General features: G+C 52.9%; 48 protein-coding genes and 1 rRNA gene (1 of these 49 running past the window's edge). 27 read left to right on the forward strand and 22 right to left on the reverse strand.

Annotation, left to right across the window (positions count from 1 at the left end; translation table 11 throughout):
- The first annotated feature begins 5 nt into the window (after positions 1 to 5).
- Positions 6 to 117, forward strand: a 5S ribosomal RNA gene (rrf, locus tag D3A97_RS10810).
- A 156-nt stretch (positions 118 to 273) separates the two neighbouring features.
- Positions 274 to 1,230: an SDR family oxidoreductase gene (locus D3A97_RS10815; protein WP_119078531.1), complete on the forward strand. Its 957-nt coding sequence runs from the start codon at positions 274 to 276 to the stop codon at positions 1,228 to 1,230.
- An 87-nt stretch (positions 1,231 to 1,317) separates the two neighbouring features.
- Here D3A97_RS10815 and hisS read toward each other — a convergent pair whose 3' ends face one another.
- Positions 1,318 to 2,670, reverse strand: a complete 1,353-nt coding sequence (gene hisS / locus D3A97_RS10820) for a histidine--tRNA ligase (RefSeq protein ID WP_198673955.1) — start codon at positions 2,668 to 2,670, stop codon at positions 1,318 to 1,320.
- A gap of 29 nt (positions 2,671 to 2,699) precedes the next feature.
- Positions 2,700 to 3,131 carry a low molecular weight protein-tyrosine-phosphatase gene (locus tag D3A97_RS10825; RefSeq protein WP_119078533.1) on the reverse strand — a complete coding sequence of 144 codons (432 nt, stop codon included), beginning with the start codon at positions 3,129 to 3,131 and terminating at the stop codon, positions 2,700 to 2,702.
- 345 nt (positions 3,132 to 3,476) lie between these two features.
- Here D3A97_RS10825 and D3A97_RS10830 point away from each other — a divergent pair, with 345 nt between their 5' ends.
- The 19 genes from D3A97_RS10830 (at position 3,477) to D3A97_RS10920 (ending at position 23,344) form a co-directional block, all read left to right on the forward strand.
- Positions 3,477 to 3,656, forward strand: a complete 180-nt coding sequence (locus D3A97_RS10830; protein WP_157986475.1) for a hypothetical protein — start codon at positions 3,477 to 3,479, stop codon at positions 3,654 to 3,656.
- A gap of 35 nt (positions 3,657 to 3,691) precedes the next feature.
- Positions 3,692 to 4,612 (forward strand): PstS family phosphate ABC transporter substrate-binding protein, encoded by a 921-nt coding sequence (locus D3A97_RS10835; protein ID WP_119078535.1) that lies wholly within the window; start codon positions 3,692 to 3,694, stop codon positions 4,610 to 4,612.
- Positions 4,613 to 4,677: 65 nt separating this feature from the next.
- The gene (locus D3A97_RS10840) at positions 4,678 to 6,396 is read left to right on the forward strand and encodes a tetratricopeptide repeat protein (protein WP_157986476.1); all 1,719 of its coding nucleotides are present in this window, start codon (positions 4,678 to 4,680) and stop codon (positions 6,394 to 6,396) included.
- Between the two features lie 255 nt (positions 6,397 to 6,651).
- Positions 6,652 to 8,373: a tetratricopeptide repeat protein gene (locus tag D3A97_RS10845; protein WP_157986477.1), complete on the forward strand. Its 1,722-nt coding sequence runs from the start codon at positions 6,652 to 6,654 to the stop codon at positions 8,371 to 8,373.
- A gap of 211 nt (positions 8,374 to 8,584) precedes the next feature.
- Positions 8,585 to 8,980 carry an NADH-quinone oxidoreductase subunit A gene (locus D3A97_RS10850; RefSeq protein ID WP_119078538.1) on the forward strand — a complete coding sequence of 132 codons (396 nt, stop codon included), beginning with the start codon at positions 8,585 to 8,587 and terminating at the stop codon, positions 8,978 to 8,980.
- 39 nt (positions 8,981 to 9,019) lie between these two features.
- Positions 9,020 to 9,583, forward strand: coding sequence for an NADH-quinone oxidoreductase subunit B (locus tag D3A97_RS10855; RefSeq protein ID WP_119078539.1), 564 nt, complete (start codon positions 9,020 to 9,022; stop codon positions 9,581 to 9,583).
- 16 nt (positions 9,584 to 9,599) lie between these two features.
- A complete protein-coding gene (locus D3A97_RS10860) occupies positions 9,600 to 10,121 on the forward strand; it encodes an NADH-quinone oxidoreductase subunit C (protein ID WP_119078540.1) in 522 nt (173 codons plus the stop codon).
- 27 nt (positions 10,122 to 10,148) lie between these two features.
- On the forward strand, positions 10,149 to 11,366 hold the full coding sequence (locus tag D3A97_RS10865) for an NADH-quinone oxidoreductase subunit D (protein ID WP_119078541.1): 1,218 nt from the start codon (positions 10,149 to 10,151) through the stop codon (positions 11,364 to 11,366).
- Positions 11,367 to 11,474: 108 nt separating this feature from the next.
- Complete coding sequence (locus D3A97_RS10870; RefSeq protein WP_119078542.1) at positions 11,475 to 11,972, forward strand: NADH-quinone oxidoreductase subunit NuoE family protein; 498 nt, start codon at positions 11,475 to 11,477, stop codon at positions 11,970 to 11,972.
- Positions 11,973 to 12,129: 157 nt separating this feature from the next.
- Entirely contained in the window at positions 12,130 to 13,497 is a 1,368-nt protein-coding gene (gene nuoF / locus D3A97_RS10875; protein WP_119078543.1) for an NADH-quinone oxidoreductase subunit NuoF, read from the forward strand.
- Positions 13,498 to 13,552: 55 nt separating this feature from the next.
- A complete protein-coding gene (locus D3A97_RS10880; protein WP_119078544.1) occupies positions 13,553 to 14,650 on the forward strand; it encodes an NADH-quinone oxidoreductase subunit G in 1,098 nt (365 codons plus the stop codon).
- Positions 14,651 to 14,658: 8 nt separating this feature from the next.
- Entirely contained in the window at positions 14,659 to 15,708 is a 1,050-nt protein-coding gene (nuoH, locus tag D3A97_RS10885) for an NADH-quinone oxidoreductase subunit NuoH (RefSeq protein WP_198673956.1), read from the forward strand.
- A gap of 93 nt (positions 15,709 to 15,801) precedes the next feature.
- Positions 15,802 to 16,317, forward strand: coding sequence for an NADH-quinone oxidoreductase subunit NuoI (nuoI, locus tag D3A97_RS10890; protein WP_119078545.1), 516 nt, complete (start codon positions 15,802 to 15,804; stop codon positions 16,315 to 16,317).
- Positions 16,318 to 16,324: 7 nt separating this feature from the next.
- Positions 16,325 to 16,816, forward strand: coding sequence for an NADH-quinone oxidoreductase subunit J family protein (locus D3A97_RS10895; protein ID WP_119078546.1), 492 nt, complete (start codon positions 16,325 to 16,327; stop codon positions 16,814 to 16,816).
- 12 nt (positions 16,817 to 16,828) lie between these two features.
- Positions 16,829 to 17,146 carry an NADH-quinone oxidoreductase subunit NuoK gene (nuoK, locus tag D3A97_RS10900; protein ID WP_119078547.1) on the forward strand — a complete coding sequence of 106 codons (318 nt, stop codon included), beginning with the start codon at positions 16,829 to 16,831 and terminating at the stop codon, positions 17,144 to 17,146.
- Positions 17,147 to 17,170: 24 nt separating this feature from the next.
- On the forward strand, positions 17,171 to 19,069 hold the full coding sequence (gene nuoL, locus D3A97_RS10905) for an NADH-quinone oxidoreductase subunit L (RefSeq protein ID WP_119078548.1): 1,899 nt from the start codon (positions 17,171 to 17,173) through the stop codon (positions 19,067 to 19,069).
- A 24-nt stretch (positions 19,070 to 19,093) separates the two neighbouring features.
- Positions 19,094 to 20,539: a complex I subunit 4 family protein gene (locus D3A97_RS10910; RefSeq protein WP_119078549.1), complete on the forward strand. Its 1,446-nt coding sequence runs from the start codon at positions 19,094 to 19,096 to the stop codon at positions 20,537 to 20,539.
- A 30-nt stretch (positions 20,540 to 20,569) separates the two neighbouring features.
- Positions 20,570 to 21,946: an NADH-quinone oxidoreductase subunit N gene (locus D3A97_RS10915; protein WP_119078550.1), complete on the forward strand. Its 1,377-nt coding sequence runs from the start codon at positions 20,570 to 20,572 to the stop codon at positions 21,944 to 21,946.
- A gap of 123 nt (positions 21,947 to 22,069) precedes the next feature.
- On the forward strand, positions 22,070 to 23,344 hold the full coding sequence (locus D3A97_RS10920) for an ABC transporter permease (protein WP_119078551.1): 1,275 nt from the start codon (positions 22,070 to 22,072) through the stop codon (positions 23,342 to 23,344).
- Positions 23,345 to 23,392: 48 nt separating this feature from the next.
- Here D3A97_RS10920 and D3A97_RS10925 read toward each other — a convergent pair whose 3' ends face one another.
- The 5 genes from D3A97_RS10925 to D3A97_RS10945 all read right to left on the reverse strand — a co-directional run bounded on the left by D3A97_RS10925 (position 23,393) and on the right by D3A97_RS10945 (position 28,587).
- Positions 23,393 to 23,848, reverse strand: coding sequence for a hypothetical protein (locus tag D3A97_RS10925; RefSeq protein WP_119078552.1), 456 nt, complete (start codon positions 23,846 to 23,848; stop codon positions 23,393 to 23,395).
- Positions 23,849 to 24,097: 249 nt separating this feature from the next.
- A complete protein-coding gene (rplI, locus tag D3A97_RS10930) occupies positions 24,098 to 24,544 on the reverse strand; it encodes a 50S ribosomal protein L9 (protein ID WP_119078553.1) in 447 nt (148 codons plus the stop codon).
- 6 nt (positions 24,545 to 24,550) lie between these two features.
- Positions 24,551 to 24,817: a 30S ribosomal protein S18 gene (gene rpsR / locus D3A97_RS10935; RefSeq protein WP_119078554.1), complete on the reverse strand. Its 267-nt coding sequence runs from the start codon at positions 24,815 to 24,817 to the stop codon at positions 24,551 to 24,553.
- A gap of 4 nt (positions 24,818 to 24,821) precedes the next feature.
- On the reverse strand, positions 24,822 to 25,175 hold the full coding sequence (gene rpsF, locus D3A97_RS10940) for a 30S ribosomal protein S6 (RefSeq protein ID WP_119078555.1): 354 nt from the start codon (positions 25,173 to 25,175) through the stop codon (positions 24,822 to 24,824).
- Positions 25,176 to 25,338: 163 nt separating this feature from the next.
- Complete coding sequence (locus D3A97_RS10945; RefSeq protein ID WP_119078556.1) at positions 25,339 to 28,587, reverse strand: Ig-like domain-containing protein; 3,249 nt, start codon at positions 28,585 to 28,587, stop codon at positions 25,339 to 25,341.
- A 207-nt stretch (positions 28,588 to 28,794) separates the two neighbouring features.
- Here D3A97_RS10945 and htpG point away from each other — a divergent pair, with 207 nt between their 5' ends.
- Together htpG and D3A97_RS10955 are read left to right on the forward strand one after the other, a co-directional pair.
- The gene (htpG, locus tag D3A97_RS10950) at positions 28,795 to 30,630 is read left to right on the forward strand and encodes a molecular chaperone HtpG (RefSeq protein WP_119078557.1); all 1,836 of its coding nucleotides are present in this window, start codon (positions 28,795 to 28,797) and stop codon (positions 30,628 to 30,630) included.
- A 158-nt stretch (positions 30,631 to 30,788) separates the two neighbouring features.
- Positions 30,789 to 31,628 carry a carboxylesterase family protein gene (locus D3A97_RS10955; protein ID WP_157986478.1) on the forward strand — a complete coding sequence of 280 codons (840 nt, stop codon included), beginning with the start codon at positions 30,789 to 30,791 and terminating at the stop codon, positions 31,626 to 31,628.
- Between the two features lie 253 nt (positions 31,629 to 31,881).
- On the opposite strand, the gene recJ is transcribed toward D3A97_RS10955, so the two are convergent.
- Together recJ and D3A97_RS10965 are read right to left on the reverse strand one after the other, a co-directional pair.
- On the reverse strand, positions 31,882 to 33,585 hold the full coding sequence (recJ, locus tag D3A97_RS10960; RefSeq protein ID WP_119078559.1) for a single-stranded-DNA-specific exonuclease RecJ: 1,704 nt from the start codon (positions 33,583 to 33,585) through the stop codon (positions 31,882 to 31,884).
- A gap of 132 nt (positions 33,586 to 33,717) precedes the next feature.
- Positions 33,718 to 34,683: a polyprenyl synthetase family protein gene (locus D3A97_RS10965; protein ID WP_119078560.1), complete on the reverse strand. Its 966-nt coding sequence runs from the start codon at positions 34,681 to 34,683 to the stop codon at positions 33,718 to 33,720.
- Between the two features lie 582 nt (positions 34,684 to 35,265).
- On the opposite strand from D3A97_RS10965, the gene D3A97_RS10970 reads away from it, so the two are divergent.
- The 3 genes from D3A97_RS10970 (at position 35,266) to D3A97_RS10980 (ending at position 40,328) form a co-directional block, all read left to right on the forward strand.
- On the forward strand, positions 35,266 to 36,465 hold the full coding sequence (locus D3A97_RS10970; protein WP_157986479.1) for an OmpA family protein: 1,200 nt from the start codon (positions 35,266 to 35,268) through the stop codon (positions 36,463 to 36,465).
- A gap of 153 nt (positions 36,466 to 36,618) precedes the next feature.
- Complete coding sequence (locus D3A97_RS10975) at positions 36,619 to 38,586, forward strand: KUP/HAK/KT family potassium transporter (protein ID WP_119078562.1); 1,968 nt, start codon at positions 36,619 to 36,621, stop codon at positions 38,584 to 38,586.
- 11 nt (positions 38,587 to 38,597) lie between these two features.
- Positions 38,598 to 40,328: a DUF4091 domain-containing protein gene (locus tag D3A97_RS10980; protein WP_198673957.1), complete on the forward strand. Its 1,731-nt coding sequence runs from the start codon at positions 38,598 to 38,600 to the stop codon at positions 40,326 to 40,328.
- A 192-nt stretch (positions 40,329 to 40,520) separates the two neighbouring features.
- Here D3A97_RS10980 and ftsZ read toward each other — a convergent pair whose 3' ends face one another.
- From ftsZ to mraZ, 13 genes are all read right to left on the reverse strand, one after another.
- A complete protein-coding gene (gene ftsZ / locus D3A97_RS10985) occupies positions 40,521 to 42,287 on the reverse strand; it encodes a cell division protein FtsZ (protein WP_119078563.1) in 1,767 nt (588 codons plus the stop codon).
- Between the two features lie 109 nt (positions 42,288 to 42,396).
- Positions 42,397 to 43,809 carry a cell division protein FtsA gene (gene ftsA / locus D3A97_RS10990; RefSeq protein ID WP_119078564.1) on the reverse strand — a complete coding sequence of 471 codons (1,413 nt, stop codon included), beginning with the start codon at positions 43,807 to 43,809 and terminating at the stop codon, positions 42,397 to 42,399.
- 15 nt (positions 43,810 to 43,824) lie between these two features.
- Positions 43,825 to 44,844 (reverse strand): cell division protein FtsQ/DivIB, encoded by a 1,020-nt coding sequence (locus D3A97_RS10995; protein WP_119078565.1) that lies wholly within the window; start codon positions 44,842 to 44,844, stop codon positions 43,825 to 43,827.
- A gap of 132 nt (positions 44,845 to 44,976) precedes the next feature.
- The gene (gene murC, locus D3A97_RS11000) at positions 44,977 to 46,335 is read right to left on the reverse strand and encodes a UDP-N-acetylmuramate--L-alanine ligase (RefSeq protein ID WP_119078566.1); all 1,359 of its coding nucleotides are present in this window, start codon (positions 46,333 to 46,335) and stop codon (positions 44,977 to 44,979) included.
- 14 nt (positions 46,336 to 46,349) lie between these two features.
- Entirely contained in the window at positions 46,350 to 47,441 is a 1,092-nt protein-coding gene (murG, locus tag D3A97_RS11005; RefSeq protein ID WP_119078567.1) for an undecaprenyldiphospho-muramoylpentapeptide beta-N-acetylglucosaminyltransferase, read from the reverse strand.
- A 17-nt stretch (positions 47,442 to 47,458) separates the two neighbouring features.
- Positions 47,459 to 48,628 (reverse strand): FtsW/RodA/SpoVE family cell cycle protein, encoded by a 1,170-nt coding sequence (locus D3A97_RS11010; RefSeq protein WP_119078568.1) that lies wholly within the window; start codon positions 48,626 to 48,628, stop codon positions 47,459 to 47,461.
- Between the two features lie 18 nt (positions 48,629 to 48,646).
- Positions 48,647 to 49,981, reverse strand: coding sequence for a UDP-N-acetylmuramoyl-L-alanine--D-glutamate ligase (murD, locus tag D3A97_RS11015; protein ID WP_232825933.1), 1,335 nt, complete (start codon positions 49,979 to 49,981; stop codon positions 48,647 to 48,649).
- 2 nt (positions 49,982 to 49,983) lie between these two features.
- The gene (mraY, locus tag D3A97_RS11020) at positions 49,984 to 51,237 is read right to left on the reverse strand and encodes a phospho-N-acetylmuramoyl-pentapeptide-transferase (RefSeq protein WP_119078569.1); all 1,254 of its coding nucleotides are present in this window, start codon (positions 51,235 to 51,237) and stop codon (positions 49,984 to 49,986) included.
- A 9-nt stretch (positions 51,238 to 51,246) separates the two neighbouring features.
- Positions 51,247 to 52,713: a UDP-N-acetylmuramoyl-L-alanyl-D-glutamate--2,6-diaminopimelate ligase gene (locus tag D3A97_RS11025; protein WP_119078570.1), complete on the reverse strand. Its 1,467-nt coding sequence runs from the start codon at positions 52,711 to 52,713 to the stop codon at positions 51,247 to 51,249.
- Between the two features lie 35 nt (positions 52,714 to 52,748).
- A complete protein-coding gene (locus D3A97_RS11030; RefSeq protein WP_119078571.1) occupies positions 52,749 to 54,851 on the reverse strand; it encodes a PASTA domain-containing penicillin-binding protein in 2,103 nt (700 codons plus the stop codon).
- 30 nt (positions 54,852 to 54,881) lie between these two features.
- A complete protein-coding gene (locus tag D3A97_RS11035; protein WP_232825934.1) occupies positions 54,882 to 55,256 on the reverse strand; it encodes an FtsL-like putative cell division protein in 375 nt (124 codons plus the stop codon).
- An 80-nt stretch (positions 55,257 to 55,336) separates the two neighbouring features.
- On the reverse strand, positions 55,337 to 56,245 hold the full coding sequence (gene rsmH, locus D3A97_RS11040; RefSeq protein ID WP_119078572.1) for a 16S rRNA (cytosine(1402)-N(4))-methyltransferase RsmH: 909 nt from the start codon (positions 56,243 to 56,245) through the stop codon (positions 55,337 to 55,339).
- Between the two features lie 10 nt (positions 56,246 to 56,255).
- The gene (gene mraZ / locus D3A97_RS11045; RefSeq protein ID WP_119078573.1) at positions 56,256 to 56,726 is read right to left on the reverse strand and encodes a division/cell wall cluster transcriptional repressor MraZ; all 471 of its coding nucleotides are present in this window, start codon (positions 56,724 to 56,726) and stop codon (positions 56,256 to 56,258) included.
- A gap of 311 nt (positions 56,727 to 57,037) precedes the next feature.
- Here mraZ and D3A97_RS11050 point away from each other — a divergent pair, with 311 nt between their 5' ends.
- On the forward strand, positions 57,038 to 57,671 hold the 5' portion of the coding sequence (locus D3A97_RS11050; protein WP_119078574.1) for an outer membrane protein assembly factor BamD. It continues 200 nt past the right edge of the window; the window shows 634 of its 834 coding nt (coding positions 1–634); the start codon lies at positions 57,038 to 57,040; the stop codon falls past the right edge of the window.

The raw sequence follows: 57,671 nt of genomic DNA on the forward strand, positions 1-57,671 counted from the left end.
GATCTTATGGTGGTTTTGCCGAGGGTGTTCACCTCTTCCCATTCCGAACAGAGAAGTTAAGCCCCTCATGGCCGATGGTACTGCACTATCATGCGGGAGAGTAGGTAGCTGCCATATTTATTGGAAAAAGCCTTACCGGGTAACTGGTAAGGCTTTTTTGTTTTTATAACGTTCATGCGCCTTTTACCCCTAAAAGGCTGCACCCCCGCCCCGCACTACGCACATACCCTGCGTAGTAAATCCCTACCTTCACCATCACCTAACTTTTTCATCATGAAACCATTAGCAGGTAAAATAGCACTGGTAGCCGGCGCTACCCGCGGCGCCGGCCGGGGCATTGCATGTATGCTGGGAGAAGCCGGCGCAACCGTATATTGTTCCGGGCGCAGTACACGCGGTAACCTTGCCTCCGGCAGCCACCGTCCCGAAACTATTGATGAAACGGCGGAAATGGTCAGCCAGTACGGAGGAAAGGGCATCGCTGTCAGAACGGACCATAGCAAAGAGGACGAAGTGGCCGCCCTTATCCGCCGTATCAAAACAGAAGCGGGCAAACTGGACATTCTCGTGAATGATGTGTGGGGAGGGGATGAATTAATGACCTGGGGCAAAAAGTTCTGGGAAACAGACCTTGCCAACGGCTTTAAAATGATGCGCCAGGCTATAGACACGCACATCATCACCAGCAAATACGCCATTCCCCTCATGCTGGAAAAGAGCAGCGGCCTCATCCTGGAGATCACGGACGGAGACGGTTACTTTTACCGCGGGCAACTTTTTTATGACCTGGTGAAAACATCCATTATCCGCCTGGCTTTTGGTACGGCTGAAGAACTGGACGGCTCCGGTATTACCACCGTTGCCCTCACACCGGGTTACCTCCGCTCGGAAGCGATGCTTGAATACAAAGGCGTTACCGAGGCCAACTGGAAAGACGGCACCAAAGTAGATCCCAACTTCATAGCCTCTGAAACCCCTTATTTTGTTGGCCGCGCTGCCGCCGCACTGGCCGCAGACGCCAATGTAGCCGCCAAGAACGGGCATGTATTCAGCTCGTGGGACCTTTCAGACGAGTATGGCTTTAAAGATATTGATGGTAACAGCCCACACTGGGGGCGTTATGTGCAGAACACCATTCCCAAATACCAATACAAACGCTGTGATAACGAGTTTTACAGCTACTGGCGCTTCCTTTCCGGAGCAAAGATAGGAGAAACAGAATGGAGCTAAAGATACGGTTACCCGTCACGATGGGGCAGGAGAAATAAAAAGAGGAGTACCAGTTAAGGGTACCCCTCTTCAGATATTTCTACGTTATTAACCGGCAAAGTCAAACGCCGCCAGCTCTTCCGGCTTGATGGCGAACCGCTGTTTCCCGGGAATATTTTTGATAAAGATCGTGCCCGGCTCATTGTCTTCCAGGTAAGCAATAAAAGGAATGTTACGCTTTTCCGCGTACTTGTATTGTTTGTCCTGCTTGATGTTTTCCGCGTACAGTTCAGTTATCACACCTTTACCGCGCATCTGCATAACATAATCGAAAGCCTCTGCCATCCTGCTTTCTCCGGGATAAAAGAAAAGTACCTGCGTACCCTGCTGCGCTGCAGCGGGAAATAGCTGCAGCTCTTCCAGTACATCATAAATACGGTCTACACCAAAAGAAATACCTACGCCGGAGATGCCCGGCAGGCCAAACAGGCCGGTAAGGTCGTCATAGCGCCCGCCGCCTCCAATACTGCCCATGTTCACGCTGGCCGGGGCTTTTACTTCTACGATCATGCCTGTATAATAGTTCAGGCCGCGCGCCAGCGTAAGGTCGATCACGGGTGCTTCATGGAAGGTGGTGAACCGGCTGCCTGCAACGTACCGCAGTTCCTCTACGCCTTTCAGGCCGGTTGCGGAACCGGCTAGCAGCTGGCCGAGCTTTTCAAGTTTTTCTTCATTGCTGCCATCAACGGCAATAAAGTTCATAACGGTGTCAATTTCAGCCGGCAGCAGGCCCCGTTCGGCCAGTTCCTGCCGCACCCCGCTGTCACCTATTTTGTCCAGCTTGTCTATGGCCACGGTAATATCCGTCATCAGCTCAGGCCGTCCCACCAGCTCCGCCAGCCCCGTCAGTATTTTGCGGTTGTTGATCTTGAGCTGGTAGCCTTTTAGCCCCAGTTCCGTCAGTACGGTATCGTAAATTTTCAACAGTTCTATTTCATTTAGCAGCGAGTTGCTGCCTATCACGTCCGCGTCGCACTGATAAAACTCGCGGTAGCGGCCCCGCTGCGGCCGGTCTCCACGCCATACGGGCTGGATCTGGTAGCGTTTGAACGGCAGTACCAGTTTGCCCTGGTTCATCACCACGTACCGGGCAAAGGGAATGGTGAGGTCATATTTCATGGCTTTCTCGCAAAGCAGCAGCCCCAGTTCATGGGCGTCTTTGGCCAACTGCGCCTGTCCGTATATCTGCGGACCGTTGTTAAGTATCTTGAATATCAGCCGGTCGCCTTCTTCGCCATATTTCCCCAGCAGGGTGGAGGTGTTTTCCATAGCCGGCGTTTCGAGCGGCTGAAAGCCGTACAGCTCAAAGGTTTTACGGATGGTGGCAAAAATATAGTTGCGTTTGCGTACTACCTCAGGCCCGAAATCGCGGGTACCTTGCGGGATGCTTAATTTTGTCATTATAATCAGGAATCAGTTGTTAGTAATCATCAGCCTTTCACTATCCGTTCGCAGGCATTGTAAATGAGCTGGTACACAGGCTCAAACAGCGCATCGTCATACCAGGGGTCCGGTACGGGCTGCTGGTGTTCCAGCAATAATTGTACCTTGTCACGGTCTGTCTGCCTGCGGGCTTTCCGCAGTACGTCGCGGTAATTGTCCAGGTCCATTACATAGATCTGGTCAAAGGCGTCAAAATCTTCCGGCTGGAACTGCCGGCCCCGCAGGCCGGAGATGTCTATGCCATGAAGGCGGGCTACCTGTATGGAACGGCGGTCTGGCGGGTGGCCTACGTGCCAGTTACCCGTACCCGCGGAGTCAATTTCCCAGGCCAGTTGTTGTTGTGCGGCCAGGTGGCGGAGGATGCCCTCTGCCAGGGGAGACCGGCAAATATTGCCGAGGCAAACCATCAAAATTCTCATCGTTAAAAAATATAAAGGGATAAAATACTGTGTATCAGCAGCTTACTTGCCTTTAAAGGAAAGGCGATCCCTTGTTTTTACCAGCGCAAACCTACCGAATTTTCGGGGAAGTCTGCAATGCATTTCAACGCCTTGCATATGTTAAAAATATCCTGCCATATGGAATTTGCCCCCGCCTGCATCTTCCTGTCAGCATCCCGGAGCCCGGCCGGCACTGGATTTTAACAAACGAATAAAGTTTCTATAACTGAATGAAAACAATTTTTTTTGTATACTTGTAATTTACCGACAATGCAACAGGAACACGATAGCACGAATAGAAGGCGGAATATCTCATACCGGCCTATGGGAGAATTGATAAGAGGCTTATTTTTTATTGTTTTTGGACTATATGCACTGCTGGCAGAACGCATGGGTTGGGGCAAGCTCAGCCTTCCGCAGGAACTGATCTATGCATTGGGCGGCATTTTGTGTGCGTATGGGCTGTATCGTGTGTACAGGGGGATCAAACAATTATTTTTCTGACCTGATTATTTTTGTCACTACTTTAGACAGTGCGTATGTTTTTAAATAAAAAGCTGAAGAGCGTGGTGTTTGCAGTGAGCTGTATTATCTTAGTAACAGCCGGCTGCACACAAAGACAAACAAAGAACGGAGCAGAACAAGACACAGCCACGTCAGGCACCATCCGTATATCTGTGGATGAAACCTACCAGCCGCTGATCGAAGCCGAAATAAAAGTATTCCAGTCCCTGTACCCAAAAACGAAGATCATTGCCGAGTACAAGCCGGAGGCAGACTGCTTTAAAGATCTTTTTAATGACAGCGCGCGTATGATCATCGTAACGCGTGATCTCAAAGCGGATGAAGTTGAATATTTTAAAAAGGAAAAGATCCGCCCGCAAAGTATGCAGCTGGCAACGGATGCGGTGGCCCTGATCGTCAACAATGCCAACCCTGACTCCATTCTTACCATGGACCAGGTGCGGGAAATTATGGCGGGTAAGGCAACCAGGCCCTGGCAGATCGTTTTTGACAATCAGAATTCCAGCACCGTGCGTTTCATACAGGATTCCATCAACAAGGGAGCGCCGCTGCCGGCCAGTACCATGGCTGCCAAAACCAATCCCGAAGTGATCGACTATGTAACGAAAAATAAAAATGCCATGGGCGTGATCGGGGTCAACTGGATATCAGATACCAGTGACCCGAAGGTGATCGACTTTAATGAGAAAGTGACCACCGTGAAACTGCGGGCTGATGGCTTTAGTGATTTTGTGAAACCGTACCAGTTTTATATAGGCATGAAATCTTATCCCCTCACAAGGGGCATGTTTTATGTGCTGAAAGAACCCTATCAAGGCCTGGGCGCGGGGTTTGCCACTTTCCTCGGCGGTCAGGAAGGCCAACTTTTGATAGGCAGGTATAAATTGTATCCGGCAAGACTGAACATTGTTTTCAGGGAGGCTACCTTAAAATAGCGCCTGTCTTGCATATCAACTTTTAAACAATAAACACTGATAACACAACTAAAACCGGATTGCTCATGAACAGAAGGAACAGTTTATTTGTTGCCATGCTCTGCATAGCCAACGGAGCCATGGCACAATCTGTGGAAGATGGTTTGAAGGATTTGTATTATGGCAAATACCAAACCGCGAAGCAGAATCTTGAAAAAGCGATTACTGCCAAACCGACGGACGACCGCGCGTATTATTACCTTGGTATTGCCGAACTGGGTCTGGAAAACAAAGACGCAGCAGCAACAGCCTTCACCAAAGGTCTCACAGCCGTTCCCAACTCCCCCCTGCTTACCGCAGGCTTAGGCCGTATCGATCTCCTCAACGGGAAAACAGCAGAAGCCAAACAGAAGTTTGAAACCGCTTCCACCGCCACCGAAGGCCGTGATGGCGATGTGGCCCGCGCTATTGCGGACGCCAACACGGAAGTGAAAGGCGGAGACCGCGGCTACGCGCTCAGCACCATGGAAAAACTGCTGAACAACGAAGGCCGTAAAAAAAGGCAGATGTATACCGCTACCGCGGCTGACTATATTGAGCTGGGCGATGCCTACCGCTACCTCGGTGGCGAGAACGGCGGTAAAGCCATCAACTCTTACGAAAAAGCGCTGGAGCTGGATGCCAACAGCGCCGAAGCCGTAACCAAACAAGGCATGGTGAACTATAACGCCCGCCTGCTGCAGCAAGCTGTAGGTGACTGGACCAAAGCCACCAACATGGACGCAAATTATGCGCCCGCCTATTTTGAACTGTACCAGTTCTACATCACCCAGCGCAAGGAGCAGTTCTCCCTGCCGCACGCCGCCAAATACCTCCAGAAATATGTGGAAGTGGGCGATCCTTCAGACAAGATCAAGAACGAATACTACCTGGCTGCTATCTCTTTCTACCAGAAAGATTATGACGCCGCTATCAGCAAGGCAAAGTCCCTGATGGCCTCCGCCAATGACGTATATAAAGGTAAACTCACCCTGCTGGCCGCTGACGCGCACCTGCAGAAAGGAGATTCCCTCTCCGCCAAAACCCTGATGGACGAACGCGTGAAAATTGTAGGCGATGATAAACTGGAGCCGAACGATCTCAAACTGCTCAGCGCCATCTATGGTAAACTGAAAACGGAAGATTCCGCTACCATGGCAGATTACCAGACCAAAGCGGGGGGCTACCTGGAAAGGTACGCCGAGGCAGATACCGCCAAAGACGCTGAAAAATTCCGCAACGTGGCAGAATCTTTCAAGGAAATGCGCAACTGGGCTAAAGCCGCAGAATGGTATGGCCGCGCACTGGAGTTTAAAGACAACCCCGGCGCCGTACAGGACCACTTCTACAAAGCCTACTACGAGTACTATGCGCAGGATTACCCGAAATCCCAGGCTACCTGGGCAGAGTTCACCACCAAGTACCCTGAGCAGCTCACCGGCTTCTACTGGATGGGAATGGCAGGCTTTGCGCAAGACAACCAGGCCAAAGAAGGTAAAGCCAAGGAAGCGTTTGAAAAATACATTTCCCTGGTGAAACCGGAAGAGGAAGCCAAACACAAACGCTTCCTCGTAAATGCCTACACCTACCTGATGCTGTATCATTACAACCTGGACGATAAAACCAGCATGCAGCCTTATATGGACAAGCTGGTAGCAATTGACCCGAGCAATGATGCCGCCCGCCAGGTAAAAGAGTTCCTGGAAGCATCCAACAAATCTGCCAACAGTGAGGCTAAAACAGCCGGCACCAAAGGCAGCAAATAAGAAAAGGACATTTTTCTGACATAAAAAGCAGCGCTCTTCCGGGCGCTGCTTTTTTTGCGCCAGCCCCTCCCGGGCGGCCAAAAATTAACTTTTCCTGCATTGTTATTACCGGAATAAATAAGTAAATTCAGCAATGGGCTAACCGCTCCTATACATAAAACCCCTACCATTCTGGCATGTTTTTTAGAGCATACAACCCATACTGCCGCATAAGGCCAAGAGGGCGGCAGGTTTTAACGGATTAAAACTAAAACCATGAAGAAGTGTATCAGTACCGTAATTGCCCTGCTTTGCATGGCTGGCGGGGTTATGGCTCAATCTATAGAAGACGGGCTTAAAAATCTGTACTACGGCAAATTTGCCGCAGCTAAACAGGATTTCGAGAAGGTGATAGCCGGCAAGCCTAATGAAGAACGGGCGCACTATTACCTGGGCGTAGCTGAACTGGGGCTGGAAAATAAGACCGGCGCTGCCGCCGCCTTTCAGAAAGGGCTGCAGGCCGTACCCAATTCTCCCCTGTTAACGGCGGGCATGGGGCGTATAGACCTGCTGAACGGTGACGCCGCGGCCGCCCGTCAGAAATTTGACGCGGCCAATACCGCCACCAAAGGCAAAAACGGGGATGTGGCCCGCGCCATTGCGGATGCCAATACAGAAGTGAAAGGAGGAGACAAACAGTTTGCCCTCAAAGTGATGGAAACCCTGCTGAACAATGAAGGGGTGAAAAAGAGAGACCAGTATACGCCCACCGCGGCAGACTATATAGAACTGGGTGACGCTTACCGTTACCTGGGCGGAGAAAACGGCGGTAAGGCCATTACTGCTTACGAAAAAGCCCTTGAGCTGGACGCCAAGAACGCAGAAGCCGTAGTGAAACAGGGGCATGTTAACTACAATGCCAAACTGCTGGAGCAAACGGTGGCGGAATATGCCCGTGCCACCCAGCTGGACCCTAACTACGCCCCCGCGTTCTACGAATTGTACCAGTTTTACTACACCCCCCGCCCGCGGCAGTTCTCTCTGGCCAAAGCCAAGGAATACCTGCAGAAGTACCTGTCACTGGCAGACCAGGGAGACCGGGTAACCAATGAATACTACCTGGCGTCCATTATGTTCCTGGACAAGGACTACGATTCCGCCATTGAAAAGGCCAAAGGGCTGATCCCGCAGGCCAATGAGGGGTATAAAATGAAGCTGGAACGCCTGGTGGCAGATGCTTACCTGCAAAAAGGCGATTCCCTGAACGCCCAGAAGTCGTTTGACGAATACGTTGGCAAGGTAGGGAAAGACAAGCTGGAGCCCATTGACTATAAGCTGGGCGCTGAGATCTACAGCCGTTTGAAAAGCACCGATTCCGCTACCCAGGCAAAAAACAGCCAGCTATCACTGGAATACCTGGAGCAATATGCCAATGCTGATACGGTGAAAGACCTTGACCGGTACGAAAGTGTGGCAAAAGCCTTCAATGAGGCCCGGTTGTTTGCCAAGGCAGGGGAGTGGTACCAGAAGTTCGCAGACCTGAAGGTGGAACAAAAACAGAAGCCGGGCGCCATTGACTGGTACAACGTAGGCCTTAACTACTACCTGGCCTCCGCCGGCGAAACCATTGATACCACCATGCTGGCCAAATCTTCCGCCGCCTTCGGCAAACTGGCTACCGAGTTCCCCGACCTTACTACGGGGCACTACTGGCGGGGCATGGCGGCCGCCGCCAATGATGTGGAGGCCAAAACAGGCGTGGCCCTTCCGTATTTTGAAAAATACCTCACCCTGGCCGAGACCGACCCGGTGAAAAACAAGGCCGGCCTCATCAAGGCGTACACGTACATGATGGTGTACTATTATAACAAGGATGACAAGGCCAATATGCAAAAATTCATGGATAAACTGGCCCCGCTTGACCCTGCCAGCGAGCCGCTGAAGCAGATCAAAGACGTAATGGCCAGCAAGGCCGCCGCGCCAAAAGCCGGCAGATAGCTGAATATCAGTAATTTATTATCGTAACGCCTCCGGAAGCTCCCGGGGGCGTTACCGTTTTTGTGAGCGGCAGAAACCCCGGAAACCCAATCATTCATATCTTATTATATTACATATACAAAAAAAAGATTAGATTTTCCATCATCGTCGATTTGAATTATGCTTTACTTGCAGTATTTTTGCGCTTTCGGACAATTTATATGGGAAGCTTATGTTTTTTGCCTCTGATTTTTTGACTGCTAATACCACTTCTTTCAGTTATTTCCCTATCGTTTTACAACTGATTGCGGCGCTGGGTTTTGTAGGAATAACCATGCTGGCCACACATTTACTCGGCCCTAAACGTAAAACCAGCGACAAGCTGATCAACTTCGAGAGCGGCATTGAGCAAATGGGCAACGCCCGCCAGCCAGTGGCTGTCAAGTACTTTCTCACTGCTATTTTGTTCGTGTTATTTGACGTGGAGGTGATCTTTTTCTACCCGTACGCTGTTAATTTCAGGGAACTGGGGTGGGAAGGCTTTATGGCTGTAGTGGCCTTTGTAGCCTTCTTTATGGGAGGTTTCTTCTATATTATCAAGAAGGGCGCCCTGCGTTGGGAAGATTAATGAATTAAGTTAACTATTAATAAGAAGGAGGGTAAAGATATGTCTCGTCCTGTTCAGTTTAACAATAAAGTGAAGTTGGTGGAAATGCCGGAAGGTTTGACCGGTGAAGGGTTTTTTGCCACCTCTTTCGATAAAGTGATTGGCCTGGCACGTAAAAACTCCATTTGGCCATTGCCGTTCGCTACTTCCTGCTGCGGCATTGAATTTATGGCCACCATGGCGGCACATTACGACCTGGCCCGTTTCGGCTCGGAAAGGCTGGGTTTTACGCCCCGCCAATGCGACCTGCTGATGGTGATGGGCACCATTGCCAAAAAAATGGCCCCTGTTTTACGCCAGGTATACCTGCAAATGGCAGAGCCCCGCTGGGTAATTGCCGTAGGCGCATGCGCCAGCAGCGGCGGTATTTTTGATACCTATTCCGTACTGCAGGGTATAGACCAGGTGATACCGGTAGACGTATATGTGCCCGGTTGCCCGCCCCGCCCGGAGGCCATCCTGGACGGTGTGATGCGCATTCAGGACCTGGTAGGCCAGGAAAGCCTGCGCCGCCGCCATACAGACCGGTATAAAGAACTGATGAACTCATACGGAATAGAATAACGTTAATAGCTTATACATGTCTTTGACGAACGAGCATATAAAAAACAGGCTGGCAGAGAAGTTTGGCGATGTGCTGACGAATTTTGAAGAGGCTTTCGGCATGATGTCCTTTCACGCGCCGAAAGAGCTGAACCTTAAGGTAATGCAGTTCCTTTATGATGAAGAGGACCTGCAGTTCCGTTTCCTCTCAGACCTTACGGCCGTACATTACCCCAACCAGAAAGGAGCGGAGCTGGCCGTGGTGTACCACCTGCACAATTTTGTTGATAATGTGCGCCTGCGCTTCAAAGTGTTTACAGATATAACAACGCCGCAGGTTTATACGGCCACCAGCCTCTTTTCCAGCGCCAACTGGATGGAGCGGGAAACGTACGACTTTTTTGGTGTGGACTTCGTGGGGCATCCCAACCTTGTACGCATCCTGAATGTAGACGAGATGGACTATTTCCCCATGCGCAAGGAATTTCCGCTGGAAGACCAGACGCGTGTGGATAAGGATGACGAAATGTTTGGCCGCGGCGGGAACGTGGGGATTTAATCAATTGAATTTTATTTAGCTAGGATTATGTCAGAGCAGCAACATATAAAATTACCGGAAGGCTCCATAGAGAAGCAGACCAATACGCTCAACCTGGGACCTACGCACCCCGCTACGCACGGGGTGTTCCAGAATGTGCTGGAATTGGACGGTGAGCGCATTGTATCCGCCACGCCTACCGTGGGGTACATTCACCGTGCATTTGAGAAAATTGCGGAGCGCAGGCCCTATTACCAGGTCACACCCCTGACAGACCGCCTGAACTATTGTTCTGCTCCCATCAATAACATTGGCTGGCACCTTACGGTAGAAAAACTGCTGGGCATCCAGACCCCCAAAAGGGTGGATTACCTGCGTGTGATCATCATGGAGCTGGCCCGTATTACAGACCACCTGATCTGCAACTCCGTAATAGGGGTAGACAGCGGCGCTTTTACGGGTTTCCTGTACGTAATGCAGTACCGGGAGCTGGTGTACGAGATCTATGAAGAGATCTGCGGTTCCCGCCTCACTACCAATATTGGCCGCGTAGGCGGTTTTGAAAGGAACTTTACGCCGGCCGCCTTCCAGAAAATTGAAAAGTTCCTGGCAGAATATCCCGATGTGCTGAAAGAGTTTGAAAACCTCTTCACCCGCAACCGTATTTTTATGGAGCGTACACAGGGTGTGGGCAAAATAACCGGGGAAAGGGCTATGAACTATGGCTTTACCGGCCCCAACCTGAGAGCGGCCGGTGTGGATTACGATGTACGCGTAGCCAATCCCTACAGTTCTTACCAGGATTTTGAGTTCTCCATCCCCGTAGGCACCACGGGCGATACATATGACCGCTTCCTGGTGCGCAACGCGGAAATGTGGCAAAGCCTCGGCATCATCCGCCAGGCCATGGACAAGCTCAAAACGCTGCCGGAAGATGTGTTCCACGCAGACGTGCCCGCGTACTACCTGCCTGATAAAGATGATGTATATACGAAAATGGAAGCGCTCATCTATCACTTCAAAATAGTGATGGGCGAGTCAGAGATATTACCGGGTGAGCTGTATCACCCCGTGGAAGGCGCCAACGGCGAGCTGGGCTTCTACCTCATCAGCGATGGTGGACGTTCTCCTTACCGCCTGCACTTCCGCAGGCCCTGTTTTGTTTATTACCAGGCCTATCCTGAACTGGTGAAAGGGGCTATGCTGAGCGATGCCATTATTTGCCTGAGCTCGCTCAACCTGATAGCCGGAGAGCTGGATGCATAACTTGTACCGCTGCCGGTGAACATACCCGTGAAAGTTCTTTTTCCCCTCAGGGCGGATGCAGACAGATCAGGGAACATTTGAAGATCAATAAAATAAAGCGTTTGATAAATGGCCGTTCAATTTTCTGAAGAGAAGCTGAATAAAGTAAAAGAAATCATTGCGCGCTACCCGGAAGGGAAGCAAAAAAGCGCCTTGATCCCCGTGCTGCACCTGGCGCAGGAATCTTTCGGCGGCTGGCTGAGTGCGGAAACAATGGACTATGTGGCCGCATTGCTGCAGATCACGCCTATTGAAGTGTACGAAGTGGCCACCTTTTACTCCATGTATAACCTGAAGCCGGTGGGCAAATACCTTTTTGAGGTATGCCAGACCGGCCCCTGCATGTTAAACGGCTCTGATAACATCATTGCCTACATCAAGGAGAAGCTGGGTATTGAAGCTGGGGAAACCACGGCAGACGGCATGTTCACCCTCAAAACGGTAGAGTGCCTGGGCGCCTGCGGCTACGCGCCGATGATGCAGCTCGGGAAGTTTTACAAGGAACACCTTACCAGAGAAAGGGTAGACCAGATCATTGCCGAGTGCCGCGCGCAAGCCGGTAACTGAACCGCCGGGCAGCGCGTTGCCGCTGAAGCGTGCAACGCAACGGACGCGCAATAGCAAGCTCCCCGCCGGGAACAACAACATATCCGCCCTGCCGGTGCAGCGCGGAAGCAAAAAAAATCTTGTTCCGTATAAGGAACAGACAATATAAAGCGAGAAAATGGGACGTAAATTACTGTTAGACAAGGCGCATATAGAAGGCATCCGGTACTACGACGTATACCGGAAAAACGGCGGTTATGCCGCTGCTGAGAAAGTCCTGAAGAACATGAGCCCTGACCAGGTAACGGAAGAAGTGAAAAAGAGCGGCCTGCGCGGCCGCGGCGGCGCAGGCTTCCCTACCGGCCTTAAATGGAGTTTTCTGGCCAAGCCTGAAGGCGTGCCCCGCTACCTGGTATGCAACGCAGACGAATCAGAACCGGGCACTTTCAAAGACCGGTACCTGATGGAGTTTCTGCCTCACCTGCTCATTGAAGGGCTGCTCATCTCCAGCTTTGCCCTGGGCGCTAACCGTACCTATATATACATCCGCGGCGAGTACGCCTGGATACCCGATATCCTGGAGGAAGCTATCAAGGACGCACATAAGAACGGCTGGCTGGGCAAAAACATCCAGGGCAGCGGTTTTGACCTGGATATTTACGTGCAGCGCGGCGCCGGCGCCTACATCTGCGGCGAAGAAACGGCGCTGATTGAGTCGCTGGAGGGCAAACGCGGCAACCCGCGCATCAAGCCGCCCTTCCCGGCCGTAAAAGGCCTGTGGCAATGCCCTACGGTGGTGAACAACGTGGAAACACTGGCGGCCGTGGTGCCCATCATCAATATCGGCGGCGATGAGTACGCTAAAATAGGCATCGGCAAATCTACCGGTACCAAGCTCATCTCTGCCTGCGGCAACCTCAACAAGCCCGGCGTGTATGAAATAGACATGACCATTTCGGTAGAAGAATTTATTTATTCTGAAGAATACTGCGGCGGCATCCCTGACGGCAAGCGCCTGAAGGCCTGCATCCCCGGCGGTTCTTCCGTACCCATTCTGCCGGCCAACCTGCTGCTGAAAACAGCCAAGGGCGAACAGCGCATGATGACGTACGAAAGCCTGAACGATGGCGGTTTCCCCACCGGCTCCATGATGGGCTCCGGCGGATTTATTGTGCTGGACGAAGACCAGTGCGTGGTACGCCACACCCTCAGCCTGGCCCGCTTCTACCATCATGAAAGCTGCGGCCAGTGCAGCCCCTGCCGCGAAGGCACCGGCTGGATGAAGCGCGTGCTGCAGAACATCGAGAACGGTAAAGGTAAAATGAGCGATATAGACCTGCTGTGGGACATCCAGCGCAAGATCGAAGGCAATACCATCTGCCCTCTCGGTGATGCCGCTGCCTGGCCCGTGGCCGCTGCCATCCGTCACTTCCGTGACGAGTTCGAATGGCATGTGAATAACCCGGAAGAAGCGCAGCGCCACAACTTCGGGCTGGCACATTATGCAGATCCCTTGCCGGTAGTAGCTGCGGCTGCTGCCGTTTAATATAAAAATGTTCACCCGGTGAATGGCTTTCCGGGGAATGCAAAGTTTTAGTACAATGGCGGAAGAAAAGAAATTATTCAAGGTTACGATAGATAACATTCCGGTTGAGGTGGAGCCGGGCACTACCATCCTGAACGCCGCACGGAAAATAGGAGGCGACGTTGTGCCGCCGGCCATGTGTTATTATTCAAAGCTGCAGGGAAGCGGCGGTAAATGCCGTACCTGCCTGGTAAAAGTGTCTAAAGGCTCCGATGCGGACCCGCGCCCCATGCCCAAGCTGGTGGCCAGCTGCCGCACCACCGTCATGGACGGGATGGAAGTGGCCAACATCACTTCTCCCGAAGTGCTGGACGCCCGCAAAGGCGTAGTAGAGTTCCTGCTGCTCAACCACCCGCTGGATTGCCCCGTGTGTGACCAGGCCGGGGAGTGTGACCTGCAGGACCTCAGCTATGAGCATGGCACAGAAGCTACCCGCTACGAATTTAAACGCAGAACTTTCGAGAAAATAGATATAGGAGATCACATCAAGCTGCACATGACGCGCTGCATCCTGTGCTACCGCTGTGTGTTCACCGCAGACCAGCTCACCAACAAACGGGAGCACGGCGTGCTCAACCGTGGCGAGGCCTCCGAGATCGGCACGTATATCAAAAATTCTCTGGACAATGATTTTATAGGCAACGTAATTGACGTATGCCCGGTAGGCGCGCTTACAGACAGAACGGCCCGCTTCAAGAACCGCGTATGGTTCCTGAAGCCGGTAGACGCACACCGCGATTGTGATAAATGTTGCGGCAAAACCGTGCTGTGGATGCGTGGGGACGAGGTTTTCCGCGTTACTGCCCGTAAAGACAAGTACGGGGAAGTGGAAGAGTTTATCTGCGATACCTGCCGTTTTGAGAAAAAAGAGGCGAAAGACTGGGTAGTGGAAGGCCCCCGCAAAGTTTCGCGCCACAGCGTTATTTCACAGGGGCACTATGTAGGCGTACACAAACCGCATGAGACCATCCGGGAAGTAATGAGCGGCCGGGACCCGAAACTGCTGATGAACATTCACAGCGTGAGCGAGGTGAACCAGCCTTCGGTAGACCTGAGCAAGATAGACGGGCCGGCCCATTCTACAGATTTTCCAAAAATTAACGGCGTTCAATAAAGCGAGATATGACCTTACTTACCATTGCAATTGACTGGGCTTTTGTTATCGAAAAAATTCTGCTCATATCCGCAGTACTGGGTGTGTCTTTGCTGATAGCCATGTACGAGACTTATGGCGAACGTAAAGTGGCCGCCTGGATACAGGACCGCCGCGGCCCTAACCGCGCCGGGCCCTTCGGTATCCTGCAGCCGCTGGCAGACGGGGGCAAGCTCTTTTTCAAGGAAGAGATCATTCCCGCCACCGCCAACCGCTTCCTCTTTATATTAGGCCCTTCCATAGCCATGCTGGCGGCCTGCCTCACCAGCGCGGTAATACCCTGGGGAGACGTGCTCACCATTGCCGGCCGCCAAATAAGCCTGCAGGTAGCGGATGTGAACATCGGCGTACTGTGGATCATTGCGGTGCTGGGCATGGGAGTATATGGCATCATGATCGGGGGCTGGGCGTCCAACAACAAATTTTCCCTGCTGGCCGCCTGCCGTGGCGCCTCCCAGGTAATTTCCTACGAGCTGCCCATGGGCCTGGCATTGATTGCCCTGTTCATGATCAGCGGTTCCCTTAGCCTGAAAGACATTGTAGAACAACAGCGGGACGGCGTCTGGTTTGTGCTGCTGCAGCCGCTGGGGTTCCTGATATTCCTGATCTGCGCCTTCGCGGAGTGTAACCGTACGCCGTTTGACCTGCCCGAGGCGGAGAACGAGCTGAACGGCGGGTACCACCTGGAGTATTCTTCCATGAAACTCGGTTTCTACCTCTTTGCCGAATACATCAACATGTTCATCAGCTCCGCGCTGATGGCCACCCTGTACTTCGGCGGCTATTCCTTCCCCTTTATGGACAGCCTGGGCCTCAGCCCCAATATGGTGACCATACTGGGTATTATAGCGCTGTTCCTTAAAACTTTCATCTTCATCTTCTTCTTCATGTGGGTGCGCTGGACCATTCCGCGCTTCCGTTATGACCAGTTGATGAAGCTGGGCTGGAACGTGCTGATCCCCCTGGCGCTGCTGAACATGCTGGTAACCGGCGCGGTGATATTATATCGCCAGGGATAAACGATAATTGATTGAATTGTTGAAATATGCATGCATGGCAGGAATATTCCAACAGACAGGAAAAAGACATTACACACTGTTGAAACTTATTATATGCAAACATTAACCAACAGGGCGCAACCGGTAGACAGGAGGCCCATGACATTCTGGGAGAAAATGTACCTGCCGGCTATTGCAAAAGGCATGGGCATCACCCTTTCGCATATATTCAAAAAGAAGGCCACGGTAAACTATCCTGAAGAGAAACGGCCTTTCAGCCCCGTGTTCCGCGGCCTGCACGTCCTCAACAGGGATGAAGAAGGGCGCGAACGCTGCACGGCCTGCGGCTTGTGCGCAGTAGCCTGTCCCGCGGAGGCCATTACCATGGAAGCCGCGGAGCGCCTGCCCGGTGAAGAGCATCTGTACCGTGAAGAGAAGTATGCCGCCCGTTACGAGATCAACATGCTGCGCTGCATTTTCTGCGGTTTCTGTGAAGAAGCCTGCCCCAAACAGGCCATCTATATGACCGAAACCTTTGCTCCGGCCAATTATCAGCGTAAAGGATTTATTTACGGAAAAGATGATCTGTTGATCCCCGATCCTAAAAATCCAATCACGGTAAAAAAGTAAAGCAATAATGGGTATACAACAGATTATTTTTATTGTGCTTTCCGCCATAGCCATTGCTGCGGCGCTGGGAGTGATACTGAGCAGGAACCCCGTTAACAGCGTGTTGTGCATGATCACCTGCTTTGTGGCCATTGCAGGGCATTACATTATGCTCAACGCACAGTTCCTCTTTGTGGTGCACCTCATTGTTTACACGGGCGCTATTATGGTGCTGTTCCTTTTTGTGCTGATGATGATGAACCTGAACGCGGAAATAGAACCGCAGAAACGCAACTGGCTGAAATATGCCGGCGCTATCAGCGGCGGCGCGCTGCTGCTGGTACTGGTGGCCGCCCTGCGCGATGCCAGTATGCCCGCTATTCAGTCCACCTCCACAGAAATAGGCCTGGTGGCCAACCTGGGTAAAACATTGTTCACCAGCTATGTAGTGCCTTTTGAGCTGAGCAGCGTACTGTTCCTCAGCGCCATGGTAGGGGCCGTAGTGATTGGTAAAAAATAAAAAATTATCTCGATGCCGGTTCAATATTACATTTTCCTCAGCATTGCCCTGTTCTGCATAGGCGTAATGGGCGTATTGATGCGCAGGAACGCGATCATTATTTTCATGTGCATAGAGCTGATGCTCAACGCCGTGAACCTTTTGCTGGTGGCTTTTTCCAAAATGTGGGTGGATGCCGGCCGTGTAGACGCCGCCTCCGCGCAGCTGTTCGTGTTTTTTGTGATGGTGGTGGCCGCCGCGGAAGTATCCGTAGGCCTGGCCATTATTGTGATGATGTACCGCAATACCCATTCGGTAGACATCAATATTCTCAGCAGATTGAAAAACTAAGGAATTTAAAAATAGTATAGATCGATGATACATCTTGTTTGGCTGGTACCGTTCTTACCGTTGTTAGGGTTCCTGATCAATGGATTGGGCAGGAGGTATTTATCTAAATCGCTGACAGGCGTGATAGGTAGCGGAAGTGTGGTAGCGGCTTTTGTGATCAGTTTGCTGATTTTCTTTGAAGTGCGTACCCCTGGCTTTGCGCCGCAGGTGGTTACGCTGTTCGATTTCATTAACGTAGGCAGCCTGCACATTCCCTTTGCCTTCCAGGTAGACCAGTTGAGCGCCTTGTTCCTGCTCATCATTACCGGCGTGGGCTCGCTCATTCACATTTACTCCACTTCCTACATGCATGAGGAAAGCAACGAGGGTTTTGCCCGGTATTTTGCCTACCTCAACCTGTTCGTGTTCTCCATGCTCATACTGGTGCTGGGCGCCAACTATGTGATGATGTTCATTGGCTGGGAAGGAGTGGGGCTTTGCTCTTACCTGCTCATCGGCTTCTGGTTCAAAAACATTGACTATAACAAGGCCGCCAACAAGGCGTTCATCATGAACCGCATTGGAGACCTCGGCTTTTTGCTCGGCATCTTCCTGCTCATCCAGCAGTTCGGTTCCGTTACTTTTACCGAGGTGTTTGCACAGGTACCCGGTATAGGCACCGGCAGCACTGTGCTGTTTGCCATTGCCATGCTGCTGTTCATCGGCGCCATGGGCAAATCAGCGCAGATACCGCTGTACACCTGGCTGCCAGACGCAATGGCGGGCCCCACCCCGGTGTCTGCCCTCATTCACGCCGCTACCATGGTAACCGCGGGTATCTACATGGTGGCCCGCAGCAACGTGATCTATTCGCTGGCTCCCTGCATCCAGGCCATTATTGCCATCATAGGCCTGGCTACCGCACTGCTGGCGGCTTCCATAGCACTGAAACAGAACGATATTAAAAAGGTGCTGGCCTACTCCACGGTAAGCCAGTTGGGATACATGTTCCTGGCCCTGGGCGTTGGTGCTTACACGGCCGCGGTATTCCATGTAATGACGCATGCCTTCTTCAAGGCCCTGCTCTTCCTCGGTTCCGGCTCTGTTATACATGCCATGGGCGGTGAGCAGGACATCCGCAAAATGGGCGGCCTCAAAAAATGGATGCCCGTTACCAACATCACCTTCCTGATCGGTTGCCTGGCCATTGCCGGCATACCGGGCCTGAGCGGTTTCTTCTCCAAAGACGAAATACTGGCCCACACCTTTGGCTATAACAAGATCATGTACGCCCTGGCGCTGCTGGGCGCGCTGATGACGGCTTTTTATATGTTCCGCCTCTACTACATCACCTTCAGCGGCAAATTCCGCGGTACCCATGAGCAGGAACATCACCTGCATGAAAGTCCCGCGGCCATTACCCTGCCCCTGATAGTGCTGGCCGTATTGTCTGTGATAGGCGGTTATGTAGGCATGCCGGAGGTATTTGGCGTACCGCACTTCCTGGCGGAATACCTTTCCCCCATCTTTGCGCCTTCCGCGCCTTACCTGCATGCGCACCACCTCAGCCATGCGCTGGAGTGGGGGCTGATGGGCCTGAGCACCGCCCTGGTGATCGTTATGATCCTGTGGGCGCGCGGCAAATTCAGCAACTACCAGGATGCCGGTACAGAAAACACCGGTATTGCAAAAGTGCTGGAGAATAAATGGTATGTAGACGAACTGTACGATGCCATCATTGTAAAACCCCTGATGGCGCTCAGCGGCTTCTTCCAGAACATGGTGGAAAAGGCGGGCATAGATGCCCTGGTGAACGGCGTGGGCCGCGGGGTGAAATGGGGCAGCGGCCGCGTGAGGCTGCTGCAGAACGGGCAGGTAGGCTTCTACATTTTTGCCATGGTGATAGGCATGGTGGTATTGCTGGTGATCAGTTTGTTTTTATAATAGATAGCGGATTAAGATAAAGATATGTTGACAGTATTACTCATATTGATTCCTTTGATAACAGGGCTGGTCACGTTCGGGCTGAAAGGGCCGTCTGCCAAGGTATTCAGCTTGTTATCATCCTTTGCCTCACTGGTAGTTGCGGTCATTGCCTGGCAGCAGTTCAGCGCTGCGCCGGAAAGCCTGCAGTTTACCCAAAGCTGGATACCCCAGCTGGGCAGCCAGTTCAATGTAGGGTTGGATGGAATGGGCACCATGCTGTGCCTGCTCACGGCCATCTCTTTCCCGCTCATCTTCATCACGGTGTACAACAGGGAGTATGACCGGCCGGGCGCGTTTTACGGCCTCATGCTGCTGTCCCAGGCCGGCCTCATTGGCGTGTTTACCGCTTATGACGCGCTGCTGTTCTACGTATTCTGGGAGCTGGCGCTTATTCCCGTGTACTTCCTCTGCTCCATGTGGGGCGGCGAAAGGGCCGTGCCGGTTACCTTCAAGTTCTTCGTATATACTTTTGCCGGCTCCCTGCTGATGCTGGTCGGCATTATCTATATCTATTTCCAGACGCCTGACCATTCTTTCAGCTGGACGGCCTTTACCTCCCTGCAGATCAGCACGCAGGAACAGTCCTGGTTGTTCTGGCTCTTTTTTGTGGCCTTTGCCATCAAAATGCCGGTATTCCCCTTCCACACCTGGCAGCCAGATACCTACGAACAATCTCCCACGCCGGTTACCATGGTGCTGAGCGGTATTATGGTGAAAATGGGCCTGTTCGGCGTGATCCGCTGGCTGCTGCCGGTACTGCCCCAGGGCGCTTACATGTGGCAGGAAGCGGCCATTGTGCTGTCTGTGACCGGTATCATCTACGCCTCCTGCATTGCCATTATGCAGTCTGATTTCAAACGCCTGATAGCCTACTCTTCCATTGCCCACATCGGGCTGATGAGCGCGGCCATTTTTGCGAACAACGAGCAGAGCATGCAGGGCGTGCAGGTGCAAATGTTCAACCACGGCATCAACATCATCGGTTTGTGGATAGTGGTAGAAGTGATACAGGATCGCCTCCGCATCAAGGATATGCGGGAAATGGGCGGCATTGCCACCTATGCGCCCAAGCTGGCCATTGTGCTGGTGGTAATAAGCCTGGCCAATATTGCTCTGCCGCTTACCAACGGGTTCATTGGCGAGTTCCTGATGTTCAGCGGGCTGTTCCAGTACAACCCCTGGTTTGCCGCGGTAGCTTGTGTGGCCATTATACTGGCCGCCGTGTATATGCTGAACATGCTGCAGAAAGTGATCTTCGGGGAAGCCAATACGCTCACGGCCACCACGGCAGACCTGAAAACAGGGGAGCTGCTGGCCGCGGGCGCTATCATCGCTGTTATCTTTTTCCTGGGCGTGTACCCCAAACCTTTACTGGAGCTGGTGCAGAGTACCACGGCCATTGTGAACGCAACGGCATGGATGAAATAATTTAAAATAGAGATTCTGTAACGTTAAGATATGAACGCATTAATTTCTACTGCTTTATTCGGGATTGTTCTGATGTTTGTAGGCCTGTTTGTGAAGAATAAGCAGCACATTAAATATTATGCCATTGCCGGAGCTATTATTGCCTTTATTGCCAACTGGTACGATGGGCAGCTGGCCGGTGGCAGCAGCGTAATGCTGTATGGCATGGTGGAGGTCAGCTCCTTCTCCGTTTTGTTCAATGCCGTTGCCATTGGCTGTACTTTGCTGTACTTTATGTTATGCGGCAGCGCCTTCGAAAAAGTAGGGAACGATGTAGCGGATTATTTTGCCCTTATATTTTTTATACTGGCCGGTATTATGCTCTCCGCGTCTTTCAGCAACCTGCTGATGTTGTTCCTGTCCATCGAAATCATTTCCATACCGCAATACATATTGGCCGGGGCCGATAAAAAGAACCTGAAAAGCAATGAGGCCTCGCTGAAATACTTTTTGATGGGCTCTTTCACCACGGGCATTTTGCTCATGGGCATTGCCCTGCTGTACGGGGCCAGCGGCACCTTCAACATCCGTGAAATGGGCCTGGGCACCGGAGACCTGTCTCCCCTGGCGCTGAGCGGTATTCTGCTCACCGGTTTTGCGCTGGCCTTCAAAGTGTCTGCCGCACCCTTCCACTTCTGGACGCCTGACGTATATGACGGTTCACCCACCGTGTTCACCGCATTTATGGCCACCATTGTGAAGGCCGCCGGTTTTATTGCCTTCATCCGTCTTTTCCATGTGAGCTTCAGCGAAGGCGCCATTGCCGGCCACTGGCAACTGATCATAGCGCTGATAACGGCCGCCACCCTGCTCATCGGTAATTTTACCGCCGTGTTCCAGCAGAGCGTGAAAAGAATGCTGGCCTACTCCAGCATTGCCCAGGCGGGCTTTATGCTGTTTGCCATACTGGCTTTTAATGAAACGGCCGCCCAGGGCATCATTTTATACGCCATTGCCTACAGCGTGGCTACCATTGGCATTTTTGCCATCCTGCTCAAGCTGAAAGACTATACGTTTGAAGGCTACAACGGCCTGGCCCGCAGCCAGCCCCTGCTGGCGCTGACCAATACCATATTCCTGCTGTCACTGGCAGGCATCCCCTTAACCGCCGGCTTCTTTGCCAAATACTTTTTGCTCAGCGCCGTGGTGCAGCAGGGCCATATGCTCTGGCTGGTGATACTGGGCGTGTTATGCGCCGCTGTTAGCGCCTATTATTATTTCAGGGTGATCATGGCCATGTATTTCAAGCCCGGCGAGGCGGAAACCTCCGTGCAGGTAACCGGCGGCTTCAAGGGCATGCTGGTGATTGCCGCGGCCATTGTGATCATACTCGGTATTTTCCCCGGCCTGGTGCTGCAGTTCCTGTAAACAGCGCCGCTGTCAAAATATTGAAAGCGCTTCCCGCCCGGGAGGCGCTTTTCTTTTTTGCGCCGCTCATCCCGGACCCGCATTTTTAAAGGGGAATTGCATTAACTTTAATTAACCGTAGTTATGAAAGTCAGAGATATTTTTTCCCTCGCGCTCCGTTCCATCAGTGCAAACCGCCTGCGTGCAGGCCTCACCATTGCCATTATTGCCTTTGGTATTATGGCCCTGGTAGGTATTTTGACGGCTATTGACGCTATGAAGGGAAAGATCTATGACAGTTTTGCCAGCATGGGGGCCAGCGGTTTCTCCATCCGCAACCGGGAAATGATCATCCGCATGGGCGGCTCCGGCAATGCCACCCGCGGTTCCAGCCGTAAAATGCGGGTACGCAGCTCCAACCGGAATAAACTGATCACTTTCAGGGAGGCGATGGATTTCAAGGAACGGTATACTTTCCCAGCTGTAACCGGTGTTTCCTTCCGTGCCGGCGGCGGCATGACGGTGTATAAGGACGATAAGAAGACCAACCCTACCGTACAGGTAGTAGGGGGCGATGAGAGTTACCTGCCGTTGAACAACTACGATCTTTCCACAGGCCGCAATTTCAACAGCGCAGACATGGAATCCGGCCGCAACGTAGCCATACTGGGCAACGACGTGGTGAAAAAACTTTTTCCGGACAGGCCGGAACAGGCCCTGAACTCCGCCGTGCGGGTGGGCAATGTACGCTACCGGGTAATAGGCATTCTCAAGAGCAAGGGCAGCAGCAACGTGTTCAGTGCGGACAACGTGGTGATCACCACCGTAACCAGCACGCGCCGCGTATTCAACCGGCCTAACGCCACCTACCAGATCAATGTGAACGTAGACGATATTTCGAAGCTGGAGGCCGCCATTGGCGAAGCCACCGGTGTTTTCCGCATCATCCGCAAAATGGCGGTGAACGAGGAAAACAACTTTTATATCAGCCGTAGTGACAGTGTGGCGGAAATGCTGTTCCGCAACCTGAGCACGGTAACAGTGGCCGCCGCCATCATCGGGTTCATCACCCTTTTTGGCTCCGCCATTGGCCTGATGAACATTATGCTGGTATCCGTGGCGGAACGCACCCGGGAAATAGGGGTGAACAAGGCGCTGGGCGCCACGGCCCCCACCATCCGGCAACAGTTTGTGTTTGAGGCCATTATCATCAGCGTACTGGGCGGTTTGCTGGGCGTGGTGCTGGGCATGATGGTAGGCAATATCATGTCATTGGCGCTGGGCTCCAGCTTTGTAGTGCCCTGGCTGTGGATATGCATTGGCATTGGGCTGTGTGCCATGGTAGGATTGATTTCCGGTATTTATCCCGCTATAAAGGCCTCCCGGCTTGACCCTATAGTAGCGTTGCGGTACGAATAAAAGAAAGGGCGCCCTGTTATGCAAGGCACCCTTACGGTATCTCCTGTATTAAAAGAACAATTGTGACAATACGTTGGTAACGTCGTTGGTTTTCGGTTTCAGCCCCAGGAACTTGGTATACTGCGCTACCGACAAAACAGTTTTCAGTTTCCCGAACAGCCCTTTCTGCAGGCCGGCAAATTTGGTAGTGTAGGCCGCTTTATCTGTTTGAGCAAGGCCCATGATGCCTGATTTATCTTTCAGGAAGCCGGTTACGGCATTCAGCACGCTTGGTTTTTGTACAGCGCTCAGGCCAAGGGTGGGCGTGAGCTTGCCAAGAATGGAATTGGCCATGCTTTTAACGTCGAAGCCCTGGGCTTTTGCGGCATCCACCGCCTGCGGGGCAACAGCGGTGGGCCTGGGAGCAGGAGCGGGGGCAGGCGCAGACTTGGGGAGGCTGCTTTGTGCAAAGGCGGCGGAGCTGGCAAGGGCCGTTAGGAGTACAATAGCTGCTAACTGTTTCATGACAGGATGTGTTTGAGGGGTGATTGGATGATAAAAGAACAATTTTGCCAGCGAAATTGTTGCGGCACAAGGAGTTGACGAGGCATGCCCGGCTGCCGTCTGCAGACAGCCGCAACGCCCGCCACAATGGATGCTGCTGCACTCCCTGGCAACTGACAGCCGTAACGCCCGCCACAATGGATGCTTCCCCGGCAACAAAAAAAGGCTGCTCCCGGAGGAACAACCTTTTTAAAGCTTATCGGCAGGCGCTTACTCGGCTACCACTTCAAATTCCAGCTCGGCGTCATTGCCTTTACCGAAATCGAGGCGGGCTTTGTAGGAACCCAGTTCTTTTACATCGCCGAGGATGTGGATACGGCGACGGTCAATTTCATATCCTTTCTGCTCTTTGATAGCGCGGGCGATCTGAACGCCGGTAACACTACCGAAGATCTTGCCGGAAGTACCGGTTTTGGCGCCGATCTTCACAGGAGATGCTTTCAGCACTTCCACCACTTTCGCGATCTCGGCCAACATCTTCTCTTCTTTCACCTTCTGTACCTTCACGCGCTCGTTGAGCTGCTTCAGGTTGGAAGGGCTTGCTTCCACAGCAAACTTCTGGGGGATCAGGAAGTTCCTGGCGTAACCGTTCTTCACGCTTACCAGTTCGTTCTTCTGTCCCAGGTTATCTACGTCTTGTATTAAGATTACTTGCATTGTTTCTTACTTTAAAAGGTCAGTAACATAAGGCAATAAAGCCATTTGACGAGCTTTTTTGATAGCCTCAGCCACCTTGCGCTGGAATTTCAGCGAGTTACCGGTGATACGGCGAGGCAGCATTTTGCCCTGATCATTCAGGAATTTTTTCAAAAACTCGGCATCTTTGTAATCTACATACTTGATACCCAATTTCTTGAAGCGGCAGTATTTTTTCTGGCGCTTCTCTTGCTTAACCGCGGTTAAGTACTTGATCTCTTGTTTAACTGCCATAACTTTAAGCTTCTACGGGTTTAGGTTCAGCATCGTAGGTACCTCTTTTTTTGGCATTGTACGCCTGCGCGTGCTTGTCCAGTTTGGTGACCATGTAACGCAATACATTTTCATCGCGGTTGAGCTGAATTTTCAGCTTCTCATTGAAGTCGGATGGCGCCTTGAACTCCAGAACCAGGTACATGCCCGTGGTTTTTTTCTGGATCGGGTACGCCAGTGATTTTAAACCCCAGGGATTTTCGTGCACCAATTCGCCGCCGTTTTCTGTAACGAGGTCAGCAAATTTTTTCTGGGCAGCCTTGTAGTCTTCCTCAGAAAGCACAGGGGTAAAGATCACCATCAATTCGTAGTTTGACATAAATTTTCCCTTGTTTGTAAAGAATAAAAAAATAAAATGGAGTGCAAAGATAGGGGTATTTTTTTGATTCTGCGCTTTATGGGCGCGAATTTACGGCCATCTGGCATAAAAAAAACCGGGGTCAATGGCGATACCCCGGTTTTTATGATTAACTCCTTAACTGTCAGCGGTATATGAATACTTTTTTCACCTCTGCCCGGTTCCCGCTCTGCACCCGTAACAGGTAAATACCCGGCGGCATCTGTCCCACATCTACTGTTTTGACGTTCCGGCCCTTTGTGAACCCCACCTGGGCCTGGTACCGTATATTTCCTTGCATGTCAATTAGTTGTATGGATGCAGGCCCGCTTTGCGGCGCATCCAGGTAGATGTGCAGCTGCCGGCCCAGTATAAAACACAGCAGGCGGAACCAGGCTTCCCTGCTGATCACCAGCACGCTTTGCACCTCGCTGTACTGCACGGTGCCGTCTTTCCCCACCTGTTTCAGCCGGTAGTGCCAATAGCCGGGCAGCACGCCATCGTCTTGCCGGAGGTAGGCAGCGCCTTGCCCGTTGGGCGCGGCGGCAGGCACAGTATCTATGGGGCTGAAACTGCGCTGGTGCGCGCTTCTTTCCACAATAAAGTGCTGGTTGTTGATCTCCCGTTCCGTTTCCCAGCTCAATGCCACCCCGCCGCCGGAGGGCCGGGCAGTGAACCGGCTGATCACCACGGGACGGGCCAGTACCCGCACATCGTACCGGGTGGCCACGGGGAAGTGGTCTGAAGTACGGCTGGCGTAAGAGGGTATGAGGGTTTCCACGCTCCGCAACACCCTGGCGGATTGTGGTACATAGGCATACAGCATTTCATTGGTGCCCATGGCATGGTCTATCATATCCGCAAAACTGGCGGTAGACCGCTGCCGCGCCAGGCTCAGGGCATAGGTGAAAGGCGTGTAATTGGCGGAATCCAGCTTGAAGTCGATGTAGGAGGTGGTGGTATCCGGCATTTCCGTGGTAATGGTGCGGTCAAAATCATCGTTAAAATCTCCCAGCACCAGTACGTTTTTATAGGGGAAATACGCATCCAGCGTGTCTTTCAGCTCCTTTGCCCCGTTCTTCCGCCTGTACCAGCTCTCAATTTTGTCTGCCGCGTTGCCGGTGTTGGCCTTGGCATGTATCGCAATAAAATGGACGCGGGCGGTATCTCCGTTGAGGATCACGGTGCTTTCCATCAGGTAGGGGAACCTGCCGGAAGACCAGTTCCTGTACGCTTCCGCGCTGGCGCCTTGCCGCATTACGCCGTACGTACGGAGGTTTTTCACCAGCGAGTGGCGGTATACAAAGGCCAGTTTCTGGGTGCTGTCATACCCGGGCGCGGTGAGGCTGTCTGCATAAGAGCCAAAGTCTGACACGGTGTAACGGTAACCCGGCATGGAATCTACGAGGGCCTTGAGGCGGTCGGTATCTACCACTTCGCTGAGCGCGTAAATATCCGCATCCGCGTACCGGAGCACTTTGAGGGCGTTAGCCTGCTGGAGAGCCTCGTCTGTGGGGCCGAATTGCAGGTGGCCGAACCATTCCATGTTCCAGTTCACCACTTTCAGGGTGCGCAGGGAGGTGCCGGCCAGGGCTACCTGTTGGGCGGCCAGGCCGGGGGAGCTGAAGCTGATGGCCCCGCTGTAATACTGGTTGGCCGCGCCGGGCGCAAACCGCGCCCAAATGGTAACCGGGCCGGAAGGCGTGTAGGTGAGGGATGGGAAATATTGCGCCTGGTCACTGGAGATCTCAAAACCCGCGGGCGCCGTTACCTGCAGCGGCCCGGTGAGGTCATTGGCCCAGCACGTGAATGGCTGCGGCGCGGACCGCTGCCCGGCTTTCACATAGTCAAAATCCAGTTGCTGCGGTGTGGTGGTGACGGAGGGCGGCGGCGGCGTGGCGGCGTTGGAGAAGTGTACATCGTCCAGCGTCCAGCGGCTGGCCTGCAGTTCCGGTGAGGAGGTGTACACCCAGGCCAGGTAAACGCTTGTGCCTTTAAAGGCGGCCAGGTTAATGGCGGCGGAAGTTTTCCAGGTATCGGAGCCCACTTCCGGGAACCGGCCGTTCAGGGCCGTCCATGTGGCGAGGCGCGGGTCTCCGCTGCCGCTATAGTCTGTTGATATGCGCAGTTCCAGTGCGGGGCCTGCAAACGCGCTGCGGCTGGCAAAGGCCAGCAGCGGGTAGTTGAAGCTGCTGAAGTCCAGTACGGGAGAGATCAGCCAATCCTCATTTTCCCGGGCGCCGGAGGCAAAACCGTTGATCTGCACGCCCTGCCCGGTTTGCCCGAAGCTGGTGCAATCCCACACCTGGGCGCCGGTTACGCTGTACTGGCTGAAACCGTTCGGCAGGCCGCCGGTACAATCTGTAAAATCAAAGTCCAGCACTTGCGGGCCGGTGCTGAAATGCCAGGCAGCGGTATCGGTGATACCGGCAAAGCTATTGCCGTTGGAATCCTGTACGGCGTTACTGTCTACCGTAACGTAATAAGAGCGGTTGCCCCTGGTAGCGGCGCCAATGCGGAGGCTACTGCCGTCTATGATGATGGAAGGGGATTGCATGCTGATGGTTTGCGCGGCGCCTGCGGTGCGGTCATAGACCGTAACGGCGCCTGCGTTCTTTTTGATATTTTCATTAAAGGTGATGACCAGCGCTGTTCCCGGCTGTACGTTGGCAGCCCCGGCTATGGGCATGAGCGCGCTAACCTGTGGTGGAACGGAGTCTCCGCTCACACCGGCCACGGTAACACTGTCTACCGCAAAGGAGGGCCGCGAGCCGCCGCCGCCCATCTGCCGGTTAACCCAGCGGAGTTGCACCACCGGCCGGTTTTCACAATCTGCCGGCAGTAACACCTCATGATATACCGGGTTTTGGGGGCTGGTTACCCCGGAGGCCGTTTGTTGCGTGGTATTGTTCTGGTAGGCCGTGGCCGGCAGGCTGGTAAAGGCCGCAGTGGTATCCGCGCGGTATTGCAGCACAGCTTCGTTGATGCGGGTGTTGGCGGCGCCGTCATAAGGGTTGCGTAACGTCATTACCAGGAAACCCACGCGCACGCCGGTATTGCCGGTGGTATTCACGCTCAGCACCAGGGCGTTGTCTGCCGCGCCGCTATTCAGAAAGCCCACTTTGCCGTTATAATTGTGCACGCCGTTGGTGGTGCTGGAAGCGCTGCTGCCCGCGGCCAGGGCCTTGTTGCCGGCTGCCGGGGCCGTGTTGAAGCTGGCGGACGGTGCGCCGCTTAATGCCCAGCCCTGCCAGCCCGGCGGCAGTACGGTGGCGCTATGGGGCAGCGCGGAAAAATCCTGGAAATAAGGTAAACCCTGCGGCGCGGGGTTGACGGCCTGTGCCGAAGCCATTACGGGGGCCAGTAAAAACAGGAGGGGTAGCGGTTTGATCATAAGATGATGGTTTTGGGGGAAACTGATTGTTACCCGAATTTACGCCAGTTCCGGCATTCCGGGAGCGGGGCCGGCATGATGTTTTTGTTAATATCCGGTCATCGCCCCCATCATCCCGCTAATTCCCCCGTCACCCGGTCATCTTGTCAGCCCCGGGGGCCGTGGCACAGCCTTTGAACGGTGAAATCCCGTTAAAAAACTCATTTTATGATGCAGAAAGGTGCCATACGTGTACAAACAGAGAATATCTTCCCCATTATTAAAAAGTTCCTTTATTCTGACCACGACATTTTCCTGCGCGAACTGGTGAGCAACGCAGTAGACGCTACGCAGAAACTGAAAACCCTTGCCAGCGTAGGCGAGTTCAAAGGAGAACTGGGCAGTACGGACATTACGGTAAGCCTCGACAAAGAAAAAAAGACCATCACTATTTCAGACCGCGGCGTAGGCATGACGGGAGAGGAAGTAGATAAATACATCAACCAGGTAGCTTTTTCCGGTGCGGAAGAATTTGTGAAAAAATACAAAGGCCAGGAAAACGGGGCCAACATCATCGGGCATTTTGGCCTGGGCTTTTATTCTTCCTTTATGGTGAGCGGCCAGGTGGAGATCTTTACCCGGTCATGGCGGCCGGATGCAAAGGCCGTTCGCTGGGAGTGTGACGGCAGCCCGGAATACCAGCTGGAAGAAACGGAAAAGGCGGAGCGCGGTACAGACATTGTACTGCACATCAACGAAGAAAGTGAAGAGTTCCTGGATGAGCACCGCATCCGCGCCATCCTCGAAAAATTCTGCCGTTTTCTGCCGGTGCCCATCCGGTTTGAAGATAAACAGATCAACAATACCACGCCGGCCTGGGTGAAAAAGCCCAGCGAGCTGAGTACGGAAGACTACGGGAATTTTTATAAAGAACTATATCCCTTTGCGGAAGCACCACTGTTCTGGATACACCTGAACGTGGATTATCCTTTCAACCTCACCGGTATCCTGTATTTCCCCAAAATCACCAAAACATACGAAATACAGAAAGACAAGATCAGCCTGTACAGCAACCAGGTATTTGTAACGGACGAAGTGAAGAACATTGTACCGGAATTTCTGATGCTGCTGCACGGGGTGATAGACTCGCCGGACATTCCCCTGAACGTAAGCCGCAGCTACCTGCAGGGAGACCCCAATGTGAAAAAGATCAACGCCCACATCACCAAAAAGGTGGCGGACAAGCTGGACGAGATGTTCCGTACAGACCGCAAGGCGTTTGAAGAAAAGTGGGAGCACATCGGGCTGTTCGTGAAATACGGGATGATGACGGAAGACAAGTTCCTGGACAAGGCCAACAAGTTCCACATCATGGGAGACGTGAACGGCCAGGATTTTTATACGCTGGAAGAGTACCGTACCGCCGCCGCCCCGCTGCAAACCAATAAAGACAACAAGCTGGTGATACTGTACGCTACCAACACCGTGCAGCAAGACAGTTACATCAAAGCCGCCGAAGCCAAAGGCTACAAAGTGGTGAAGCTGGATACGATGGTAGACGCCGGTTTCATCAACCAGATGGAAATGAAATGGGAAAACGTGCAGTTTACCCGCGTGGATGCAGACATTGCAGACAACCTGATCAATAATGAAGCATCCGCGCAAAGCGTGTTAAGTGAAGCGCAGGAAGGCCAGCTGAAAGACCTGTTTGGCCAGCAGCTGCCGCAGCCCAACATCAAGGTGGAGCTGAAGGGCCTGAACGCGGCGGAGCAGCCGGTGATCGTAACACGGTCAGAGTTTATGCGCCGCATGAAAGACATGGCGGCCATGGGAGGTTCCATGAGCAGCTGGGCCGCCAATATGCCGGATGAAATTACGATGACGGTAAACGCCAACCACCCCATCTACCAGCAGATATTGAAAGAAGGCAATACAGACCGGCAGCAGAAGCAGGTGCGCAACCTGGCGGACCTGGCGCTGCTTTCGCAAAATTTATTGACGGGAGCAGACCTCACCGCCTTTGTGCAAAGGAGCGTGGAATTGATGGGAACAGAATCAGCGTGAATGGATTTTATATGATAAATCCTGATGCATTATGAAAATAACGTAAGCTGGTAGCGGGTTTCAGCGCTACCAGCTTCTTTTTTTGGTACAATACTTGTCTCCTGGCCACGTTATTGAGAGACCATATTTTTATTTACCGTATCACAGAAAAACCTGACATGACGCAATTCAAAAATCCTGCTGCAAAAGCGGCCGCGCTGGGGCTTGCCTGCTTATTGATGTTCTCCGCGTGCTCGCGTGACGAAGGCAGCGCCGAAGTAACTCCCGCTACCGGGAAAACCGAAGTAAAACCAACACCTGCGCCCACACCCACTACACCTGACGGAGACGCCGGCAACTTTGTGAACCAGCAAACCGGTGTAACGTTCAAAAAGGTGAACGGGGCTACCACCGTAACAGATTACGTACTGCAGATACCTGCCAGCTACAACGAGAAAAAGACCACCAAATGGCCCGTGATCATTTATTTGCATGGTGTAGGGGAGCGGGGAACAGACCTGAACCTGGTGAAGCGCTCCGGTCTGGCCGTACGCGCCGCCGGCGAAGCTGATTTCCCTTTTATTGTAGTGTCTCCGCAATGCAAGCCCAATATGACCTGGGACGTGGCGGCCCTCAACATCCTGTATGCAGACATCCTGAAGCAGTACAACATTGACCCTTCCCGCGTATACCTTACCGGCCTGAGCATGGGCGGGTACGGCGTATGGGACTGGGCCGTGAAGTTCCCGGAAAAATTTGCCGCGGCCGTGCCCATTTGCGGCGCCGGTACCCCTTCCAGGGCCTGCGCATTGAAAGACATGCCTGTTTGGGCCTTTCATAATGCGGATGACTATACCGTAGGCGTCGCAGGCTCCCGCAACATGGTAAATGCCATTAAAGCCTGCGGCGGCACCCTGGTGAAGTATACTGAAAACCCCACCGGGGGCCATAATGCATGGACAAAGGCCTATAATGACCCGGCGTTGTATACCTGGCTGAACCAGCAAAAGAAAAAATAACGCATTGGCACCTGCTGAAAAAGAGGGGCTGACCAAAAAGTAACGGTCAGCCCTAATTTATTCGGGTACCTGGCGGAGACCTGTCATTGTTTAAGGCAATTCTCAAACCTTTCAGTTTACTTTTTGGCCAGCCCTTTCATTAAAGTGATACTATTTTAACAGGTGTTCACCTACGCTTCTCCTTCGCTTCTCGTTCGCTTCACGTTCGCTTGAGGTTCGGTTGGGCAGGGTGGTAATATAATATCATGAGGGGCTATTTGGAGGGCAGGATGTCTATCGCCTTGAGTTGCAGGCTGATATTGCCGTTCCATTCGTTCTCCTCCAGGGTAAATACCATATCGAACGGTTTTTTGCTGGCAACAATGTCAAATTTGTCTGCCATAAAGAAGCCGATGCCGGAAAACGCTGTGCTGTTAGATTGTTTGACAGACAGTTTCAGGTGTTCTTCCTTCACTATTTTGGAATAGCCGGTGTCTGTGAGGTTGCGGGCCAGGAACACGGGCCGCAGGTTTTCCGGGCCCAGCGGTTCAAACTGCCGCATGATATTGTAAAAGGACGGGGTGAGATCTGCCAGGTTGATTTCCGTATCTATCACAATTTCGGGTATCAGCATGTCCGGGTGGATAGTGGCGGCCACTACGTCCTCAAACTTCTGCTGGAAGGCCTCCACGTTTTCCGGCTTCAGGGTCATGCCCGCGGCATAAAAGTGCCCGCCGTAGTTCTCCAGCAGGTCTTTACACTGGTGAATGGCTTCATACACGTTAAAGCCGGATACGGAGCGGGCGGAGCCGGCCACCTTGTCGTTACTCTGGGTGAGGATGATGGTGGGGCGGTAATAATATTTGTCAATGAGGCGGGACGCCACAATACCCACTACGCCCTTGTGCCAGTGCGGCTGGAACAGTACGGTAGATTTGCGGGTATGCAGCGCAACGTTGTTCTGTATAATGCTAACGGCCTCCTGCGTGATGTTCATGTCTATTCCCTTCCTTTCCAGGTTGTCCCCATGCAGCATTTCGGCAAAAGCGTAGGCTTTGTCGAAATCTTTTTCAATGAAGAGGTTCACGGCCTTGCGCGCATCGTCCATTCTGCCGGCGGCATTGACCCTGGGGGCAATTACGAACACCAGGTTGGAAGTGGTCAGTTTTTCTTTCAGGTTGCTGAGCTGTATCAGTGCGCGGATGCCCGCGCTGGGCGTTTCGTTCACCTGTTTTACGCCATGGTAGGCCAGGATGCGGTTTTCTCCCGTCATGGGCACAATGTCTGCCGCAATGCTGGTGGCCACCAGGTCCAGGTAGCCGTATACCTGCTGCATGGGCAGCCCCTTTTTCTGGGCCAGGGCGCTGATCAGCTTGAAACCGATGCCGCAGCCGCTCAGCTCTTTGTAAGGGTAGGGGCAGCCGGCCTGCTTGGGGTTCAGGATGGCGGCGGCGGCGGGCAGGTCCGCGTCAGGGAGGTGGTGGTCGCAAATAATGAAATCTATGCCGGCCTCGCGGGCATATGCAATATGCGCTATGGACTTGATACCGCAATCCAGCGCAATTACCAGCGAAAAATCGTTCTCCTTTGCATAGTCTATACCCTGGTAGGAGATGCCGTAGCCTTCCCGGTAGCGGTGGGGGATATAAAATTCGATATTATCGTATATGCTGTGTAAAAAACCGTATACAGTGGCCACGGCGGTAGTGCCGTCTACGTCATAATCGCCGTATATCAATATTTTTTCATGTCTGAAAAAGGCTTCTTCGAGGCGGGAAATGGCTTTGTCCATGTCTTTCATGATCCAGGGATCATGAAGGTGCTCCAGGGATGGCCGGAAAAAATGCCGGGCTTCTTCAAACTTTGTAATACCCCTCTGAACAAGCAGCCTGCACAGTAAGGGATGTATCTTTAAAGCGGCCTGCAGTTGTTGTTCCTTGTTTGGTTGATATTTCTTGAGTGACCAGCGTTTCTGCATGAAAAAATTGGCTTGCGGGAATTGCTTCCGGTGTTGAATCAGTCTTGTTGTTGTAATATAAGGATGATTAGTGTATTATCGCTGCAATGCGCAGGATGTTTATGCCAAAACCGGGAAAATTACAGGGAACGGTTAAAATTTACGGTCGGTGGTGTAACGTACGAGGGACTCAAGCCCGTTGCGGACGGTGCTTTCCGGGAAGCGGTGCAGTATGGCCAGCGCTTCGTCCCGGTACCCGAGCATTTTCTCGCGGGCATAGTCTATGCCGCCGCTTTCCCGCACCATGGCAATTACTTCGTTCACCTTGTCTTTGTCCGTATGATGGTTCTTTACGATGTTGATAATGTGCCTTTTCTGGTCTGGCGGGCAGTGCTGCAGGGTATAAATGAGGGGGAGCGTCATTTTCTTTTCCCGGATGTCGTTACCAGTGGGTTTGCCGATGTTGGCGGAGCCGTAGTCGAAGAGGTCGTCCTTGATCTGGAAGGCGATGCCTACCTTTTCGCCGAAAAGGTGCATCTGTTCCACCGTTTCATCGTTTTCTGTGGTGCTCCAGGAGCCGGCGGCACAGGCGGAGGCCAGGAGGGAGGCGGTCTTGCGCCGTATGATCTCGAAATAGATATCTTCCTGGATGTCCAGCTTGCGTGTTTTTTCCAGCTGCAGCAGTTCGCCTTCGCTCATTTCCCTGACGGCGGTGGTCAGTATCTCCAGGCTGCGGAAGTCTTTGTTATTGAGAGACAAAAGCAGGCCTTTGGTGAGCAGGTAGTCTCCTACCAGTACGGCGATCTTGTTTTTCCAGAGGGCGTTCACGGAGAAAAAGCCGCGGCGCTCGAGGGAGTCGTCCACCACATCGTCATGCACGAGGGTGGCCGTATGGAGCAGTTCCACTAGGGCGGCGGCGCGGTAGGTGGTCTCGTTGATCTGCGGGCTGAAGAGGCGGGCGGAGAGAATAACGAACATGGGTCTGATCTGTTTGCCTTTCCGCTTTACAATATAGTGCATTATACGGTCCAGCAGGGGAACATTGCTCTTCACTGCATCCGCAAACTTACCTTCGAAATCCTGTAATTCCTTCCCGATCAGTTGTTTAATTTCCTCCATGTATATAATAAAAAGGTTCGCTAAACTAGGCCTAAAATACCACATTTTGCAAATTTGGCCCCGAATTTGTATACATTACCTGAATGTTCTTTAATTTAACCTCTAGTTTTGAGGCAGTTATCAATACAAATAAAATCGCAAGAAAAATTTGTATATTCATTTAGGATTTTTACCTTTGCTTGGTAAAAAACGCGTTAATTGTAAAATCTTTAACAGTTTTTAAATAAAAAAACAATTATGGCAAGCAAAAAGTACTTACTACTGGCAGGTGCAATGACTCTTCTGGCAGCATCTCCAGGTTTTGCGCAGGTTAAACCCTCATATGACGCCCTGGACTCCTCTAAAGTTTCGGCTAAGAATATGGCGCAATTCAACAGCTTCAGGAACAACCAGTCCGACTACCCGGCGAAACCCAGAAACATGTGGGAACTCGGTTTGCATGGTGGTTACCACTTTATTAAAGGCGACGTTGCCTCCCTGCCCGGTTTTGGCGGCGGTATCTCAATCAGAAAAGCACTGGGTCATACCTTCTCCATCAGAGGTGAGTATACCGGTTCTTTCGACTACGGTCTGGATTATCAATTGAAACCCAATACTGTAGGTGGTGCGTACAACACTACTGCCAATGCTAACGGCGGTATGGTCGTTCCCGCTTACAAAACTGCCACTCACCAACTGTCTTTGGACGTGATCGCTTCTCTGAGCAACATCCTGTTCTACAAAGCACAGCCTAAAGTGAACTGGTATGTATTGGCCGGTTACGGTATCATGGCTGCTGACGTTGACGTAGACGCACTGGGTCCCAATGGCGGTGCTTACAACTACGGTAACTTCAACTTTGGTCGTAAGAAAAAAGACATCCGCGACGAGCTGAAAAATCTGCATGACAAGAAGTATGAGCAAAACGCTCCTTCTCAGGGCAACCGCATCCAGATCGGCCGTAACGATGACAACCAGCTCCTGCGCCATGCACTGGAAGTAGGTACTGGTATCGCTTTCAAAGTGTCTAAACGTTTCAACATCGGTGTTGAAGAAAAACTGACCCTGCCCTTCGACGATTACCTGGACGGTTACACCGCCGGTGCTTTCGATGGCAGCAAAGACTTCTTCTCTTACACCAGCGTTCGCCTGAACTTCAACCTGGGCAACCCCAACAAACGTGTTGAACCGCTCTGGTGGGTTAACCCGCTGGACTTCGCTTACAACGAGCTGAACAGCCCCCGCCGCATGAAACTGCCTACTCCGGTTCTGCCTGATTCTGACGGTGACGGCGTAACTGACCAGTTCGACCGCGAGCCCAACACCCCTGCAGGTGCACCTGTTGATTCTCACGGTGTAGCTAAAGATACAGACGGTGACGGCGTTCCTGACTACAAAGACAAACAACTCATCACTCCGACTTATTGCCAGCCTGTTGACGCTGACGGCGTAGGCAAATGCCCGGATCCTGAGTGCTGCAAAAACATGGTTCAAGCTACCCCTTGCGCTAGCCTGGTTCTGCCCAGCGTAGCTTTCAAAGGCAGCTCTACCAAAATTTCCAGCGATAACGAAGCTATCCTGAGCAGCGTGGCTAACTCCCTGCGCTCCAATCCTTCTTGTAATGTACTGGTTACCGGCCACGCTGGTGCCAAAGGCAAGAAAGGCGGTGTAGACCTGAGCAGCCGTCGTGTTGACGCTGTGATCGACTACCTGGCTGACAAACAAGGTATTGACCGCGGCCGCTTCATCAAACAAAACACTCCGGGTGAATCTTCAACTGTAGACCTGGCTCCCGCCAACTAATACAGCTCACCCTGGTAAATATTAAAAAAAGAGGCCCGCGGGAAAGCGGGCCTCTTTTTTATTATGCCCATCCTGTCCTCTCCCCGTACCGCCAAATTTTCCTACCCGCATTATAATAATCACTACATTTGACCTCTATAAGTTGTATCTAGCGTGGTTAAAGACTTCAATAAAGCTACCCTGGCCGGCCTCATTGTGGCACTGGGGATTATCTACGGCGATATCGGCACCTCTCCGCTCTACGTTTTCAAGGCAATTGTGGGCACTAATGAGATCAGCGACCTGCTGGTGATAGGTGGCATTTCCTGCATTATCTGGACGCTTACCCTGCAAACTACCATTAAGTACGTGGTGCTCACCCTCAAGGCTGATAATAAAGGGGAAGGCGGCATTTTCTCCCTCTACGCCCTGGTGCGGCGGCACGGCAAATGGACGGTCGTTTTCGGGATGATAGGCGGCGCCGCTCTGCTGGCAGACGGCATCATCACCCCGCCCATCACCGTCACTTCCGCTATTGAAGGTTTGCGCACCCTCCCCGTGTTCCGGGACCTGGGGGAGTGGACCATCGTAAAAATTGTACTGGCCATTATCAGCGGCATGTTTTTCATGCAGCAGTTCGGTACCATGAGCATCGGCAAGATGTTTGGGCCCATCATGATCATCTGGTTCAGCATGCTGGCCGTATTGGGCATTTCCCATATTGCGGATGACCTGTCCGTACTCAAGGCCTTCAACCCCTGGTACGCCATAGAACTGCTGACGCTCTACCCCCATGGCTTCCTGATCCTGGGCGCCGTTTTCCTCTGTACCACCGGGGCGGAGGCGCTGTATTCAGACCTTGGCCACTGCGGCCGGGGCAACATCCGTATTTCGTGGATCTTCGTAAAATCGTCCCTTATACTCAATTATTTAGGCCAGGGCGCCTGGCTGCTTACCCAGCGCGGAAGGGTGCTGACGGGAGAAAACCCCTTTTTCAGCATTATGCCGGAGTGGTTTGTGATCTTCGGGGTACTGATAGCTACTATTGCTTCCATCATTGCCAGCCAGGCCCTTATTTCAGGCTCATTTACCCTCATTTCAGAGGCTATGCGGCTCAACCTGTGGCCCAAGCTCAAAATCAATTATCCAACGGAATTAAGGGGGCAATTGTACATTCCCGGCATTAACCTGATGCTGTTTGCCGGCTGTGTGGCCATTGTACTGATATTTAAGGAGTCTTCCGCCATGGAAGCGGCCTACGGCCTGTCTATCACCATTTGCATGCTGATGACCTCCTGCCTGTTCGCATTTTACCTGTATACCCGCAGGGTACGGCTGTTATGGATAGGGCTGTACCTGGCCGTATACCTCACCATAGAGTTCTCGTTCCTCTTTGCCAACCTTGTAAAGTTCATGCATGGCGGTTATGTGACCGTTATTGTGGCCGGCGGCCTGTTCCTGGTCATGTACGTATGGTTCCGCTCCAGGAAGATCAAGAACCGTTACGTGGAGTTTGTCAAGCTGGAAGATTACCTGCCTATATTGCAGGAGCTGAGTAACGATTCTTCCATTCCCAAATATGCCACCCACCTGGTGTATATGACCAGTGCGGACAATCCCAAGGAAGTAGAGCACAAGATCATCTATTCCATACTCAACAAAAAGCCGAAGCGCGCCGATATTTACTGGTTCGTACACGTAGATGTGGTGGATGAGCCGTACATGAGCGAGTACACGGTGCAAACCATCATTCCCAATGAAGTGATCAGGATAGAGTTCAGGCTGGGTTTCAGGGTGGAGCAGCGCATCAACCTCATGTTCAGGATGGTGGTGGAAGACATGGTGCGCAACAAGGAAGTGAATATCACCAGCCGTTATGAATCTCTCAGCAAAAACAATGTAGTGGGCGATTTCCAGTTCATTGTGATGGAAAAGTTCCTCTCGCACGATAATGACCTGCCCCTGCATGAGCGCATCGTTATGCGCCTGTATTTTATACTGAAAAAGATGGGCCTGTCCGAAGAGCGCGGCTTTGGCCTTGATTCCAGCTATGTGACCATCGAGAAATTCCCGCTGGTAGTGGCGCCCGTAACCAACCTGCAGCTGCGGCGGGTGGCAGACCGGTACCGGTACGAAGATTAATATAAACAGCTATGATAAGACACGTTTGCGCCGCCCTGCTACTCGCGGCCTTTGCTACTGCTGCTCATGCCCAGCAAATCAATTACAGGGAACTGCCAGATCCGAGACCGGTAGACCCGGTTGCCTGGAGCACCGTTAAACCCGGCGCCCATGCTTTTTTTGGTACGGCCGATGTTCGCTACGACAAGATCTTTGCGCCCGATGCGTCCACCCTGCGCTCCTCCTGGAAAACCCGGGCCTGGAAAGGGGAGAAAGTACACAGCCAGTTTGTGATCTACACCACCAGGGCGCTCAAAAATGTCAGCATCGAAAAATCAGACCTGAAAGACGGTAAAGGCAACAAGATCCCTGCTTCCGCCATTACGCCCGGTTTTGTGCGGTACGTGATGACGGATGAACTGAACAGTGAAGGCGGCGGCTGCGGCCACCGCAAGCCGGAAGATTTTGATTCTTCTCTGGTGGCGGATGGTATTGACATCATTCCCGCCATAGACGTTAACGCCAATAACGTACAGCCCGTATGGCTGAGCGTGACCGTGCCGCCGCAAACACCGGCCGGCGTTTACAAAGGGTCTGTCAGCGTGAAAACCGCCACGGGCTACCTGTCTGCCAGGCTGCCGTATGAAATAACGGTGCTGGAGCATACCCTGCCCCAGCCGAAAGACTGGGCCTTTCACCTGGACCTCTGGCAGAGCCCCTATGCCATAGCCCGCGTGCATAACACGCCGCTGTGGAGCAAGGCACATTTTGACGCCATGCGCCCGTATATGAAAATGCTGGCCAACGCCGGGCAGAAAGTGATCACCACCAGTATTATTTACGACCCCTGGAACAGCCAGACCTATGATATTTATGGAGACATGATCAAGTGGACGAAGAAAAAAGACGGTTCCTGGAACTTTGACTATACGGTATTCGACAAATGGGTGTCTTTCATGCAGGAGACCGGTATCAACAAGCAGATAGCCTGTTTCAGCATGATACCCTGGAACCTGAAGTTCTACTATCACGATGAGGCCAGCGGTAAGGATGAAGTGCTGGTAGCCAAGCCCGGTACGCCGGAGTATGACCGGCACTGGCGCCCCATGCTCACGGACTTTGCCCGTCACCTGAAATCAAAAGGCTGGTTTGACATTACCTGCATTGCCATGGACGAGCGCCCGCTGGAATCCATGCAGCAGGCTATTGCGTTGGTGCGCAGCGTAGACAAGGATTTCAAGATATCCCTGGCCGGCCTGTACCACAAAGAGCTGGTGAACGATATTTATGATTACTGCGTAGCGTCAGGACTTGATTTTACGGCGGAAGAAAAAAAGGAACGGCTGGGCAAAGGCTGGCCCAGCACGGTATACACCTGTTGCTCTGAAGGGTTTCCCAATACCTTCACCTTTTCTCCACCGGCAGAATCCGCCTGGCTGGGCTGGCATGCCGCGGCTAGAAACTATTCCGGCTACCTGCGCTGGGCGTACAATTGCTGGGTGAAAGATCCCCTGCAGGATTCCCGGTTCAAGACCTGGGCGGCCGGCGATACGTACCTGGTATACCCGGGCCCCCGCTCTTCCATCCGCTTTGAAAGAATGATAGAAGGCGTGCAGGCATATGAAAAGATAAGGATACTGAAAGCAGCGGGTAAGGGCGCGGAGATAGACCCGGTGCTGAAGAAATTCGAGATCAACGCACTGAAGCAGAAGAAGGCGGAAGATATGGTGAATGCGGCTTCTGAGGTGTTGAACAGCTTGTGATGAAAGGTAGTGCGATGTGGATTGAAACTGAAGGCGGTTGACCAGAAAGCCGAACATGCAGCGGGGCAATGTGCCGCAAGCTGAAAGGTCACGCTGCAGGAATGTATTTACACAAAAAATCCTCCGAGGAATCGGAGGATTTTTTTTTAACACAACTAAAAAACAATCAAACGTAATATCATCTAAAATTCGTCAATCCGGCTTTTTCCCATCTAAGAAGGTATTGATCGTATTGATTTCTGCCTGGTTCTCGTGGTTATTGCCCACGGTATACCCGGAGTAGATCTGCTGCTCGGCGGAGCCGGCGCCATTGTCCAGGTCTATATTGCGGCGGAGGTAAGCAGGAACGTTCTCGATCTCCTGGTTATTCTCCATGTTTTTCACGTTAAAGCTGATGCTGCGCAGCTTGGCCACTCTTTCCAGCTGTTTGCGTTTCTGTTCTTCCACCTGGTCATCCTGCAGCTGCTGCGGCAGGGGGGCCTGCTGGGCAACAGGCTGCTGCGGCTCGGGCGTGGCAGGAGCGGTTTCTTCTTCTTCTTCCCTGAACACCATTTTCATTTCCGGCTGGTCATCCGCGGCGCTATTGCCGGCCGGCTCTACGTAGATGTTGGAGGGGCGGCTCAGGTACCCGCCAGATGCCGTGTTGCCCTGTGCGGGCTGCGGGGCGGCCTGCTGCGCGGGTTGTTGCTGCGGCGCGGGCTGTACCGGCTGCGGCGCGGGTGTATCTACCGGCTCAATGTTGAGCGTATAGGTTTCCCGCGCGGGGGGAGGGGTGGGCTGAACAAATGCGGCGGCGGGAGCGGGGTGCGCCACCTGCGGCTCCACCAGGCGGGGCGCCATCAGGTCTTTTTCTTCCACCTCATCGCTGAACAGCATGCCCTGGTTGTTCATTTTCTTTTCTTCGCCATCCTGCCCCAGCGTCATCACAATTTTGGGCTCTTCTTTGGGTTGGGCCTGCACATGAGCGGCAGCGGGCTTTTGCTGCTGGATGGGGTTCTGTTCAAAGCCGGTGGCTATGATGGTAACGCCCAGGTTGCGTTCCAGGGTATGGTCGTACCCCACGCCCAGGATCACGTCACATTCTTCGCCCGCCATGCTTTGTACATAGGCCTGTATGGTATCCATTTCATCCAGCGTATGCTCAAATTCGCCTTCGGCGGATGAAATGTTGATCAGTATCCATTTGGCGCCTTTGATATCGTTATCATTCAGCAGCGGAGAGGTAAGGGCCTCTTCAATGGCTTTCTGCGCGCGGTATTCGCCTTCGGCCACGGCCGCGCCGAGAATGGCCACGCCGCCGTTGCGCATAACGGTGCAAACGTCCGCAAAGTCAACGTTGATCTGGCCGGTGGAGTTGATAACGTCTGTAATACATTTGGCGGCGGTAGCCAGTACGTTATCCGCTTTTTCAAAGGCGGCCTTGAATTTGAGGTCGCCGAACTTCTGCCGCAGCTTGTCGTTGGAAATGATCAGCAGCGTATCCACATAATCTTTCAGGCGGTTGATGCCTTCTTCCGCCTGCAGCATTCTTTTCTTTCCTTCGTAAGAAAAGGGCGTGGTCACAATGCCTACGGTGAGGATGCCCAGCTCCTTGCATATTTTGGCAATAATGGGCGCGCCGCCGGTGCCGGTGCCGCCGCCCATGCCTGCGGTAATGAACGCCATTTTGGTGTTCACCTCCAGTATCTTTTTGATTTCTTCAAAGGATTCTTCCGTGGCCTGCTCGCCGATCCGCGGATTGGCGCCGGCCCCCAAACCCTGTGTGAGGTGTGGCCCCAGCTGCACCTTATTGGGAACGGGGCTGTTTGCAATAGCCTGTGCGTCGGTATTGCATATAATGAAGTTCACCCCGTCTATGTTCTGGTTGAACATGTGGTTCACCGCATTGCTTCCACCGCCACCAATGCCTATCACTTTGATGATGGAGGACTTTTCCTTTGGAAGATCAAAATGTATCATGACTCTACTCTTTAAAATGGGTTAGTATTTGGTGTACCGTTACCTACACGCCTGTTTTTGACCGGTATTTTTAAAATTGATTATTACTCGCAACAATCACGCCACAGCTTTACAGCCGTGCGTCTTCTTCTTCCGTGAACATGTCTATGATCTTTGTTTTCATCCTGTCCAGGAAGCCTTTCAGAGAGGCGTTCCTTTCTTTCGCCTTTCTGGCCTGCCGTGCGGCCGCGGTTTCCTGCATGTCTTCTTCCTCTTCTTCCGTCCATTCTTCCCCGTCTTGCAGGCGGGCCGCTTTTTCTTTGGCCAGGTAGCTGGTATTGATCTTTACATAGTTCTCTTCGAGCGCTCTTTTATCATTCTCGTAGTCGTTATACCCTTTCAGTATCAGGCCTACGCAGGTGGCATACATGGGCTTGGTAAGCTCGTCCGTATGGCCGCTGGCCAGGTGCTCGTTAGGGTAGCCGATGCGGGCGCTTACGCCGGTGGTGTACTCGGTCAGCTGTATGAGGTGTTTCAGCTGGGAGCCGCCACCGGTGAGTATAATGCCGCCGTTCAGCATTTTATTGTCCATCCCGATCTGTTTCAGGTGGTACACTACAAAGTCCAGTATCTCGCTCATACGGGCCTGGATGATGTGGGCGAGGTTCTTCACCGAAATTTCTTTCGGGCTCTGGCCGCGCAGGCCGGGAATGGTGATGTAGGCGTTGTTTTTGGCCTCATCCGCCAGCGCGTAGCCGAACTGCACCTTCATTTGCTCCGCCTGTGTTTTGAGCACGCCCAGGCCGTTCTTGATATCGTTGGTGATGTTCTCGCCGCCGTAGGGGATCACTGCGGTATGTTTCAGCACCCCTTCGTAAAACACGGCCAGGTCCGTAGTGCCGCCGCCTATATCTACAATCGCAACACCGGCCTCAAAGTCCATATCGCACATTACCGCGGCGGCGGAGGCCAGCGGCTGCAGCACAAGGTCTTTGATCCGCAGGCCGGATTTTTCCACGCTGCGGTTAATATTACGGATGGCATTCTTGTCGCCCGTAATGATGTGGAAATTGGCCCCTACTTTCACACCGCTCATGCCAATGGGATAAGTGATGTTCTGCAGGCTGTCAACAATGTACTGCTGGGGGATCACGTCAATGATCTGGTCACTGGCGGGGATCACCGTTTTATACTGGTCGTTGATCAGCTGGTCAATGTCTTTCTGGGATATTTCAGCGTCCGTATCGCTGCGCACAATGTCGCCGCGGGTTTGGAGGCTTTTTATGTGATGGCCCGCAATACCTACGTACACCTCGTTGATTTCGAGGTTGGGGTTAGATGCATAGCAGTTTTCCAGAGCCTGTCTGATAGCCTTGATAGTTTGATCGATGTTCAGTACCATACCGTGCTGAACACCAAATGATGGGGCTTTCCCGAATCCGAGGATTTCCAATTTCCCGTATTCATTCTTCCTTCCTGCGATGGCTGCTATCTTCGTGGTTCCAATGTCGAGACCTACAATGATGGGAGCTTCCTGATTCATGGTTCTATATTGTTTTTAGTTGCGATTACGATTATTTCTGTTTGGTTTATATACCGCCTTGGGCTTTTCCGCCTGGGCCTTTGCGGGCTTCCTGGCTTCGGGCTTGCGGGCGGCGGCCGGTTTGTTCTCCTTTGCTTTCGGTTTTGCCGCCGGCGCGGGCGCAGGGGCCGCAGCGCGACTGTCATCATCGTCTACCGTAACGTCTGCCACGGTAGAATCTTTGTACATGGGCGGCGGCGGCGCGCTTTTGCCGTCTCTTCTCGTTCCGATCACTTCATCCTGGTAAGCAATATTGATCCTTGAATATGTATTCCATCCTGCCTTGTTCAACCCTTGGCGGTAGAAGATGAGCAGTTTGGCGAATTTGTTCCCGATGTCTGTTCCTTCTCCCACTACGATCACATGGTTGCCGAACTTGGGCGTGATCTCGAACTTGCGGTCTCCGGTGATCATGATCTGTTCTACCTGCGCGTTCCAGAAAGTGTCTGCCGCCACAAAGCGGGCCAGGTCACGCATCTGGCTGTAGAGCAGGCTGTCTTCTTTTTTCAGCCGCACCGCATCCGTGGGGAACCCCGTGAAAACCGGTACCCTGGCGGAGAAGCGGTCAGATACGGGAATACGCTCCCCATCCCCGTCCAGGTAAAAACTGTTGCCGGAAAAGGTGAACACGCGGGCCAGCGGGTCCCGTTGCTCCACTACCACGTTCAGCATCTGCTGGTTGTCGAAATACAGTTCGGCGCTGCGTACCCAGGGATCGCGCTCTACGGTTTTTTCGAGGTTGGCAATGTTTACCTCGCTGATCATTTTGCCCACCGGGTTGTTTTTACCATCGCTGTTGATCAGGGCCTTGATGTCTTTTTTGTCAATAAAGGCATTCCTGTCATCTCCTTTCAGCGTTACCTTGATGCCCTGGCATTTGGTGCTTTCCCGGTCGTTCACGGCAGCAACCAGCAGTACGGAAAAGCCTGCCAGCACAGTGCCCCAGAGGAGCATGCGGCCAATGCGCTTGAAGGCTGTTTTCGTTTTAGGTTGCATGATGCGTGTTCGTTTATTAACCTTTAATTTGTTTAATTCTCCGCCAAATGAACGTTCCAACAGAATATTGACCCCTAAGTGCTACAGCCAGGCTACATTGCATATAACCCCTCCACAAGTGCAAGGCATTTCTCAGCGAGACGCCAATATCTCCTTCACCGGTTCCCTCAGTAAATCAATATCTCCCGCTCCCGCCGTTATCACCAGTTCCGCAGGCTGCTTTTCCAGCCAGGCGGGCACCTCGTCCCGCGGTATGACCTGTACTGCCGGGCCTTTGATGCGGCCGGCTATCATTTGGCTGGTAACCCCTTCTATGGGCAGCTCCCGGGCGGGGTAAATGGGCAGCAGCACCACTTCGTCTGCCAGGGCAAGCGTTTCGGCAAAGCCGTCCGCAAAATCCCGCGTGCGGGTAAAGAGGTGCGGCTGGAAAATGACCGTACACTTTTTCCCGCGGAACAGTGATTTGGCGCTGGTAATAAGCGCCCGCAGCTCTTCCGGATGGTGGGCATAATCATCTATGTACACCACCCTGTTCTTTTTCACCAGGTATTCGAAGCGGCGGCGTATGCCTTTGAAATCGGCCACGGCCGTCCTTATTTTATCGTTGCTGATACCCAGCAGGTGCGCCACGCCAATGGCCGCTACGGCGTTTTCCACGTTGTGCATGCCGCCTATGTGCAGTTGCACATTGTCTATCATCCAGCCCTGCTGCATCACGTCAAATTCATAGCCGCCGTTGTCCATGCGGATGTTGGTGGCATAAATGTCTGCCGCATCGTTCTGCAGGCTGTAGGTGAGCTTGTTGTCTCCCTTCAGTTCGGAGCCGCGGGGCAGGCCGTGCCGGGCCAGCAGGGTGCCGTTGGGCTTGATGTTTTGGGTATACTGGATGAAAGCGGCCTCTACTTCCGCCGGGGTGCCGTAAATGTCCAGGTGGTCAGGGTCCATGGCGGTGAGCAGGGCAATGTCTGGGTTCAGTTTCAGGAAGGAACGGTCATATTCGTCCGCTTCTATCACTGCCACCGGTTTTTCGCTGCTCCAGAAATTTTTGCCGTAGTTGGAGCTGATACCGCCCAGGAAGGCATTGCAGCCGTACCCGGAGTGGCGCAGCAAATGCGCCACCATGGTAGATACGGTGGTTTTGCCGTGCGTGCCGGCCACGGTGATGGCAAACAGCTCCCGGGTGATCTCCTGCAGGACGTCACTGCGTTTCACCACTTTGTACCCGTTTTCCCGGTAATACACCAGTTCTTTTTGCGTGGCGGGGATGGCGGGGGTGTACACTACCAGGTTGGCCGCCTTGTCTATCTGCGCCAGGTCTTCTGTATAGTGGATGGGGATGCCTTCCGCCTCCAGCTGCTGTGTAAGCTGGGTGGAGGTACGGTCATACCCGCTCACTGCCACGCCCTTTTCATGAAAGAAGCGGGCAATGGCGCTCATACCGATGCCGCCTATGCCAACAAAATAGATCCTATGTATCTGTTTCAATTCCATCCGGGAATTTATATTTAAACAAGCCCGAGTACGGCCCGGGCTATGGTCATATCTGCGTTCGTATTGCCCAGCGGGGCCATGTTCGTTTCCAGCTGCTCCATCAGCGCCTTGTTCTGCACCAGGCTCAGCGCCTCATTTACCAGCCTGCTGCCTGCTTCGTCATTCTTGATGATGAGGGCGGCGTTTTTCTGCACCAGGCTCATGGCGTTTTTGGTCTGATGATCTTCCGCCGCAAAAGGATAGGGCACAAAGATCACCGGTTTTTTCACCACACACAGTTCCGCAATGGCCAGGGCGCCCGCCCGTGAAATAACGGCGTCTGCCGCTTTGTAGGCAAAGTCCATGACGTTGATGAAGTCATGCACTTTTACATGCGTGGCAAACGGCGCGGCGGCGGCTTTGGCCTGTTCGTAAAACAGGGTGCCGGTTTGCCAGATGAGCTGTATGTCTTTATTCACAAAATCCGCCAGGCGGGGCAGCAGGGCCTCGTTGATGGCCTTGGCGCCCAGGCTGCCGCCTACGGCCAGTATGGTGGGCTTGCCCATCATGAGGCCAAAGTGGCGCAGGGCATCGTCTTTGCTCACGGCGCTTTGCGAAATGGCGCTCCTCACCGGGTTGCCGGTATAAAGCAGCTTTTCCGCCGGGAAAAACTTGTCCATGCCTTCGTAGCCCACACAAATTTTACCGGCTTTGCGGCCGAGTATCTTGTTGCTTTTACCGGCATAGGAATTTTGTTCCTGTATGAGGGTGGGGATGCCTTTTTTCTGTGCCGCCCTCAATATGGGGAAGCTGGCATAACCACCCACACCCACCACTACGTCCGGCTGGAAACGTGCCAGTATGGTACGTGCCTGCCGGAGGCTTTTCAGGAGCTTGAACGGCAGCAACAGGTTTTTCAACATGTTGCTGCGGTTAAAGCCCGCGATCTCCAACCCTTCGATTGGATAGCCTGCCTGCGGCACTTTCTCCATTTCCATTTTGCCGGTGGCGCCCACAAAGAGAATATCAGCATCGGGCTCCAGTTTGCGGAGCGCGTTGGCAATGGCAATGGCCGGGAAGATGTGCCCTCCTGTGCCGCCGCCTGCTATGATTACTTTGTGTGCCATTTAATATTATATATGCTTTATGCCGCTGCCGCGGTATTGGTAACTTCCTGTTTTTTCCCTTCTGCTTCTTCTACGTGCCTGGACACGCTGAGAATGATACCGATGGCCAGGCTGGTGAATATCACCGAAGACCCGCCCATGCTCACCAGCGGCAGGGTCAACCCTGTAACCGGCAGCAGGTGAACATTTACCGCCATATGCATCAGCGCCTGTATGACCAGCGTTACGCTCAGGCCCAGGGCCAGGAACGCGCCGAAAGCATAGGGGCAGTTCTTGAATATGCTGATACTTCTCAAGAGCAAGAGGAGGTACGCCGCCAACACCAAAAAGGCGCCAAAGATACCATACTCTTCAAGAATTATTGCATAAATAAAATCAGAATACGGGTGCGGCAAAAAGTTTCTTGCCGTACTGTTGCCCGGGCCTTTGCCCAGGGTGCCGCCGCCTGCAATGGCAATCATGGATTGCTGCACCTGGTAAGGCACGTCTTCATCCGCTTTGCTGAAAAAGCTCTCTATCCTCGTTTTCCATACGTTGGTACGCCCCTTGTCTCCTGTAAAGGCAGCAATGGCGAACATCAGTATCACCAGCAGCAGTGCGCCGGCCACCATAGACAGCAGGTATTTCAGCGGTACGCGGCCAATGAAGCAGAGCAGCATGCAGCTGGCGCCCAGCAGCAGGGCCGTACTCATATTGGCCGGCATGATCAGCGCGCAGATGATGCCTACCGGCACAATGATGGGCAGAAAACCTTTCCTGAAATCCGTGATCACCTGCTGCTTGCGTGACAACTGGCGGGACACGTACATGAACAGCGCCAGTTTGGCAATGTCTGATGTCTGGAACGTGAGGTTGATCACCGGCAGCCGTATCCACCGGCTGGCGTCGTTCAGGTTGGAACCGAAGGCCAGGGTGTAGATCAGCAGCGGAATAGACAACAGGAAACCTATTTGTGCCACCCGGGAATAGATGGTGTAGTTCACCCGGTGGGCAAAATAGATGATCACCACGCCCAGCAGCAGTACAGACAGCTGCTTGAACAGGTAGTATTCCGTATGCCCGCTGTATACGCGGTATGCCAAAGAGCCGGTTGAACTGTACACTGCCAACAGGCTTACAGCAGACAGGAAGAACACAATGGTCCAGATCACCTTGTCACCTTTCGTCCTTTGAAGAATGTTGTTCACGTGTATGTTTTAAAAGATTTAAAGTTCCCTTACTGCTTCTTTGAACTGGCGGCCCCGTTCTTCATAGTTCTTGAAGAGGTCGAAGCTGGCGCAGGCGGGGGAGAGCAATACCACATCGCCCTTGCTGGCCAGTTGGAAGGCTGCGTTAACGGCATCCTTCATATTGTCTGTATTCACCATTACTTCCATGTCTTTGGACAGCGCCTCGTGAATGGGGCGGTTGTCTACCCCCAGGCAAACAATGGCTTTGACCTTTTCACGCACCAGCTCGCGGATGGCGCTGTAATCGTTGCCTTTGTCTACCCCGCCCATGACCAGGATCACCGGGCGTTCCATGCTTTCCAGGGCAAACCATACGGAATTGACGTTGGTTGCCTTGCTGTCATTGATAAAATCTACACCGCGCACAGTGGCCACGTACTCCATCCGGTGCTCCAGGCTTTTGAAAGTGCTGAGGCTTTCGCGGATCTTTTCTTTCCGTATATCCATGGTGCGGCCTGCAATACCTGCTGCCATTGAATTATACAAATTATGTTTACCTTTTAAAGCCAGGTCGTACATAGACATAATTACCGGTTCATCTTTCACGTTAATGTTCACCTGGTCGTTCTCGATAAATCCACCTTCTTTCAATTGTTCCATAATGCTAAAAGGTATTGGTTCTGAATAAATGGGTTTTGTTGCCAAATAACTCCGGATCTCCGGATCATCCATGCAATAGATAAAATAATCGTCTTTCGTCTGGTTCATGGCTATGCGGAATTTTGACGCCACATAGTTCTCCATTTTATAATCATAGCGGTCCAGGTGGTCTGGCGTAATGTTCAGGAGGATGGCTACATCCGGTTTGAACGCTACGATATCATCCAGCTGGAAGCTGCTGATCTCTATGATATAATAGTCAGCGGGCTCTATGGCTACCTGGCGGGCATAGCTTACGCCTATGTTACCAACCAGGGCGGCGTTGAGGCCGGCTGTTCTGAAAATGTGGTAAGTGAGCGCCGTGGTGGTGCTTTTACCGTTGCTTCCCGTAATGGCAATGATCTTCTTGTCTTTGCTGAACCGCCAGGCCAGCTCTATTTCCGAAATAACCGGTACGCCCCGTTCCCGCACTTTTTTCATCAGCTCCGATTTTTCCGGTATGCCGGGGCTTTTCACAATTTCATCCGCGCCGAGTATCACGTCCCAGGAGTGGTGGCCTTCCTCAAAGGCTATCTGGTTCACGGCCAGTTCCTGTTTATAAATATCTTTTATCTGCCCCCCGTCTGACACAAACACGTTATATCCCTGTTTTTTTCCCAGCAACGCCGCGCCAATGCCGCTTTCTCCTGCTCCAAGTATCACCAGCTTCATGCTTATCTCATTTTTAAGGTGGCAATGCCAAACACCACGCACATCACCGTCACGATCCAGAAACGCACGGCTATTTTGCTTTCATGATAACCCAGCTTCTGGTAGTGATGGTGCAGGGGGCTCATCAGGAACACCCTTCTGCCTTCGCCGTATTTCCGTTTGGTGTATTTGAAGTAGGCTACCTGTATCATTACGCTCAGGCTTTCCACGAAAAACACACCGCAGATGATGGGCAGCAACAGCTCTTTACGAACAATGATGGCCAGGGAGGCAATGATGCCGCCGAGCGCCAGGCTGCCTGTATCTCCCATGAACACCTGGGCGGGGTAGGCATTGTACCAGAGAAAGCCCACGCAGGCGCCTACAAAGGCCGCAATGAAAATAGACAGCTCGCCCAGGTTGGGGATGTACATGATGTTGAGGTACTCCGCAAACTGGATGTTGCCGCTTACATAGGCAAAAATGCCGAGGCCAATGCCTATTACGGCGGAAACGCCGGTGGCCAGCCCGTCCAGCCCGTCTGTCAGGTTGGCGCCGTTAGATACGGCGGTAATGATGAGGATCACTACCAGTATGTAGAGCACGAACGTGTATTTCTCCGCGCCGGGGCCCATCCAGGAAATGAGCTTGGCGTAGTTGAACTCGTGGTTCTTTACGAAGGGGATGGTGGTGATGGGCGTTTTCACGTCTACGAACCGCTGCCCGTCTTCCGTTACGCGTTCCGTGCTGGAGATCACCCTTTCGTAGGGGGCCAGTTTCTTGTCTGTCATGATCTCGCGGCTCATCACCACGTTCTCGTTGAAGTACAGCGTAGCGCCTACAATGAGGCCGAGGCCTACCTGCCCCAGTATCTTGAAGCGGCCGGCCAGCCCTTCCTTGTTCTTTTTGAATACCTTGATATAGTCATCTATGAACCCGATCAGCCCCAGCCAGATGGTGGAGAGCAGAATGAGCAGGATGTATACGTTCATGACCCGGGCAAACAGCAGGGTGGGGATGATGATGGCGGCGAGGATGATGAGGCCGCCCATGGTGGGGGTGCCTTTTTTGGTCTGTTCGCCGGCCAGGCCGAGGTCACGGATGGTTTCACCGATCTGTTTCCGCTGCAGGTATTTTACGATGCGCTTGCCCAGGAGCAGGGAGATCACGAGAGACAACAGCAAGGCCATGGTTACCCGGAAGGTAATGTACTGCCACATGCCGGTGCCTGTGTAGTTAAACTCGGTTTTTAAATAATTGAACAGATAATATAACATATCGTGATCTTACTTTTCAAATAGTTCAAACATTTCTTCCAGCACCTTTTTATCATCAAACGGGTGTTTCACGCCGCTGACCTCCTGGTACTTTTCGTGCCCCTTGCCGGCCACGAGTATGATATCTTCCTGCTGCGCCAGGCTGCAGGCAGTTTTGATGGCTTCCCGGCGGTCTGCGATAGAAATGGTCTTTTTCCGCTGATGCACGGCCACGCCGGCTTCCATTTGCCGGATAATTTCCCCGGGGTCTTCAGACCGCGGGTTGTCTGACGTGAATATCACCTTGTCACTGTGCTCTGCGGCTACTTCGCCCATTACCGGGCGTTTGGCCGTATCCCGGTCTCCCCCGCAGCCCACCACGGTAATGATCTGCTCATGGCCCTGGCGCAAGTTCTTGATGGTGGCCAGCACATTGAGCAGCGCATCAGGCGTGTGAGCGTAGTCTACAATGCCTATTACGCGCATGTTCTGTGAAATGATATAATCGAAGCGGCCTTCGGCGCCCTGTATGTTGCTGAGGGCGGCCAGCACGCGGTCTTTATCTTCTTCCAGCAACACCGCCGCGCCGTATACGGCCAGCAGGTTGTAGGCGTTGAACTCGCCGATGAGGCGGAAGTGGACTTCCTTTTCACCTACCTGCATCACCAGCCCGGTGAGGTTGTTCTCCAGTATCCTGCCCTTGAAGTCTGCCATGCTGCGCAGGCTGTAGGAGGCTTTGCGGGCTTTGGTGTTTTGCAGCATCACGTTCCCGCGTTTATCGTCCAGGTTGGTGAGCGCAAAGGCCTGTGTGGGCAGCTGGTCAAAGAAGCTCTTTTTTACACGGATGTATTCGTCAAATGTTTTATGGTAGTCCAGGTGGTCATGCGTGATATTGGAAAAGATGCCCCCGGCAAACTTCAGTCCGGCAATACGTTGCTGGTGAATGGCATGGGAGCTTACTTCCATAAACGCAAAGAGGCAACCTTCCGCCACCATGTCTGCCAGCAGCGCGTTGAGGCTGACGGGGTCAGGCGTGGTGTGCGTGGCGGGCACTATCCGCTCGCCTATCTGGTTCTGCACGGTGGAGAGCAGGCCGCAATGGTAGCCCAGCCCGGTGAAGAGGCGGAACAGGAGAGTGGCAATGGTGGTTTTGCCGTTGGTGCCTGTAACGCCTACCAGTTTCAGCTGGTGGGAGGGGTTATCATAAAAGTTGCCGGCCATTACGCCGCTGGCCTGGGCACTGCTGGCCACCTGCACATAACAAACATTGGGCGCCAGGGTATCCGGCAGGGTTTCGCAAACCACGGCCGCGGCGCCCTGCGCTATGGCGGTGGGGATATACGCATGCCCGTCTGCCGCCGCGCCGCGAATGGCAAAGAATACGCTGCCTTCCGTTACCCGCCTTGAATCTATAAACAGCGCCCGTACGGCAATGTCGTTATTGCCCTGTACGTTCAGGATGTTTACGTTGTATAATATTTCGCGCAGCGTTTTCATTAAAATCCGAATGTTCCTTTTACGTTTTATGCCTGTCAGCTCAATTCGATCACTATTGTCTGTTCTTTCCCCACGGGGCTGCCGCCCTGGATGGATTGGGAACTGACTTTCCCGGCTCCTTTTATGACTACCCGAAGGCCTGCGTTTTCCAGCAGGTAGAGGGCGTCTTTGAGGCCCATGCCTTTCACGTTTGGCACCAGCCCGGAGGCTGCTGTTACCGGTGTAAAGCTGAGCTTGTTGTTCTTTATGTCCGCGCTCACCCAGTTAGAGGTGGTGAGCGGCCCTTCAAAGGGAATATTGAGGGTGCTGGCCACGCTTCTCCACTCGCTGCCTTTGCCGCCCTTCATGGCCATGAGGGTATCCAGCGCGGTGTTGCCGTTGAGGGAACGCGGTTTTTGAACGGCCAGGGCGTACAGTTTGTCTGCCACTTCGCGGAAAACGGGCCCTGCTACGGTACCGCCGTAAAACTTGGCGGCGTGCGGCCTGTTCTTGATCACCACCACGCAGGTGTACTGGGGATCGTCTGCCGGGAAGTAACCTGCAAAAGACGACTGGTAGATCTTGTCCGCGTAACCGCGGTTGCCATTGGCTACCAGCGCCGTGCCTGTTTTGCCGGCAAAGCGGTAGTAGGGCGTTTGCAGCTTGGAGGCCGTACCGTTCAGCACCACGCCTTCCAGCATGTCTTGCAATTGCGCCAGCGTGCGGGAGGTGCAGATGCTGTCTTCCATCACCACCGGGTCAAACTGGCGGATGGGCTGGCCGTATTCCATAATGGAGTTGACCAGGTAAGGCTTCATCATTTTGCCCTTGTTGGCCACGGCATTGTACAGCATGGCCGTTTGCAGGGGCGTTTGCAGCACGTTATACCCAAAGGCCATCCAGGGCAGGGTTACCGCGCTCCAGTGTTTGCTGGCAGTGGTGGGTATGGTGGGGGCGCCTTCTCCGGCCAGGTCTATGCCGGTGCGCCTGTCCAGGTGCAGCTTTTTCAGGTGGGCGGCAAACTCGTCCGGTTTCTTGTAATAGAACTGGTAGGCGAGTTTGGCCATGCCTACGTTGGAGCTGCGTTCAAAAGCTTTCTTCACCGTTACGGTGGTGAGGTGATGCGGCTCGGAATCATATACCACGCGGCGGTTAATGGGCCATTTGCCGTAGTTGAGGTCTACAAGGGTATTGGCGTTAACGTATCCGTCTTCCAGCACGGCTATCATGGTGGCCAGCTTGAAGGTGGAGCCGGGCTCGCTCACCTGTATGGCATAGTTCATGTCTTCCCAGTAGCTGCCGTCTTTCTGGCGGCCCAGGTTGGCAATGGCCTTTATTTTCCCTGTTTTGACCTCCATGAGTATGCAGGTGCCGTGTTCGGCCTCGTTCTGCACCATCATTTTCATGAGGGCGTTCTCCACAATGTCCTGCATGTTCACGTCCAGGGTGGTTACCACATCTTTCCCGTTTTCCGGCTCAATGTCATAGCCTTCTACCGGCATGTAGGTACCGCCGGCAATGCGGCGCATGAGGCGTTTGCCGGTCACGCCGCTGAGGCTGCTGTCATACGTTCTTTCCAGCCCCACGTTCTGGGCGTTCTCGCGGGAGAGGCCAATGGTGCGGTTGGCAAGCAGTTTGAAGGGGTTGATGCGTTTGTTCTTGGTTTCCGCAATGAGGCCGCCTTTGTTACGGCCCAGGCGGAACATGGGAAAGGTGCGTACGGCCTGGTATTCATCAAAGCGGATATCCCGCTTCAGCAGAAAGTAGCGGTCTTTATCGGCATAGCCTTCCTTCAGCAGTTTTTTGTACTGGGTGGCGGTACGGTCTCTGAAGAGATCGGCGAGGTACCAGGACAGGGAGTCTACATTATCCTTGAAGATCGTCTTCTTGGGGTCTTGCAGTCCGTCTGCCCTGAAGTCTATACGGAGGTCGAAGTAGGGGATGGAGGTGGAGAGCATGCGGCCTTCTTCGGAGTAAATGGTGCCGCGGTCTGCATCGAGGTCCATAAAAGAGGTATGGAGGCTGTCTGCCAGGCTGCGCCATTTGTTGCCTTCCACATGCTGGATGAAGAACACTTTGCCGAGGATGGCCACGGCAAATACACCCATGCCAATAAAGCAGAGGTATGCTCGCCATAGTATGTCCTTTTTAATCTCCATGCCGGGTCAGTGTCAGTATCTTGTTTTAAATTATTGCGCTTGTTCAGGTGCTTTCACTTCTATCCGCTGCGGGGGCGTGCTCAGTTCTTTCAATCCCAGCGGTTCCACGGCTTTGCTCACTTCACTCAGTTTGCTGCGGAACATCAGTTCGCTTTTTACGCTCAGGTATTCCCATTTCAGCTCTTTTATTTCCCTGCTCAACTTGTTGATCCTGCGTACCTTTTTTTCGGCCAGGTGGCTGTTGGCGATGTAGATCAGCGCAATCACGGCCAGGAAAAGGATGAAGGGCAGGTTCTGCGTGATCAGCCTGTAGTTGATCCGCAGGCGCCATTCTTTCTTCGGCTCCCTGGGCAGCGGTTCCCCGCCGGCCTCTTCTGCTATGATATGCTTTTCTTCTTCCCGCAACACTTACAAGGTTTATCAACAGTTAATACGATGTCTATTTTTCCGGTAACAGGGGGATAGGATGGAAGCAACGTCAACGGTCATATTTTTTCTGCCACCCGCAGCTTGGCGCTGCGGCTCCGGGGGTTAGCCCTTAATTCCTTCTCACTGGCCGTTACCGGTTTTTTCGTGATCAGTTTGAACAGCCTGGGCGGTGTTTCGAAACTGTAGGGATTTTCATCCGCCGTTTCAAAACTGCCGGCCTTCATATAGTTTTTCACCAGCCTGTCTTCCAGCGAGTGGAAGGTGATGATGGCCAGTTTGCCGCCCGGTCCCAACACGGTTGAAGACTGGGTAAGCAGGTCTTTGAGGGCGCCCAGCTCATCGTTCACTTCTATTCTCAGCGCCTGGAACACCTGTGCCAGGTACTTTGCGGGGTTGCCTTTTACGATGGGCTGTATGAGTGATTTAAACTCCGCAATGGTCTTCAGGGGGTGGGCTTTGCGCAGTTGCACAATTGTTTTGGCCAGGGTGCGGGAGTTGGTGACTTCTCCGTAATTCTGGAACAACTGGTGCAGGTGCTGTTCGGAATAGGTCTGCAGGATGTCTGCCGCCGTCACCTTGTTGCGCGTGTCCATCCGCATGTCCAGGTTGCCGTCAAACCGGGTGGAAAATCCCCGGGCGCCGGTATCGAACTGGTGGGAGGATACCCCGAGGTCTGCCAGCAGCCCGTCTGCGTCCAGCGCTTTATGCAGCTTCAGGAAGCGGTGCAGGTGCCGGAAATTCTCGCGGACAAACACCACCCTTTCGTCAGGGATGCGGTTGCGGTAGGCGTCTTCATCCTGGTCAAACACGATCAGCCGGCCCTGGGGGCCCAGTTGCTCCAGGATAGCCTTGGAGTGGCCGCCGCCGCCAAAAGTGGCGTCTATGTACGTGCCGTCTGGCCTGATCTGTAAGTTTGCCACCACTTCGTGGAGCAAAACGGGCAGGTGGTATCCGGGTGTTTCCATATTGGCCGCTTTACAGTACAGGGTTTGAGCCGTCTCCTCCGCCCATTACCTGTTGCGCCAGGCTACTGAAGGCTTCCGGTGAAAAATTATCAAAGAACTCCTGGTATTTCGTTTTATCCCAGATCTCTATCTTGTTGTTGGCCGCCGTGAGCACAATGTCTTTGTCTAACCCCGCATGCGCCATCAGGTTTTTGGGGATGTTCAGCCTCCCCGCGCTATCCAGTTCCAGGATGGTGGCCCCATTGAGAAAATAGCGGCGAAATTCCCTAACTTTCGGATCAAAATCGTTCAGCTTGCCGATCTTCTCCTGTATGGGCTGCCACTCGTTCATGGGGTACAGCGTCAAACACTTTTCAAAGCCGCGGTTCAGCACAAACTGGTTACCCGCACTTTCTGCTATCTGCCGTTTAAACCCGGCAGGGAGCAGGAAGCGCCCTTTGGCGTCCAGCGTGGCTTCATATTCTCCCAGAAAACCCGTCATGCTTCGTTTTAGGTGTTGATTTCCATTTTCTAACACAAAATAACACTTTTTCCCACTTTTAACCGAAAAAATGGATTATATATTTTTTCCACAGCCATATTGTGCCTGCCAGAAAGGGGTTAAGGGGTGGTGAATGCGACAGGGGTGTGGATAGTTAGTTGGTCAATGTGAATAAAGTGTGCATATGTGGATTTCAGGTGTGGATATGCCGCAATCGTCCTCAAAATCACCGTTTTTGCAAAATTTTAACTTCGCCTATTATAGCATTACCGTTTTTTGCTTTTAATTCGTACCTTCGCGACTCTTTTTTTATGAGGAAAATTCTCTTATATATTGGCCTGCTGGCCTTTGCCGTGGGTACAGTCTCCTGTAACAAGGAGCTACGGCGTATTGAAAAAAGCAATGACCTGGAGAAAAAACTGGCCTATGCTGACAAAATGTACGAAAAGAAGAAGTACCAGATGGCGCAAACGCTATATGAGGAAATGATCCCCGTATTTAAAGGTACCGAGAAGTTTGAAGGGCTGTATTACAAGTACGCCTACTGCTCTTTCTACCTGAAAGATTACCAGCAGGCGGGTTTCCACTTCAAAAACTACCTGGAAGCGCTGCCCAGCAGCCCCCGGGCGCAGGAAATAGACTATATGCAGGCTTACTGCTATTATAAACTGTCTCCCAAACCGGCGCTTGACCAGACCAATACGGAAAAGGCCATTGCCGCCATGCAGACCTTCATCAACTCCTATCCCAATTCCGAGAAATCAGCCGAGGCCAACGTGATCATAGAGCTGTTGCGCCGCAAGCTGGAACAGAAGGAGTTCAACGCCGCGGAACTGTATTACAACCTGGGGCACTACAAGGCCGCCGGGGTGTCTTTCCAGAGCCTGATGCGCGCCTACCCGGATTCTGACAAGAGTGACAGTTATAAGTACATGGCTATCAAGG

It is taken from the genome of Chitinophaga alhagiae (genome assembly GCF_003568665.1).
GTDB lineage: Bacteria > Bacteroidota > Bacteroidia > Chitinophagales > Chitinophagaceae > Chitinophaga > Chitinophaga alhagiae.

Coding starts and splice junctions, on each gene's coding strand:
- D3A97_RS10815 (WP_119078531.1), top strand. CDS start 274: ATGAAACCATTAGCAGGTAAAATAGCACTGGTAGCCGGCGCTACCCGC.
- hisS (WP_198673955.1), bottom strand. CDS start 2,670: ATGACAAAATTAAGCATCCCGCAAGGTACCCGCGATTTCGGGCCTGAG.
- D3A97_RS10825 (WP_119078533.1), bottom strand. CDS start 3,131: ATGAGAATTTTGATGGTTTGCCTCGGCAATATTTGCCGGTCTCCCCTG.
- D3A97_RS10830 (WP_157986475.1), top strand. CDS start 3,477: ATGGGAGAATTGATAAGAGGCTTATTTTTTATTGTTTTTGGACTATAT.
- D3A97_RS10835 (WP_119078535.1), top strand. CDS start 3,692: ATGTTTTTAAATAAAAAGCTGAAGAGCGTGGTGTTTGCAGTGAGCTGT.
- D3A97_RS10840 (WP_157986476.1), top strand. CDS start 4,678: ATGAACAGAAGGAACAGTTTATTTGTTGCCATGCTCTGCATAGCCAAC.
- D3A97_RS10845 (WP_157986477.1), top strand. CDS start 6,652: ATGAAGAAGTGTATCAGTACCGTAATTGCCCTGCTTTGCATGGCTGGC.
- D3A97_RS10850 (WP_119078538.1), top strand. CDS start 8,585: ATGTTTTTTGCCTCTGATTTTTTGACTGCTAATACCACTTCTTTCAGT.
- D3A97_RS10855 (WP_119078539.1), top strand. CDS start 9,020: ATGTCTCGTCCTGTTCAGTTTAACAATAAAGTGAAGTTGGTGGAAATG.
- D3A97_RS10860 (WP_119078540.1), top strand. CDS start 9,600: ATGTCTTTGACGAACGAGCATATAAAAAACAGGCTGGCAGAGAAGTTT.
- D3A97_RS10865 (WP_119078541.1), top strand. CDS start 10,149: ATGTCAGAGCAGCAACATATAAAATTACCGGAAGGCTCCATAGAGAAG.
- D3A97_RS10870 (WP_119078542.1), top strand. CDS start 11,475: ATGGCCGTTCAATTTTCTGAAGAGAAGCTGAATAAAGTAAAAGAAATC.
- nuoF (WP_119078543.1), top strand. CDS start 12,130: ATGGGACGTAAATTACTGTTAGACAAGGCGCATATAGAAGGCATCCGG.
- D3A97_RS10880 (WP_119078544.1), top strand. CDS start 13,553: ATGGCGGAAGAAAAGAAATTATTCAAGGTTACGATAGATAACATTCCG.
- nuoH (WP_198673956.1), top strand. CDS start 14,659: ATGACCTTACTTACCATTGCAATTGACTGGGCTTTTGTTATCGAAAAA.
- nuoI (WP_119078545.1), top strand. CDS start 15,802: ATGCAAACATTAACCAACAGGGCGCAACCGGTAGACAGGAGGCCCATG.
- D3A97_RS10895 (WP_119078546.1), top strand. CDS start 16,325: ATGGGTATACAACAGATTATTTTTATTGTGCTTTCCGCCATAGCCATT.
- nuoK (WP_119078547.1), top strand. CDS start 16,829: ATGCCGGTTCAATATTACATTTTCCTCAGCATTGCCCTGTTCTGCATA.
- nuoL (WP_119078548.1), top strand. CDS start 17,171: ATGATACATCTTGTTTGGCTGGTACCGTTCTTACCGTTGTTAGGGTTC.
- D3A97_RS10910 (WP_119078549.1), top strand. CDS start 19,094: ATGTTGACAGTATTACTCATATTGATTCCTTTGATAACAGGGCTGGTC.
- D3A97_RS10915 (WP_119078550.1), top strand. CDS start 20,570: ATGAACGCATTAATTTCTACTGCTTTATTCGGGATTGTTCTGATGTTT.
- D3A97_RS10920 (WP_119078551.1), top strand. CDS start 22,070: ATGAAAGTCAGAGATATTTTTTCCCTCGCGCTCCGTTCCATCAGTGCA.
- D3A97_RS10925 (WP_119078552.1), bottom strand. CDS start 23,848: ATGAAACAGTTAGCAGCTATTGTACTCCTAACGGCCCTTGCCAGCTCC.
- rplI (WP_119078553.1), bottom strand. CDS start 24,544: ATGCAAGTAATCTTAATACAAGACGTAGATAACCTGGGACAGAAGAAC.
- rpsR (WP_119078554.1), bottom strand. CDS start 24,817: ATGGCAGTTAAACAAGAGATCAAGTACTTAACCGCGGTTAAGCAAGAG.
- rpsF (WP_119078555.1), bottom strand. CDS start 25,175: ATGTCAAACTACGAATTGATGGTGATCTTTACCCCTGTGCTTTCTGAG.
- D3A97_RS10945 (WP_119078556.1), bottom strand. CDS start 28,587: ATGATCAAACCGCTACCCCTCCTGTTTTTACTGGCCCCCGTAATGGCT.
- htpG (WP_119078557.1), top strand. CDS start 28,795: ATGATGCAGAAAGGTGCCATACGTGTACAAACAGAGAATATCTTCCCC.
- D3A97_RS10955 (WP_157986478.1), top strand. CDS start 30,789: ATGACGCAATTCAAAAATCCTGCTGCAAAAGCGGCCGCGCTGGGGCTT.
- recJ (WP_119078559.1), bottom strand. CDS start 33,585: ATGCAGAAACGCTGGTCACTCAAGAAATATCAACCAAACAAGGAACAA.
- D3A97_RS10965 (WP_119078560.1), bottom strand. CDS start 34,683: ATGGAGGAAATTAAACAACTGATCGGGAAGGAATTACAGGATTTCGAA.
- D3A97_RS10980 (WP_198673957.1), top strand. CDS start 38,598: ATGATAAGACACGTTTGCGCCGCCCTGCTACTCGCGGCCTTTGCTACT.
- ftsZ (WP_119078563.1), bottom strand. CDS start 42,287: ATGATACATTTTGATCTTCCAAAGGAAAAGTCCTCCATCATCAAAGTG.
- ftsA (WP_119078564.1), bottom strand. CDS start 43,809: ATGAATCAGGAAGCTCCCATCATTGTAGGTCTCGACATTGGAACCACG.
- D3A97_RS10995 (WP_119078565.1), bottom strand. CDS start 44,844: ATGCAACCTAAAACGAAAACAGCCTTCAAGCGCATTGGCCGCATGCTC.
- murC (WP_119078566.1), bottom strand. CDS start 46,335: ATGGAATTGAAACAGATACATAGGATCTATTTTGTTGGCATAGGCGGC.
- murG (WP_119078567.1), bottom strand. CDS start 47,441: ATGGCACACAAAGTAATCATAGCAGGCGGCGGCACAGGAGGGCACATC.
- murD (WP_232825933.1), bottom strand. CDS start 49,981: ATGAAGCTGGTGATACTTGGAGCAGGAGAAAGCGGCATTGGCGCGGCG.
- mraY (WP_119078569.1), bottom strand. CDS start 51,237: ATGTTATATTATCTGTTCAATTATTTAAAAACCGAGTTTAACTACACA.
- D3A97_RS11025 (WP_119078570.1), bottom strand. CDS start 52,713: ATGAAAACGCTGCGCGAAATATTATACAACGTAAACATCCTGAACGTA.
- D3A97_RS11030 (WP_119078571.1), bottom strand. CDS start 54,851: ATGGAGATTAAAAAGGACATACTATGGCGAGCATACCTCTGCTTTATT.
- rsmH (WP_119078572.1), bottom strand. CDS start 56,245: ATGGAAACACCCGGATACCACCTGCCCGTTTTGCTCCACGAAGTGGTG.
- mraZ (WP_119078573.1), bottom strand. CDS start 56,726: ATGACGGGTTTTCTGGGAGAATATGAAGCCACGCTGGACGCCAAAGGG.